Below are 57,671 nucleotides of genomic sequence, written 5' to 3' on the forward strand. Positions count from 1 at the left end.
ATAAGTATCGGCCCAATTTAAAAGCCTATTTCTTAAGTTAGTTTGGTGATTTATAAACTTAGTCTTATTTAAATCCATAGCTAGTCCACACTCATAAGGGGTCAACTCAGGTTTACGTTTTAATGCTATTTCAGGTGGAACATCAAAATAAAAAGTCAAATCTGCCTTAGGAAACTGTTTACACGTTAGCTCTATCCATCTTTCATCACACCCATATTCGATTTCGGAAGCCGCGTGTTTCATCCAATATCCATCGAGTAAATAAATCGTATCCTCATTTTCTAACTGATCCTTTGTTAATGTGATGGTAATACTCCAGAATAAAAATAATGCTCTACTTATTCCTTGCATTTCTGCAATATTAACTCTCAAATCATTAAGTGATGTATCTATAAATTTACATTCAGGAAATTTTTCCGATTTTAAAATATCCCATTTATCGAGAATTTGGACTTTATACCCTTCTTTTAATAGCCTGTTTTTAACTTCTTTTACTTGTGTACTCTTTCCTGATCCATCAGTCCCTGCAAAGGCTATTAGCATTAAATGATGTCTCCTCTCATTATGTTATTTGTGTTACCTCCCTCAATTAAGGTACCAATTTGCTTATCCTCATTGAATGCCTCAATAATATTTTCTGGTTCTCTTCCATCACAAATAACGCTGTCACAACCATATTGCGATAACTTAAAAAGGGACTTTACCTTTGTTTTCATTCCTCCGGTTACATCTTGTTTCAACGATCCGCCCGTTTCTCCAAGTACTGAACGATAATTTTGTTTATTTATCGTCTTTATAATCTCTTTTTTATTATTTTGGAGGTAGACTCCTGGTACATCTGTTAACATGACAACTTTTTTCACATCTAAGTGCTCTGCTATAACTTCTGGTATTTTATCACTTGAGAAAATACCAAAGTCATTTTTCTCGTCAAACACGAGATCTCCTGAAATAATTGGAAGTAACCCCATTTCTAAACACTTTTTAATAGGGTCAATATATGAAGAATAATGCTCCCCTTCATTGGAAACCACAAAAGCACTTGCTTGGAATGGATAACATGGAATATCATATTTTTTAAAAGCATAGTAAAATTCTCTCATCCACTCTTGCATCTTTATCGTCATCATCGCTATATTTTCAGGTTTCCAATGGTTCATACTGTTATCTATGTGATACCTTTTAGGAACGGCATTACCATATGAGCCCCCACCTAAAACGATAATTAGGTTACCTTTCAAAGCAGTCCAATTTTTTTTTATAATTTTGGCATATTGATAGATATTTTCGAATTCAGGCTTACAATAAGCATTTTTATCTGTGATCAAAGAGCCTCCAATTTTAACAACGTACATTGATACATCACTTCCTCTAGTTAATAGATGAAATTAAAGCTATGGAAATCCATAGCTTTAATTCAAAAAATCCTAATAATTAAAAGCCAACAATTCTGAGTCATCTTGAGCTGAAATAAAACTATGAGGAACTCCTGGTTTTATATACACAGAATCACCTTTATTTAAATCAATGCTTTTTTGCTCTTTATTATGTTCCCAGTGCATTCTCACAACACCTTTTGTAATGTAGACCATTTCTTTAGAGCCATGTCCCCCATTTAAAGTAACATGATCTTCATCTTTCACATGTAACTCAACACGTAAAGGCATTAAACTAGGTTCCGTATTTGTCGTAACTAAATGATTATAGGTGTAATATTTATTACCGTTCTTCAGACTCGTTCGTGAAAAGCCTTCTCCATCTCTTAAAATCTTTACGCCACTCTCTAAATCGCTGTTCTCTTCATCAAAAAATGAAGCAAGAGGAATGTTTAAGAATTCAGCTGTTTCTTTCACTTTTTCAAACGAAGGAAAGACTATTTGACCATTCTCTTCTTTAAATTCTTTAACCACTTCATTAATTAACATTTTTCTTCCTTCACTTAGGTCTTGTAAATGGTCTTTACTAATTGTAATCATCATCATCACCTCATATAATTTTTATAGTTGTACAACGATATTCTCAGTTTCATTAACCGACTCAATTAAGTGCTTTTCTAACGTTTCTTCCAGATTCAAATAGAATTCTTCGACTTTTTTGTTGTATGGTAAATGAGAGACTCCTAAATCATGTTCAACTCTTTTTATTGTTTCTTCAGATACTCTTGGTCGCGTAAAGCTAGCTACTCGATTTACCATACCTTTAACTAATTCTTCGGCTGTAAAAGAATAGTTGTCCCAAAATTTCTCTGACACCACTTTATTTCTTACTGAGGGTGCTGTTTCTTGATACCACTTAATACGATAGTTGAAATAATCTACTTTACTCCACATCTCATATTGGCCTGCACAGTAACTTTCATACGGTGCAAATGCTTGAACAGCATTGTTATACGTGTCGAAATATGAATGTGAGATAACAGATAATAGTGCGCCATAGCCATCATCAATTGCCATTTCTTTATCCGTCCCTATTGCCTCATTAAAAGCATCAATAAATTGTTGCTTTTCTTGTTCAAATCTCCTTAATTCAAACGTATCTGTATTAAGAGTAGGTACATGACCCTTTATCGTTCCAAAAACTACTTTTGCACAATCAACCACCACTGGCCCTTTTACTAGTGGATGACTATGCAACCTATGAAGGAAACTTGGCTCACCATCCACTAATGGAAGAATTGACATATAGGCTAATTCTGGCCTCTCTCCAGCTGTCTCTAACAATTTTTTAGCTAATGCGATGTGCGAAAAACGATCCATCTTGTCACCACTCCTTTATATGTTTTATACAACTAATGATTTTGATTTCATTACATTTTTTGCTAGTGATACAGCTAGAGATGGACTTACATGTGTTCCTAAAATAGTAGAGACTTCTCTTATTGCTGGAATTATGTCTTTTGCAATGTCTCTTGATATATCAAGCCCTTCTTGAGCTAAAATATATTGAATGGCTGCTGAACCACTGTGCTTACCTAAAACAAACTCATGTTTACGCCCTAACATTTCAGGATCAAAAGCTTCAAAACTTTCCTTTACCTTTAACATGCCGTCAACATGAATACCGGATTCATGAGTAAACACATGTTCACCTACTATCGGTTCGTTCCCAGCTACAGGAAGTTTGCTATATTCTGAAACTAGTCGAGAAATTTCAGGTATTTTTTTCATATTTATATCTGTTTGATACCCCTTCAAACTTTCTAATGCTGGAATGACTTGATGAAAAGAAGCTAAGCCCGCTCTATCACCAAGTCCATTAATGGTGACATGTACTTGGCTAGCTCCCGCATCAACTCCTGCCAAAACGTTAGCTAGTGCGAGATTAAAATCATTGTGCATGTGAACTTGAAAGTCAAAATCTTCAGGTACTTCTTTCTTAAGCATTTTAACGATATTCTCAACTTGGGAAGGCATTAAACACCCTACTGTATCAGATAATCTCATACGCGAAGCTCCTACTTTAGCCAGGGCTCTTGCATACCTCTTTAAAAACTCACTGTTAGCTCTTCCCATATCTTCAGCACTAACTGAAATAAATTCCGCGCCTTGTTTTTTTGCATATTCCACCAGTTCTATCGCTGTTTCGATAACCCAATCATAACTTTTATTAAATTTTTCCTTGATGTGAATATCTGACGAGGGTAACCCTATGTGTAAAGCTTTTAACCCTGCTTCTAGAGTCTTATCCAGATCTTCCTTTCTCCCTCTGTTCCACCCAATCAGCGTCGGAACATTTGGATCAGATGCGAGATTTTTAATTGTTTGATACTCTAAAGAACCCATTATTGGTATACCAACTTCAATAAACTTCACATTGGCATCTGCTAACTTTTCAACAATTGTTCTTTTTTGCTTTTCATTAAAAGCTACTCCTGGGGTTTGCTCACCTTCTCTTAAAGTTGTATCTTCAATTGTGATAAATCGCTTTTTCATACACACCACCCTTTCGTCAATTTTCTTAATATTATATTAATATCAATTTTCTTGCATTTCTGAAAATAAAGAGTTTAAATTATAATATAAGTAAATAACATCAAAATAGTGCTAAAATCTCTTTTTTTATTCTTTTAGGAATTTTCTAAAAATAGGAGGGTGATTTTGAGGTGAAAGCGACAGATTTAGTGAAAATTGGTGAATCGATCCGATACTATCGTAAGTTCAGAAAGCTCACTCAAAAAGAGCTTGCCGAAGATATCTGTACTCAAGCCCAAATAAGTAAAATGGAAAAAGGAGAAGTGCTTCCCTTATCCTCAACACTATTTCTCATCTCCATTAAATTAGGTATTAAAGTTAATGATCTCTTTTATGAATCTGCTTATACGAGGTATGATTATATGAAAACCCTCACGAGAGTTATTAGAACTAAAATTACCAATCATGAATATGCAGACGTTCTTCAAATAATTGACTTAGAAAAGGACAACTATTTCAACTCAACTGAAATGACACAATTCATTTTATGGCACAAGGGTATTGGCATTGCACACGTACATAAAGATTATCAACATAGTATAGACCTTTTAAAAGAATCATTAAGTATGACTAATAAAAAGAATGGATTTTGCTCAGAAAGAGAGTTAGAAATTATAAATAGCTTAGCAATTGTTTATGATTTGTCTGGAAATAGCAAGGAAGCACATAAATATTACAAAAGAGCTTTAAAAGAAAGCACAATTTTACCAAGTCTAGACCCTAATATTAAGGCTAGAATGTTATATGGATTAGCCAAAATAGAAAAAAGCCTTGGGAATTTAGAAAAGTCAATAGAGGTTAGTGAGGAAGGGAGATTATTTTGTATAAATAATGGTCTATTATATCTCTTAGGTGAATTTCTATACCAAAAAGGGTATTGTATGATTTTACTAGAGGAAAAAACAGGAGATGAATATGTTAACCTTGCTATAATGATTTTTAAATTACAAGGTAATTATCACTTAGCTGAACTTGCTGAAAGGAATTTAAATGAGGCTTTACAGAAAGTAGAACATAAAAAAGAGAAAGGATTAAATAAACGTCTCTCCTGATATCATATAGGAGAGGCAAACCTTTCGCTGATTTAATCCTTTAGGTTAAGTAAGCACTTCAGCACAATCGTCTTTTATTAAAATAGTATGCTCAAAATGAGCTGAATTCTTTCTATCTATTGTTTCATATGTCCAACCATCTTCTTTTAGGACTATCTCTGGTAATCCTATATTTAACATAGGCTCAATTGTTAATACCATGCCTTCTTCAAGGAAAAAATCCCACTCTTCCTCTATTGCCCCTAGATGAGGAAAGAATGGTTTTTCATGAATAGCTTTGCCGATCCCATGCCCTCCTAATTGATAAACAATCGAAAATTGATGCTTTAAAACATAATCTTCTATTTCTTGTCCCACTTCACTTATTTTTCTTCCTTCTTTACATTGAGACACGCCTATTTTCAGAGCAGTATCAGCAACATTTATCAAATGCTTCATTTCACTATCAACTTCACCGACAGAATAAGTGAAACAACGATCAGCATGATAACCTTCCACATTGGCTACAATATCGACTGAAACGATATCACCTTCTTTTAATGTTCGTTTACTGGGAGGTTCATGTGCGACAGACTGATTAACAGAACAACACGTAGCGAAAGGGTAATTGTTAAATCCCTTTAAGGAAGGGTAGGCTTTATTTTTTCGAATAAAAGATTCCACATAGCTGTCTATATCGAGTGTAGTTATCCCTGGCTTAATAAAATGATGCAGTTCTTCATGACACTCTTTTATTATATTCCCAGATTTCTGTATTCTATCAATTTCTTTATGTGTTTTTTTCTGCATTAAATTTCTCCACCTATTTAGTGAACATGAGGCAGATCACTAGCTTTATATTCTGATGCCTCATGAGGGTGATCGGTAAAAGAAATAGTTAGTGTCCCAAAAGTAATAGCTAACCCCATTAAACAAACCTTAAGAATATTTTTTCCCATTTTTATTCCCTCCTGTTTTAAAAATTTGTTAGTTCTTCTACTTTTTCCAATTCTACTTCCGTATGAACACAGAAATTACTAGCCAAAAAAAGGCCTAAAGGTGTTTCTACAAGGTCCATATTCTCCTCAGTTAACCACTGAAAAGAATCATACTTATCGTGATTAATTGGAATAAAGTGAGTTAATATTCCTGCATAAAACCTCTTTCTAACACCTAGTAACAACTCGAATTTTTTAATATTATTTATAAAAAAATCATTATCAATCAATACTTCTCCAACTCTTTTGTAGTAATTCATCGACAAATCTCTTAGAGGCGTGTAATGATTCCTATATATCATTGGTATTATATGATTCTTATCTAGAAATAATGTGTGATATTTTCTTCTTATATTTCTAAACCATTGATTCTCTTGCTTTCCGCCATCAAGGTTTTCTAAATACTTAGAGACTCTTCGAACATTTTTATACAAATAAAGGGATTTTAAAGTGGTGGACACTTTTTCGATTTTTATATACTCAATCATATACTTGAAATCTAAGGCATCTCTAACTCGTAACACATCCCTTTCATTAATTTCTGCCAAAAATATAATAAAATTAGCGATATGGGAAGGTATATTAATTGCTACTTCATTTTTATACATTGTTCTCGAATCTTTAGAAATGATCGAATAATCAATCCAAGTAAAATCACTTGCTGGAAATCCTCCAATATTAAATTCAAGTGATAGTGTATCCCCACCATCCAAGTATTTAATAAGTTTTATTACTCCTCTCATTTCCTGATTATAACTAAACTGAGGATATGACTCATATTCAAAACCCCTCGAAAATAAGGTGTCTGCACACTTCAGAAATTCTTCAAAATTTGACACACTAAAGTCAAAATCTAGACTATACCTATATAATGTACTAGGATAGTATTTTTGAAATGAGAGTCCCTTTAATAATAAATAATCTATTTTTTTGTGATTTAGTACCTCTACTACCTTCAATAGCTCATTTTTTCTTTTAGTTTCTGAAGTAAGAAAGGAGCACCAGCTTTCCCCGTCTATCTCAACGTCTTGGTAATGTTTTAAATATATGGCATCTAGCTTATGAAATTTTAATTGTTTCATATCAATTGGGATTTTAAGAGACACACCATTTACGGCCATATTGTAAAGGTCATGATCCACAACGTAAATTCCCCTCCTTTCCATTAACTAAAAATACAAATTTAGAGATTTTCCAATTATCTCTCATTAGATTCGATACTAAAGGATCTTGGTTACTTAAATTAGTATCCACAGTCCCTTTGAGCGTTTTTATTCCATTATTTAAGCATTCCCTTCCTCCCCACTCCATCAGTTCTTTACCTAACCCAAGTCCTTTATATTCATCAATTATAAATAGATCTACGAGAGTGGCTTCTGACTCTTCTTCATTTTTTGAAAAAGTCACATGGCCTGCAAATTTATTTTTATAAGTAACCACTCCTGAAATCATGGCAGAAGAAAGAAGGTTTTGTTTATAGAAATCTTGAATATTTTCATTAAAATTATGCACGTTTATTTCATTTCTTAATTCAGATAATAAGCCTACAGAATAGGCTTTCTTCAAACAAGTTAACACGTCCTCTACATCTTCATTCATAATAGCTCGACACTCAATATCCCTCATTGCTGTTTTATGCATTGGCATTTTTTTTATGCTTTTTTCTACCAAAGTTGTATATAGAGATAAATTTGAATTGTTTTTAAGAATTTTATTCACATCACTTTGTTTACTACCGTTAGGAATAGCCATCTCTATGTAAACCACATCAACTGTTGCTAGTTTCATTGTAATAAAATTTTCTAACCTTCTAGAAAAATCACATTTAAAGGTATCATTATCATATTTTGTGTAGATTTCTATATAACCCTCAGTTAAACCGGAAAAGTCGTTAACTCCCTCTATGTAGCTAATTAGGAATTCTATATGCCCCTTCGAAAAATACCATTCCCCTTTAAAATCTCTTACTGTATGATCCGCATATAAAAGAGATTGCTTTTGTAAATGCCAATCTTCAGTTATGAAATAGTTTATGTCTTTAATCTTTTCCATCATTACCCCTCCGTTCCTAGTTTATAAGGAGGCCCTCCAACAGTTATATTGGAGGGTTAAAGATATAAATTACATATTCTTAATGAGTTACCTTACTTACGACGTTTAATTTTTTTAATTTGCTTATAAGTTACAGTTGCACCCATTTAGCTCACCTCCCACTTTTTTTATACACACCACAAGACATAAATACATTAACGTATATATGTCTTTGTGTATATGTTAATAGCTTTTTCAAATAATGTCAACTGATTTTTTTAATTTTTCAAAATATATTTTAAATTTGTATCTAACATTTTCCATTCCACTTTCATTAACCCTGACGTTAAATTAAGAGGCGCAAATGAATCATATAGCTATAAGCCTTTATAAACTTATCTAATATCCATTTCTCTTCATAAAAAATTTACTCCAGGCAAAAAAACTTCCCTAAGGGTAGACATAATTCTTTATACGTCTACTTTTAGGAAAGCGGATCATGATCATGGTTCCTTTTTTTGCTGTTTATCTACCTAAACGTCGTATTTATCGCTTTAAATAATGTTCGAATATCATACTGATGAGGCGTAACAGGGCAGATTTTCTTCGTTATCCCCAACAACTCATAAACCGCGATTCTCGCAGCACGAACCGAGTACTCTTCCGTAAACACCATGTCTTCAGGAATCTCAACAAACTGACTAATCATCGCAAAGTTTGTTGAGCCCTCTGGAACGACTTTTGGTCGATCAGTCATCGCCCTCGGTTGGAATTGTGCCACAATATACGGCATGATACACGGAATTACGTTAACAACGTCAGCTAAAATATCAGCCACGTCTTTATCAAAGTGAAGGTGATGAAGCAGTTCTATTAATATCTCTTCACCGGTACACTCTCGCATAGGCTTTTTCACATAATCCCCTAGCTGATCTGTGTATAATCCATATCCCCAAAAGATCGTTTCATCCTCAGTTTGTCCTTTAAAATGTGGCTGGTGTGCCACCACAATAGACATGAGCCAGCTGGAGTCTTTAAACGTCATTAAAGCACCACTTCCTGGCACATTACGAGAAAAAGCTTCTATTCTCTTCAGCAGTTTGTTACCTTTTAACGTGACAGTAAACGATTGCCAGTTCGTTTGTCCGGGGTCCGAAAAGAAAGGTTTCGGATTACCAAGCCCTTGTTTTTTAGCTGCAATGTTGGCCCACAAATTCCCTGAAATAGGATCTTCAGCATTAAATGGGGCGGGGGTGTGAAGATCGCCTAATGTGGCGCAATCTGTCATACATCCATTTGTCACAATACAAAGGTCTTTTTCTTTTAATGAAATCGTCCCCTCGCCTTTTTCTGTCGTATAATGAATCGTTGACACAGTAATCTCTTGCGTATTAGCAAAATCTAAGTCCGTCACCGTACATTTTAATGAGAAATCGACCCCATGATTATCTAAAAAAGTTTTGAGTGGTAAAATCACGGATTCGTATTGATTATACTTCGTTCTCGTTACTCCTTCTAATGTATGAATACGCGAATATTCAAAGATCATCCGATTCATATAGCGCTTAAATTCAAATAAGCTTGACCATTTTTGAAAAGCAAATGTCGTTTGCCACATGTACCAAAAATGCGTTTCAAAAAAATGCGTCCCAAACCAATCGGATATTTTTAGATGATCTAGTTTTTCTTCCGGTGTTAGTAATAATTTTCCTAGGGCTATACGATCCTCATTATTGAAGCCCATACTCATCACGTCTAAAATCTTACCTTGTTTATTAATAAGACGAGCGTTGGAATGTGTCGGGTGTGCGTCATCAAATGCTAGAATCTCCTCTGTGACACTCATGCCTTCTTCTTCAAGTGATGGTATTGAGGAAAATAACTCCCAGAAGTTTTCGTATGTTTCTTCATTCAGCATACGTCCGCCTCGGCAAACAAACCCTTTTATCGGAGACCCACCGCCATCATTTGACCCACCTAGAACAGATAGTCCTTCAAGAACATGAATGTTTTCTCCTTTGAACCCACAATCCCTAATCAAGTACGCAGCACCAGCCAATGAAGCGAGGCCTCCTCCTACAAAATAGACGTGTCTCTCATCATTCCTTTTTGTCATGGTCAATTCCTCCACCAATACGTTTTACAAGGAAGGTACCCCCTTGTTCTATATAGTGTGACTGGATTGATGTTGGAGACATATAGACAATTAAGGCCTCGTGTCAAAACTTTCAACAAAAACCCTCGATTGTCTAACAATAAGTATGATAAGAGATTGCTTTTTAATTGCTCTGAAGAAATTAAACATATTTGGCTATAATCTATATGTTAAGTTCTATCTCAAACTCTGTCGTATGGCATTTTTACTATGAAGTAATGATGTGTATAAAAGATAAATAGCTTGTCTGAAGTGGAGAATGACAAACGAGGGGTGTCCTTCATTATAAAATGGCTGTTTAAAAGCTTACTCTATAACTATTTTTGTAAATATAACAGTGCTTTAGTGATATCACCCTCAACTAACTTACTTAAATTGTCACTTATCATTTCTGGACATTCTTGCATACCTTCGCCTATCCATTCTATGACAATTCCAACAAAAGCATATTTGTAAAAGTCAGCAATAAATTGTTTATTCTCTTCTGTGACACGTATTCCTTTTGCTTGCTCGTTAATAACATCGATCATAAGAGTGTAAACAAAGCGATACAGATACTCTTCTAAATGTTCACGCTCCAATGAATGGTATGTGTTCATCACGACCTTTTTGTTAGTTTCTATATAGTTTAGAACTCGTAAGAAACCTTGCTGCCATGTTTCATATGTGTTTTTATTATCAATGACTTCGGTTACCTCCGTACGAAATAACCACTCTAATAATTCATAAATATCGTGAAAATGGTAATAAAAGGTTTGGCGATTTACGCCACACTCCTTCACAATATCTTTAACAGTCATTTTCTCTAAAGTCGTTTGCTCCAAAAATTTTTTTAAAGAAAAGGCTAACGCTTTTTTTGTTCTGTGAGACATACAACATTCCTCCTCACCATTCTTACGAGCGACCTTCACTACTTTAAAATGTTTAGACATCTGGATGAAAAAAATCAACGTCGGCCACTAGAGCTATAAATCCTTCTTAGTACAGTTAATCCACTTAAAACGCCCTTTCAATCAATGGGCGTTTTCGATCTTCTCCCACTGAGTGATAGTTGATTTAATCAGGACATTAGCGTCCGTTAACTCCCGCCTAAATAGCTTTGCTCTCTATTTTGAGCGAAGAGTTTGACGGACGTTTATATGTGATAAAAAGCTATTACCTATAGTTTACTATAATTGGGATTGAACTTATAACTACTTTAATTGAAGTTTTTTTATAAACACAATGTTGGTTTCCTTGTAAATATATCGCTCAAGGAGGATCGTTTTACTCTTACGTTTGGAAAAATTTGATGGGTTTTTTCATAAGTTTGAAACCATAAAACGAATTTTTTCAGTGGAAGTTTTCATTCTTCTACAACTGATTGGTAGTTAAATCAATCAGGACTTATCTGTCATAAAAAAGATCTGTGCCTTTAAAACAAGACACAGACCTCATTCATTCAATACTCTATTATTTGCTCTTCTACTCTACACTTTCGTACTGAAAATCATCTATTTCTATCACAAATTGGCCAGTATTTATACTCCTCAATGTCTCTTCCATTTCTTCCGTTAACGCTAAGCCAAAAGGAATAGCATGGTTGGATTCAAGGGTGCCAATATCCTCCTTAGAAAGAACTACGTGATGTTGGTCCCAGACCTTCTTCTCGTCTGTACCGTCCCCCATCGTTAAAGAGAATGAAATATCTTGAAGGTTAAAAGGCAGTCGATTAACAATTAAAAATACAAGTTGAGTGCCTTCACCAAAATCTTCATAAATATCAAATGAATGAAAGCTCACATCGTTAGCCGTTCCTAATTCAGGGGTCTCTTCAATAAAACTCGTTAATTCAACAAGTGCGCGCGGGGAGCCCTGTCCTGCCATTTCTAGCGTTAACTCCTTCATTTCGTCATTGTTATCTTCTCCAGAGCTTACGGAAGAGTTACAGCCAGTTATAAGTAATAAGGTTATTAATGCTAATGGAATCGAAATTTTTTTCATTACAAGCTCCTTTTATATAGGTTACTTAGTTGAACCAATCTCCATAAATATACACCTGTAAAAGCCGACTCAAACATTAAACCTCCACTACTGACCTATGACTCGCTATTCTCTGAGAGTCGCGGCCTTTCACTTCAATCCTCTTTTAAACAATTAAAAATATTTAGCATTGTTCGCTTGTTCATTCGGTTATTAAAATAATATTATTTAAGAAATTGATATTCCAAATTCTCCACTTTCCCTGCCATTTCATGGGGCTGAAACACAAGATCCTCGTTTCCTAAGTCCTCTGAAGGAACTTCAAGGTGCAAAATAAAGGCTTGATCATGTTTGATTAAACCTAAAAAATCTTTATCTAAAAAGCCTTTCATCGTTGGAAAGGTAGCTGAAGGATGATTTTTTAATTTAAAAGTTAAATTCATCTTTAAACCCTGAATATCTTTATTTGTTTTATTAACAATGACAGAAGCCACCCTTAATAATTTTTTCTCATGCTTGTAAAAGCCTTTAGAAATAATGAAGTGTACTTTTCCATCAGCAAATCGATCACTTTTATCGTTCAACTCTCGCTGCACATCTGTTAACTCCCTTTTTACATCAGGTGTAATGGGAATGTCTTGATGTGCTTTAGGTAAAACTAATTCAATCTTATGCACGGATAGACGTCCTTTCGTCTTTAATTTATCAGCTTTTCTATCTCAGCACTAAGCCAATTAAGTCCTTGTCTCAGCTTTCCAATTAGGCCATCATTTTCAAGTAATTTATTTTCCAACCTTCTCTCTTCATCAACGAGTGCATCTAAGTTGTCATCTATCTCTTTAATATAATTAGTATACTTTTCATGACATAAACGATCAACATAGGTTTCTGCGAATGTGGCATAATTGCTGCCTACCCATTCCAAAAAATCAATAGACGAATTAACAGTTAGTGCATTCACTCTATTTTGAATCACATCATTTTTTAACGTTTGAAGTTCCGTTTTTTTCTGCCGGACAAATTCCAATTCTTCTTCAAGTGTTATGTGTTCCGCCTGACAGGCTAACAGTTGGGACTGTTTGCTCGAATATTCCGCTCGAAGTTGACTCGTTTCCATTTACTTTCCTCCTCTTACGACGGTGATTCCTATCCTTGAAAGATTTGATGCTTCCTTCTTAACGACAGCACATTAGCAGTCACTAATATCAGTGATAAACTAAATAAAGCAAAACCAGCTAAACTAAGAAGATATGTAAGTGGTGCCCACGGGATATTCGCTACGATATAGTCTTGTAATGAAGCCCGTTGCGAGAATGTCGTATAAGTAAACAAAGCACTGCCTAGATAGGTCAAAACTAGGCCTGTGATTAAACCGAATGTATTCATGACTCGAGATGATTTTTCCTTGCCAATATGCGCCATATTCCGTTGGAAGAAATGCCGTTTCTCTTCTGGAACAGCATTCGCATTATCGACTAATTTTACGAACAAATTAATGTTAAACAAGATAAGCAGAGGAAAAATAGACGCGATGCCTATGAATATATTATAGACACTAATAAAATTGATCAAGAGACTGAATATACAAACAGCAAAAAGATACTTTATTTTCATGCATTTACTTCCTTTTGTTTCGCAACTCTCAATGCCTCTTTAAAGAGGTTGATACAGAAATAATAATAAATCACTGCGCCTATTACTGCTAGTAAGATCAATATAACTTGATAGGTAGCTAAAAAAGTATATGTATGCATAGCGGAAGCTACCGCAACGATACCAATGAATGTCTGTCCCGTACTTAGAAAGATCAATACCCCTACCATGAAAGTCTGTCCAACACCTAGACGTTTTTTATCTTTTTGGGTCCTTGATGCGTGCTTAATATTATTATGTATAAAGAATGCAAACAAAAGCATGATAAAAGACCAGAGTCCTAACACAACATTAAAAAGGCTAGCAAAATTAATAATTAGTGATAAAAGCGCGACTTTTTTATATTTTTTAATATCCATTATTGGCTTTTCTCCCCTCATCTATGAGCTATCACCAAGGAAAATCTATACTTAAAGAACCTCCTACTATCCATCCATGAATTTCAATTTCGACTTTATCCCAAGTAAGCCCCAAGCCACCTCCGACTTTTCCATGACTTATCCCTACATCTATATCAGTATTGGCTAAAGTCACGCCTCCTTTAGCTTCTACATAATAGAGCGCAGCCTCCCCTTTTAGTGCTAATCCTCCTGTATCGGCTTGAAATTTTCCTTCTGCTGTCAATACGCCCGCATCTCCTGACGCATGTACATTCCAGTCATCCCAACCTACCATAAAATCTGTATGAGCTTGTGCTACACCAACATTTGCCTCCATATTCACGCCATTTTTAAATGATAACTCTCCATCACCATATAATACTTTAGCTGAAGTCGTACTATTAATATAATCTCCTGTAAATTCACTTTTCGCTTCTAGTCCGCTAAAATGTCCAGTGGCAGTAAAATTAGTCATATCACCGTTAACAGAATAGCCTCGGTCAGCGACATACACACCGCTTACATTCGTCCCAAAATCTGTAACAAAACCAACTTCTTGTGTGTAAGCCGTCTCTTTAACTTCATCAACTACAAATGGCGAATCACGATACAAGTCTGCAAAAACATCATTCTTCTCTTGCGTATACCAGCTAGAAGACTCAATATTAGAAACTTTTTCGCTAGAAAATCCGCCATCAGTTTTAAAATGAGCTTCTACATCCTTTATGGCTGTTTTAAGTTCTTGCACGCGCGCACTTAAACTTTCTAAGTGATTAGTCAGATTTAAATCTTTCTCTTCTAAATTATCAACAATTTCATCCATTTTATCAAATGTTTTATTAAATTCATTAATGAGAACACTGCTCTTCAGAGAAGAAACCCCTGGAATATAGTTAATTTCGCTCGTCAACGTATTTAATTCGTTATCAAGTGTATCAAATTGATTAAAAATTTGTTTAATTTCTGTCTGTTTGCTATTTACTAAAGAAGAATTCACAATACCGTAATTAGATGTTTCATAAGCTAAAAATGCTTCTTCTATATGTTTCATATCAGAAGCTAACTCTGATATAACATTCATAAATTTGTTAATTAAATAGAGATGTACATTGTTCAAATAAGTGACAGTGGCTTCTCCTGCTTCACCTCGCATAGAATTGCCATTAATAAAAGATAAAACAGTTCTGTAATGTTCATACAAGCCTTCTAACACTTTTTCTTCATATGTTTCTACGTGTTTACTTAAGTTAGATATGTCTCTATTAGATAGTGTTTTCATTCAACATGTACCTCTCTATTATTTTGTGAAAATTCTCCAGTCAGCTAAACGATTATCTTCTTCAATTAACGTGTTTTTTACCGTATTAATCGTTGTAATATCTTTCTCCATGAGTTGAACATATAATGCCAGTACTTCTTCAAATTCTGCAAGAATTGTTTGATATTTTGCAATACTATCCAACACTGTGTTTTCCATATCCGTACTTTTTAGTGTGGCTGAGTCTTGTAAATTTGTAATAGACGTTGACATCCCGTCATTTAACTGGTCAACGAGTTGTGGATTGACTAATATTTCTCCCATTATTTAACCCCTTCTAAATAGACGATTTTAGTTTCCCTCACTTGTGGTGCCATTTGATTGATGTAGTTAATAAAATTAGTAAAATTCACTTTCTTAGGAGGGTTTAGTAACTGGCTTAAGTTTTTGCCTTGTATAGCGTGCTGGCCAAACAGCCTACCGAAAACTTCTGGACTTTTTTCAACAAGATATCTTAACTTTAGTTGAACGTTCTCAACCGCTTTGGTAAATTGACTTTCATTACAATGAACACATTCTAATAGTTTCTTTTTCATGTCAACCGACTCATAACCACTATAAACGATACTTGCGTAATCTTTTGCCACATGGACTGAAGCGTCCTTTTCGACCAATAAGTCACTGATAATCAATAAGTACATGTCTTCCTCTTCTAATGACCATGCCCCAGGTTGATTCCTAAAGCATAATGTACCAACAGCGCCTTGCTTATTAGTGTGAGTTTTTGTTATGATTTCATCTTCGTAGACGTTTTGCTTATAAACATGATAAGCACTTGTAGCATCTTCCTGTTCAAACGTTAAGCTTTTTGCGTTTATAGCTTGACTTAGTTCGTGCGTATCATTACCACAGATGACCAACACCGTATTAATAGGCTTGAATAATGTGTTTGATAATAAGATGATGTCTTCATAGGAGACATCTAAAAGGTCTTGTTTAATTAAATCAGTACTATACGTTCTATTTGGGATAGCATATTGTTGAATATCCATTAAGCTTCTGAACGTGACATTTTGTAAATGTGTCGTGAATCGCTCATAAGACAAGGCTTTTTGTTCCTCAAATTCTTCTGCTGTGATCTCTTTAGAAAGTAATAAAGATAATAGACTTTCAACATTTTCTTTAAACTCAAGAACCGTCATCTTCAAGGTTAATGTCGCCGTATCCATCGTCACGTCAACATGACACTCAATGCTCGGATAAAGACTTTTTATCTTATTTTTCAAACTATTAATCAAAATATTAGAACTTCCGCTTCCTATCCAACGCATGTTATTATCAATGGAAATAAGTCGGTTTCCATACCCTGTGCCAAAATGAATTGACAGACAAACACCCTCTTGATTTGGTGTATTTAGGAAAAAATGTGTCACCTCTCCTGCCAGTAATTGCTTCTCTCTACTCACGACGAATGACTCCCTTTTACATTGTGTCTTCATTTAACTTTTACCGTCATAAAAACTAAAAAGATTGAATTTTATGTCATATACTCTATTTATTAATGGTAATTGAAGCGTCTTTTGGTATAAATAGGAGAAATGATCTGTTTTTTTATTACCTTTTAGAGATGTTTTTCATTTATAGGTCTTTAGACTCACTCATCCAAATGAGTGAAACAGAGAAAGTAAGCTCAAATATCGTATGGAAACTTTTTAAAACATAGGTCACCTTGAGAAGTTTGCGTTAACCATCCCCGACCGCTCACGCTATCAAACAATCACTATCTAATTCATTTTTGCCATAAAACGAACCTTCAATCAGGACTTTAGCGGCCCTTAGCTCCAGCCTATATAGATGTCACTCACCTTGTCTATTTTGCACAGGAAGCTTTAAGGGCGGCTATCTGTGATTAAAAAAACCCGCCTACGCGAGTTAATGGCAAATCAAATTTAAGCTTCTGATTTATCTCTTCATGTTACTTCTCTTCAAACACCATCGTCCTCATCTCATCTCCCTCATGAAGTTTAGCTTCTGTCGCATTTTGAACATCAGCAAAAGTATAATCGGCATTTATTTCCGTTACAATAAGACCTTGTGGTGTGACTTTGATAACTGCCATTTCCGTCACAATCATGTCTACCTCACCACTAGCTGTTAATGGCAACGTGCATCGCTTGAGAATTTTCGGTTGTCCCTTGACAGTGTGTTCGGTAGCAACGATCACTTTTTTCGCCCCGGTGAGCAAGTCCATCGCGCCCCCCATACCAGGGACCATTTTACCAGGTATCATATAGCTTGCGATGTCTCCCTTTTCATCCGCTTGGAGAGCGCCTAGTACGGTGACATCCACATGACCACCTCTAATAATCCCGAATGATGTGGCACTATTAAAACAGCTTCCTCCCTTTAATATGCTAGCAGGCTGACCTCCTGCGTTGACAACATGTGTCTCGTCACTTCTATCAATGGGAACAGGCCCTAACCCGACAAAACCGTTTTCCGATTGTAACATGACATGTTTATTTTCAGGTATAAAAGCGGTAACTTTCGTCGGAAGTCCAATTCCTAAATTAACGAGAGATCCCTCCGGCAATTCTTTAGCCACACGTTTAGCTATTAAAAGTTGTTTCTGTTCTTTCGTCATGATCGGCTCCACCTCCTCGTACGATATAATCCACAAAGATACCAGGTGTCATCACTTCATGAGGAGCGATTTCCCCAACCTCCACGATTTCCTCTGCCTCTACGATCGTGACCGTTGCGGCACTCGCCATGACATCATTAAAGTTATTAGTGGAACCATAATAAATAATATTGCCAAATCGATCTACTTTTGACGCATAAAGTAGTGCGATATCTGCCTTAAGAGGCCGTTCTACTAAATATTTCTTGCCATCTAGTGTGAGAGTCTGCTTATTGTCTTCAACACGTGTCCCGATTCCTGTCGGTGTTAAAACACCTCCTAAACCAAATCCAGCGGCTCGAATCTGCTCTGCTAACGTCCCCTGCGGAACGAGTGTCACCTCGGTTTCTCCAGCCATCATTTGCCGCCCGGTCTCTTTATTCGTTCCTATATGAGATGTGATAATCTTTGTTAGTTGCTGATTGCAAACAAGCTTACCAATCCCTTTATTGATAAATCCTGTATCATTACAAATAAGCGTCAAGTTCTGAATATTCCTCTCCACAAGTGTATCTATAAGATTCTCTGGCGAACCATTCGTCATAAAACCACCGACCATAAGTGTGTCACCGTCATGAATTTTGCTAACTGCTTCAATTAAACTTATCACTTTAACCATCAATCGTCCCCCTCACCTTCAAAGCTCTTATGCGATGTCAACTTGCATCCAGGCAGGTGTTCATCAATTAACTTTGTGTTATTGCTGGTTAATACCACTATATGTTTGACTAATGGCAACGATACAATAAGACAGAATCGAAAAACGAAATCGATTTCAGGAATTAGGGTGTCACCATGTCCTTTTATCATAGAAGGCCTCACAACAAAAAAACGAACGATTTTAATATCGTCCGCCTTTTGAGCTAAGTTACCCTGTACTTATTTCTTTATTTTATTACTTTTTCCATAAACCCTTTCATTTCTGTGCTTATAGTGTTTAACCTATCAATTAAATCACTGAACTCTGTCACTAACTCTGCTTGTTCGGCTGAAGCACTTTTAATTTGCTCCACATTTTCTGATAAGTTGTTCATCGTCTTCGTTATATCACCTAAAGAATTGCTTATAGTCGTGGTGACTTCAGTCGTCTGACCGGATAGCTTTCTTACTTCTTTAGCTACTACGGAAAAGCCAGCTCCTGCTTCACCTGCTCGGGCCGCTTCTATTGACGCGTTTAATCCTAAAATATTTGTTTGTTCTTGAATACTTTTAATTTGGCTCGTTTCACTTTCTGTTCTAACAGATAAATCAAGTGATTGCTTCGCCTGGGTTGAGATTTCTTCACTTGAGGCGGCTAACTCCTGAGAATGGGCCGCTACCACATGAACACTATTTTGCAAGCCTTCAATAATGTGATGGATGTCTTTCATATAGGCGTCCATTTTCTCTTGGTTGTCTAATGGTGTCGCTATAGCAAATGCACCGACCACATGGCCTTCTTCATTTTTAATTGGAAATGATTTTGCATGTACTGACATACCATAAACATCTGCTGGTATAATAACAGACCCATTTCTTCCTGCAAGTGCTGCTTTTAAATTAGGATCATCTGGAGAAATAGGGGTTCCTTTTTTTAACCCAAAGTCTACTTTTGCTGATGGCAAATAATAAATAAATGCCTCTCTATCTGTTATACCGAGCATGGTATCTTCACCAAGCAAGGAATGGAAACCTTCAGCTAACTGAATGGCGTTGTTCATAATGTTCATGGAGAGCCTCCTCTTAATTAACATGATTAACCAACCTTCTAGTTTAGTTATCGGCTACTTTACGCGATATGTACATGTGACTATTGTGCTTCAATGATTGATGGCAATCCATGTTATAAAACGCACCTTCAATCAGTGGTAGTTGAGTTAATTAGCACATTATCGTCCGTTATCTCCCGCTTAAATAGATTTACCTATCTTCTCTATTTTGAGACGGAGTTTTACGGACGCTTATCTGTGATAAATTAACAGTTAATTCCTCCCCTCACCACCATCACATACAAGAAAAACTAGCCCCTAAAACCTAATTTTTTGTTATATTGCTTAACAATGTTAGCAATGGGTATAGCGATTAGTAACACATTTTAAAGATCAAATAACAAGGAGAGGATAATCTATGAACATATTATTGACATCGACTGCTAGAAGAATAGATTTTGTTGGGTTCTTCCAACAAGCTTTAAAAAATGCCAATATAACTGGGAAAGTAATTGTAGCTGATCCAGAGGACAATGCACCTTCACTTCAAGTTGGAGATGAAAGTTACATCATTCCCCATCAAACAGATGAACAATATATGGCGGCTATTTTTGAGATTTGTAAACGCCATAAGGTTAGGTGCCTTGTACCTCTAAACGATTGGGAAGTTCCAAAATTATCTGCCCATAAAAGGGAACTTCAACGTCTAGGTGTCTCTGTTTTTACACCAGATATTCCTATAGTCGATAAAGTGAGAGATAAAGGCAAGTATCGTGAGCTGTTGGAATCCTTTGATGTTAAAGCACCTCGCTCTTACAACCACGTTGAAGAAGCTATTGAAGCTATAGAAAATAATGATGTGTCATTTCCTTTAATCGTGAAACCTCGTAACGGGTCAGCCTCAATAGCCATTGAATTCGTGAATAGCATTGAAGAAATGAAATTTGCTTACCAACATGCTGTACAAACGATAAAAGCAACACCACTAGATAACGCCACTTATAAAAAGGCTGAGGATAATGTGATTATTCAAGAGGTGGTGGAAGGTGAAAAATTCAGTGTGGATATATTCAACGATTTAAATGGCCATTTTGTTACATCATTTATTCGCAAGCAATTGGATATGCGAGGTGGAGATGTGGATCGATGTGTTACGGTTAACGATCCTGAATTATTAGGTATTGCCGAAAGGTTGGGCAAAAATCTTGGCCACGCCGGTTATATTAACACTGATGTTTATTATGACGGTTCCCATTATTATGTCATTGATATAAACCCTCGTTTCGGAGGTGGGTATGCCTTTTCTCACCGAGCGGGAGCTGATATTCCTGCGGCAATTATTGCTATCACAGCAGGTCATGAGCTCAAAAAAGAATGGCTCACTCAAAATTCACACACTGAATTGGCTCGACATGATACCGTCGTTCAAATAGATAAGAAAAAAGGGAAATATACCGCAACAGCACAATAAATTTGCATTTAATAGACATTTACAAAGAACAATTTTAACGGCAGATACCTTGGGAGGAGATACGATGGGTGAATCTATCACCTTATTAAAAGAATTAATTAAGATTGATAGTTCTACAAAAGCAGGCGCTAATGAAGCGGTTGCTTACTGTCAGCGTTGGCTCGAAAATCGTGGGCTTGAAGTCAAAAAAATTAAAAATAATGGTTACCACATGCTTGTTTGCCAAATTGGTAAAGGTGAGGAAACCATTGTATTAAATGGCCACGTGGATGTGATTGAGGCAGAAGATCAACAGTTCCACCCTTACGTTCTTGATGGAAAAATGTACGGGCGCGGAGCCGTTGATATGAAGGCAGGCGTGGCAACGATGATGGAAACTGTAGCAAAATTAAAAGACCAGTCTCTTTCTACATCAATTATGCTGCAAATTGTGCCTGATGAAGAAACTGGGGGTGTAAACGGCACAAAATATTTAACTGAACAAGGCTATTTAGGTGATTTTATTATTTGTGGCGAACCGACTAATATGGGGATTGCTATTCAATCTAAGGGTGTCCTACAGCTTGATTTTACCATACGAGGAAAACCCGCTCACGGCAGCCGCCCTTGGGAAGGAAATAACGCCATAAGTAAAGCTTATAATTTATACGAAGAAATTTTTCAACTTCCATTTGCTCAAGAAACGGCACCGCCGATGTTTGATAAGCCCTCTATCAACCTCGCAAAGCTAAATGGAGGGACTGTCTATAATAAAGTGCCCGAAAAGTGCCACATGTCACTTGATATTAGATATTTGCCACACCAGTCTCCTTCTGCTATTTTTGAACAAATCGAGAAGATTACTGATGGTACAGTCACAATCCATATTTGTAACCAGCCGGTCACAACGAAAGAAGACAACCCTTTCGTTCAAGTTCTTGCTGACGCCATTAAACGAAAAACTCAGCTAGAACAAGTGAATATTTACGGACAACACGGTTCAAACGACGGACAGTTTTTTACTAAGTATGGGGGAGCCTCTGTAGAATGCGGTCCAGTGGGGCACGATTGGCACGGAGATAACGAAATGGTTTACATGGATTCTGTTAAAGACTATCAGCATGTTCTCGAAGATTTCATCCTAGCTTATGATCAAAAGAATTAAAGCAATAAGTGATAAAACATAACTTAACAATATAGCACAGACAAGCGCTTGTCTGTGCTATATGTTGTTGCTAACACCATTCATAGCGAACCTTCCCATAGGAAATGCATTAATTCTACACTCATAACTCCCTTTCATTCTCTCATTATTGAGAATGAATATCACTATGTTTGAACTGCTATTATCATTGACGTTCAGCTTTGTTCGGATTATAATTCTCTGACTCTTTCATCTCATTTCTTAACGCCGTAGTATGCATTATTCTTAAGATCGGGCGACTGGCTAAAAACAAGCTTCCACCTAAGTAGCAAACCATTCCAACTATCTCTGTCGTTGAAAAAAAATTAAAGCAACTTCCAGCCACGAATAATATTCCGATTAATAAATCGTTTACCGTCGTAATAAGACGATACCTTTTTCTAAAATAGAGCTTAAATTTCCCCATCTTTATTCCCAAGTAGTTTTTATCATCAAATGTATCTGGCATACTCCTCCCTCCCTTATGATTATTTTCTTTGCGATTCCATTTTTCTTCCTTCCACTAATTAAAAGATTTAAACGCATTTTTTGTACATCTTCTAGAACTAGGAGAGATTTAGGTGATCATTTTTTACTTAAAAAGGCCTCCCAGTAGCTTTAAAGCTATTGGAAGGCCTTAACTCTGTCATAAGTGTTACTTACATATGAGATTCACTCAAACACTTTTCTTAGTTATTGTACTGTGTTTGAGGACTTCTTTCCATAGCACCTTCAGTTGTAAAAAGCGAGATGCTGTATAAACCTGCTAAACCAACAATAGCATAGATCACTCGCGAAACAATTGCTCCCTGTCCTCCAAACATAGCCGCTACGAGGTCAAATCCAAAAAAGCCGATTAGCCCCCAGTTCACTGCACCAATAATCACAATAACTAACGCAATTTTTTGAAGTACACTCATGTGATGACCTCCTTTATAAATTTTAGCTTGTTAGTCTACTCATTCCATTTTTCATTAACAATTAAACTTTTTTTTCACCTATTATTTGGTTTGATAAAAAGGTCCTTCTTGCTTGTGCGCCTATGTATTATATAGATACATGTAGAATTTAAAATCTTCTTTAAAGATTGCATACATGGATGAATGAAGAAGTATGGTTCACCTGATGAGCTTACTATGTATGTGAGAGCATGACATACAGAACCTAGGTGTGATTTCTACGTAATAAACCGGTCACTGAGAAAAGGCCGTTCCCTTTCTCAGTGACCATCACTGTATCACTAAATGATTAACACAGGTTTGATCCCTAATTTAGCTGTCTGGCACCGCCATCTCACCATTGATATAACCAGCACCGTAAATATTTGGGTCTCTATCGTCCCACAAATCCACCCCATTTTTAATCTTTTCTTTAACCTCATCCGGCGTGAGATCTGGGTTAACTTCAATCATTAGTGCAATAATACCTGCACAAATCGGTGTTGCCATTGACGTACCAGATAACGTGATATAATCAGCTGATTCATCTCCTTTTTGAGATTTTGCTAGACTTGAGTTTGGTGATCTCAATGATGTAATATCCACTCCTGGAGCAAGAATATCTGGCTTTTCGATGCCATAGATTGTTGGTCCTCTGCTTGAAAAGTCTGCCACATCATCATCTGTTCGATCGGCTGTGTCACGATCATCTAACGCTCCGACTGTTAAAATGGTTCTGCTAATTCCTGGGCTAGCAATTGTAGTCGGTTCAGGACCAGAGTTACCGGCTGCGGCTACGACGACAATTCCGGCATGCCACGCCTCATTAACGATTTGTACCATCGGGTCATCTGTTTCATTCTCAAATTGCTGCGCTGCCGCACCTAGCGACATGCTTATGATATGAATAGGATCATCTGTATTGCTTTCATTATAATCAAGACACCATTGCACCCCTTCGATGATTGTGGCTAAAGACCCGGCCCCGTTTTTATCAAGCGCTTTAATCCCAATAATGTTAGCTCTTGGAGCAGAGCCTTTATATAAGCCGCCAGAAGCGCTTCCATCGCCTGCTGCATCACCTGCGCAATGGGTACCATGTCCATTATCATCATAAGGATCAGTTCGATTATTAATGAAGTCCACGAATCCCGTTATTCTTCCGTTCAGGTCTTCATGTGGATACACACCCGTATCAATGATTGCAATGTTGACTCCCTCACCTGTCACGTCATTACCCTGACGCACGATTTGTTGAGCATGACTAGCTTCTACAGCAGTGTCCAAAAATGCGGCTACCTCTCTATTTAAGAAGATCTTTTTTAGAGAATGACATGAAGAAAGGAGATCTTCTAACGCTTGCGGTGTAATAGTGGCACTACAACAAGATATACTGGAGAATGTTCTCTTCCGTTTACATCTCCCATACTTTTTCACAATGGCGTCAAATTCTTTACACCCTTCATGAAGGCACTTATTCTCAAATTGTATAATCACTGATAGCTTGGTTACTCTCTTCAAAAACCTTTCTAACGGTTTATGCAAAAAACACGGTGTTCGTCTAAATGGTTTGTACATCGTCATCACGTAATCTCTACAAGATTTATCTAATTTTCTTGCATGTGTCCTCATCGTTTTCACCATAGAAAAACCATACACTTTCATCAACTCCTTTATACGTGTTGAGATAATGTATGGTTTAATCAGTTTAATAGAAACGGTAACAGTCTACTATCATCGATAATTATGCTAGTCACCTAGTATTTTATATTTTACAAGATAACTCTTCCTTTATTATTTATATCCCTCTTTTTTAAAATGACACTTGTAGCAATGATCACATCCAATGCCTTAATATATTGAAAATACAACGATATAGCTATCAACAATTCTATCGTAAAAACTTATCATACTAAGGTTATCTGCTATAAGTCTCTTTGTGTCATTTGTATGTTCGTCATATGATGACCTCCTAACAAAAAAAGACAAATGTCCGTTCTCTTATCGGTAACTGGCTATTATCACCTATATAGAGGTAATACTACTACTTATATTTCTAATGGCATGTCACTCATCCTCTTCTAATAATAGTGAACTCTCAAACGAGACTAACTCTGAAAGCAGCCAGAAAATCGCAGTCCCCTACTTTACATTAACCAAACTGTTACGTAAAAGTTAAATTTAAAGCTAATCTTTAGCCTGTTTTTCGGTAAAATAATATAAAAGAAACTATGACGTGGTCGCAACTTTCCATAGAGCGGTAGACAATTATACTATTAAAAAGTGATAGGGGGTCAACATGAATATTGAAAAGATTAAATATTTTATTGATCTCGTTGAATGTCGAAATTTTACTGAGACAGCAAAGAAAAATTTTGTGTCGCAAACGACTATAAGCCAACAAGTGGCCTCATTAGAAAAAGAATTTGATGTGCAATTAATTAACCGAAAACAGATCCCTATTGAGCCTACAAAAGCTGGATGGCTTTTTTATGGAGAGGCACTCGTACTTTGGAAGCAATACAGTCATATGAAGACGAAAATGATCAATTTTCATCAAGATCACTTTTTAAGCTTAGAATATTCAGCATTCACTGATATTCAACAGCTATTACCGTTGATTCCTACATTTAAAGAAACAAATCCACACATTCGTCTGGAATTATCAAAAGTAATGTTAAAGAATATCTCTGAATTCTTGCAGAAAGGCCTGTATGATGTAGCGATTGCTGTTGATTCAGAGTTTAAAGAAAAAGACGGTATACAAACGCATTCCTTATATAGAGGAAAGTACTGTGCCGTCGTAAGCCACCAACACCCGTTGTTCAATCGTGACGCTATTACAAAAGAAGAACTCTATGCGTTTCCGCTCGTCATGTTAAACGCCACAGCAATTGGAAACTCCTATTACCTCATGATTCAAAACGCTATAGAGGATGGTTATGAGCCGAATATTGTTTGCACGGTAGATGATGTAGAAACAGAATTATTTCATATCATCACTGAGAATTTAATTGGTTTTTTTCCAGAGAATTATCGACTAGCTTATCCGAAAGAGGAAGTTCAATTAATCCCACTAAAAGATTCTTGTCACACATATAAAATAGAAATAGCATATTTAAAGGATAATATGAATCCAGCAATACAACCTTTTATTGAGCAACTACGTCATTGGTTTTCCCAATAGCCCATACGGTTTTCGCGTTAGACTTTGCTCATTATTTCACATAATATAAAGTTGTCATTAATTCTAAAGAGGGAGTGTTAACGATGGGAAAATTACTACTTACAGGTATTGATGGGAATCTAGGAAAGCAAGCAGCAAACTATTTGTTAAAGTTAGTCGAGCACGATCAGGTTATTTTTTGCAGCTACAATCCTGAAGCGCTAAAAGAGTACGCCGAACAAGGCATTGAAACACATGTAACAGATTTTAATACATCAGATGGTCTTGTAAACGCGTTTGCCGGTGCTGAGAAATTGGCATTAATTTCTATGCCATTTGTAGGTTTAAAACGCCAACGTGCTCACCGAAACGTCGTAGATGCTGCAAAAGAAGCAGGTGTCAAACAAATCATTTATACATCACTCGTCAATGCGGCGGATGAAACAAATCCAAGTGTTGAAAAAATAGATCACAACTATACGGAGGATTATATTAACAGTGTAGGATTAGATTTTATTTTCCTTCGCAACTCTCAATATGCTGAAGCGATGATTACGAATTATTTCACGTATGTAAAAGGAGACGGCGTATTAAAAAATAGTCAAGGCGATGGAAAAATGGCCTATATATCTCGGAAAGATTGTGCTAAAGCGGTGGCTCATGCTCTAACATCAACAGATTATAAGAGTGCTATTTTAAATATAAATGGACCTGAGTTAATGACAATGTCTGATTTTGTTTCAATCGGTAACAAGGTAACAGGGAACAACGTCGCTTATCAAGAAATTACCGATGAAGAAAATTATGCAATATTTGATGCCATGGGGGTTCCTAGAACGACAGATGGCAAATTTAAAGAAGGTTCAGAGGCCCCCTTTTCATCAGAGGGGATGGTAACCTTTGCCCAAGCCATTCGTTTAGGAAAAATGGACCTCTTCACTGACGATTTTAAAAAACTAACAGGACAAGCGCCTGTTACGGTGGAATACATGTTTAAGCATGCTGACGATTTCCAAGTTGGTGAGCGTCACTCAAAGGATTAATCGCTATCTCGTAAGTATGTGCTACTACTGTTGAATACTGCCCGCTATCAATGCGGGCAGCTTTTCCTATCCTTCACTCTCTCACCTTTAACTCTTATACATTCTAAAAGAATCAGTTTTGATGCTCTTTAATGGATAGACTCGGTTCTTTTCTCTTTCGATTTGTGATGACTTTTTTGATAATGAACAATTTCTTTCCCAAACATCACAAGTTCGCATGAATCTGATACGATAGGCTTAACATTTGGTTCATTATTTAATAACTTTATCATCGTGTTGATAAACAATTGATCTTGCTTCTTTTTTTTTAGTTTACGTTTATCTTTCACATGAAAGCCTGCAAGTGAACTTGCGTACATAAATGGTTTTCTTATAATTTTTCTATAAAGTAATGAATCTTCAATAATTGAAAAACTTTTATAGCCATATCGTTTATTCATTTCTAAAATCCAAACATGTCCACTATTATCCAAAATGAAATCTATTGCGATATCGCCAAAGCAACCATGCTGATCAAGGAGTTCACATGCATATGAGCATATATTTTTCACTTTTTTCTCTAGCTGATTAAGATCGTGTTCACTGTTATTGAAAAGCTTTCTAAATGCCTCTTTTCCTTCTAGTAAATAGTCAAGATTACGCAAATTAGTTGTGACACTTCCTGGTTTTCCAAACCTAGCAATTAATCCAGTACATGTCCATTCTTGCGTTTCATTTTTTTGCATGTAAATACGAAAATCCACATTTCTCGTATCATGCAGATAACCAACGTCCTGCTGAATCATATAATCCTCTTTATTTCTTATTATTTTATCAATTATCGGGTCGTTTTCTAATTGTTCAATCTGATATAATCCCTTTTTTTGCGACGTCAGTTCGTACGTTCCCTTTTGCCCCTTTTTCATTTGTATAATTCCTTTACCACCAGACCCACTTTTAGGCTTTAAATATACACACTCATACACATCAAGCATCTGATAAATATCATCTAATGACGTAAGAGCTTGCGTATAAGGAAGATGCCTCCTTATAAAGGAATCAGGGGCTAACCACTCCCACATGTCCCATTTATTAAAATAATGAGAATTAAAGATACGACCATTTGTCTTGTCGTACAAATGCTCAGTCATTTCTTCCGAGGTAACAACTCTTTTAAATATAGCATCGGGATACGGAAAGACTCCTTCTTTCCACTGAGCGTCTTCCGTATTTGTACTAGGTTGAAAATAATAGCCTTCAATTTGGTCTGCGTCTGTATTAATTCCGTCCACAGTGCTGAGTAAAATTAAACCATCAAAGGAAACTGACTTCTCAATCCGCTCTTTCAAGATTTCTAAACGTGTAATGAGCCTCTTTGATACTAAATACAATATAACTGGGCCTATCCTTATTTGATCACCCATGATCGTCAGTTCAAAGCATATATCAGGAATGCCCATCTTGTCTTTCACATTGTGTGATAATCCCATCTCATTTTGGCTCAACTCGTCTAGAAATTCGAGAGCTAATTCTTTTTTCCGAGAACCAAAGTGGAAAGTCACTTTCTCTAGTGCTATTAATTCAGGCTTTGAGATGGTGATTGTCTTCGGAAGATACAATTTATCGACTTCTTCCGTTTTAATCGTTTTAATGTTCATGATGATTCCTCCTTCCAATCCTCCATCGCGGTAATACGCTTTAAGAGGTTAGACAGAAAACAGATTGACTCGGCTTGTGTCATTCTTGTCCAAAACGACAGCGGCATAAAATGAACCTTCAATCAGCGGGGGATTTCGTTCTTCTCCCACTGATTGGTAGTTGAGTTAATCAAGAGATTTATCTGTGATAAATCTCTTGATAAAGCATTTATACTATAAAGATTACGCCGCCTTCTTTTCCCTTTATACTAGTTGGCTCTATTGTTCTTTTTTCTTAACATCGCTTCCCTCCTTTTTCGTTTCTAGTCATACTATATGAAAGAGAGGTAGAGCCTACTTAGACTATAAAATGAGGGGCTTTGCCTTTTTGTTAGAAATAGTATATTTAATCATCTACCGCAATCCTTGTGGCATAGTCTGCTAACAAGGCGTTTGCTTCTTTATAAATCGCCCACTCACCAGCATCCAATGCCATACGATGTCGCGGGTTTCGATGATTTATTTCGATCACAAAAAGACGTTGGTCTTTATCAATTCCAAAATCGATGCCTAAATTCCCCAAATTACATTCTGGACCTCCGAATGTCTCCATTTCTTTAGCTACCGCTAAACCCACTTCACTCATTTGCTGATTTAATTTCATCGCCTCGTGGCGAGTGAGTGTCATGATATTTCGTAGCGCTGAATACCCATTTTTCACTATTCCTGTGTGACTGACTATTTCATGTCTTTTCCCTTTTCTAGCTAGCAATCCTACATCTCGCCACTGAGATGATGCATCTTTAACAAGAATAAGCCTGAAATCAACAGGCCGATCTGCCACATATAAGTCAATTACATGCTGCAGAATAAATGTTTTATTTTTACAGTGTTGTGTAACATACGCGATGAGGCCCTGCTCATTTATATATGAAGTCGCCTTTTTCATGTTATGCGTATTCATATTCTCTATTTTATAACCCTTCTCGTCCCTAGATACTTTAAAAATACCTTTACCATAACTCCCGTTAACAGGTTTGATATAGCATTGTTTATAAAGGGTTACAAAATGAATAATATCCGTTGGCCCTCTCATTAACCATGTAAGAGGCAAAAATGTCGCGAAATAAGGGGAATCTGAAAGCCATTCATACATCTCCCATTTATTAAACGTCATATTGTTAATCATATTAGAACCAAGTGTCCGTTTGAAGTAGTTCTGCCACTGATGTTTTAACGTCATCCGATTAATAACTGCTCGTGGCATAGGTGAGGTGGACCATGTCCACTTCCTTTCAGAGGGACTATACACATAGCCGCTAATCAGCATGTCTTGTTTTTTAACGCCTTGTAAAGAAAAAGCCATCACCTTAATACTCATAAAGGACGCTGCTAAATCATTTAGATGATTTAACTTCCCCTTCAGCGCTTTGTGCGATCGTGCTGCCAATATTCCGATCGTCCCTTTTTTAGTTTCTTCTCCTAATCTAGTAGTCTTATGTGATGTCATGTTAAACCCCTTCCTTTTCTTGCTATAAAACGCCCCTTCAATTAGGACATTAGCGCCCGTTATTCTCTCGTCTAAATAGCGTTTTAGCTCTCCTCTCTATTTTGAGCCGGAGATTTACGAGCGTTTTTCTGTGATAAAGATCATTCATCTGGACCTCGATCGTTAAAAATAGATTTTTGAACACTCATAGTCTATGTCTCTGTTTTATAGAAAGAATGGACATCTTCATTCTCTCCAAGCGCCTTTTTGTAAGATTTTTCATCCAAAAAAGCGTTAAATAGGTAAGAAAACAAGCTGTAAAGGACTTGCTTCATATAGATAGGATTAGCTTGACTGAAAGGAGGAATGACAAATGGGAAATAACAATAATAACGTGTGTCCTGACAGCTGTTGTACCGGTGATGAAATATTGTGTCTCGGAATTCCATGTCCAATCGATATTGTTTTGTTAGGTATTGAACTTCAAGTGGAAATCCCTTGTATACGAATTAGTTCGCCTACAGAACTTACTGAAGATCAGGTACAACAATTGCTCGGTGTTCTTCAAGGCATTCTTGCTTCACTTGTGAACTTAGGTAACATTGAAAGTGCTACTACTGAAGAAAGCTAAATAGCTCCTATCACTTTTCATTGGAATAAGACCACCATCCACCAAGAAAGATGCACATGGAGAAAGAGCTAGAATTAGGTCTAGCTCTTTCTTTCCCCCGTCGAACTCGTCGTTTTTCTTCTGTTTTTAAACGCCTCACATATCTTTTTTTAGGTGAAATAATAGACAACTTTCCTCACTCTAGACAGCGTACTTCTACTAGCAAAATCTCCCCTTACGATTTAAACATTACATTAAATCATATTGTTTCTACCGTTTAGCAAACGACTGCCTTCTCCCTACACAGCTGGAGAGCGCTTTTTATTTTTTTACATCACCACCCTTGACAAATTTAAAATAACTTATATACTTATATACATAACTATATAACCATCTAAGTGTATAACACTAATAAAGAATAGTGGGCGATAACAATGCGAACTGATAAACCTATCTACTTAACGATAAGGGAAAAAATTGAAGATCAAATAATCAATAATCAACTTCAAGAAGGAGAGCAAGCCCCTTCAACAAATCAACTCGTTAATTTTTATAAAATTAACCATGCCACCGTATCAAAAGGGGTTAATCAATTAGTTGATGAAGGGATTCTTTATAAGAAGAGAGGAATTGGCATGTTTGTAGCAGAAGGAGCGAGAGAAAAGCTTATTCAAGCTCGAAAAGAATCTTTTATTGATGATTATGTTGTCATGCTCGTAGAAGAGGCTGATAAATTAGGATTTGAAGAAGATGACATTATAAACTTTATTAAACAAGTAAAAGGACGTGAGAGGTCATGAACGTTAACTTCAACAATGTTAGTTTACGATATACGACACATACCGCACTTAATCAGGTTACGTGCGAACTAAGTGGGGAGAAAATATATGGTTTATTAGGAAGAAATGGTGCCGGAAAAACATCCCTTCTCTCCATATTAGCCTCCTTTTGTGAACCTTCTTCCGGTACGGTTACGCTAAATGGTGAAAACCCATTTGAGAATGCTCACATGATGCAGCAAGTAGGCTTTATCTATAACAAAGATTATTCAGACGAGACCGACACGGTTAAAAAAACACTTGAAGGGCTCGAACGCTATCGCCCTAATTATGATAAAGAGTATGCCGAGTACCTCATCAGTCTGTTTAAACTTGATGTCACAAAACCAATCAAAACATTTTCAAAAGGCATGCAATCTGCTTTAAATGCTGTTATCGGTTTATCATCTCGAACACCGATTACGATTTTTGATGAAGTTTACGTCAATATGGATGCACCATCAAGAGACATTTTTTATAAAGAATTGTTAAAGGATCAAGAAAAGCACCCTAGGCTGATCATTATGTCAACCCACCTCGTCTCAGAAATGGACTATTTATTTGATGAAGTCATTGTATTAGATAAAGGAAAGCTTTTAATTCAGGAGGAGTATACGTCTCTGATGGCAAAGGGAGCAACGATTATTGGTCATGCTGATCACGTTGATGAGATTGTGCAATCAAAAAAACAGATCAACATTCAAAATTTAGGAGGTACAAAGTCTGTCTCAATTTATGGGGAACTTACTGATCAGGAGCGGCAGACTGCCTTAGCTAAAGGTCTCGAAATAGCACCTCTTCCACTACAAGATCTATTCATCTATTTAACAAAGGGGGGAAATGAAGATGAAACAGATAAGTAATTATCCAAAAGTAGCTAGGGATATGTTCTTCGCACAATTAAATTGGACATTTGGATTTTTCGGGGTGATGCTAGTCATTCATATTATAAAAATCGTTCTGGCATATATCCAAGGTGGAGATATAGATAGCTTCTATAATGCCATGTTTGTTGTGACAAACATATATATGCTCGTTATCGGCATAATATCTATTTACTTTCTCCCCTATTATGTTGAACATGGAGTCACCAGAAAAGATTATTTTAAAGGGACACTTATAGCCTTTGGTGGATTAGCCATTACCATTCCGTTCATCACCTACATGATCTCTTTCGTGGAACGTGTTATTTTGAACGCGATGACGAGTATTTCTATTAGAGAGCCTGATCTAAATAGCGTTATATTAGAGGTTGATAGTGATATTGTAGGCGATATTGTGCAAGCAATTATTTTAACACCTTATGTGGATCCACAAAGTCATTGGGGATTATCTATTGCAATCTTTAGTTTAAACATTTTTGTGTATTATTTACTCGGTTGGTTAATCAGTACAAGTTTTTACCGCTTTAGCACTGTTAATGGTATCGTCTCTATTTTTATATCGTTAGTGGTTTTAATGTTGGTGGATACACTCCTTAGGCTATCGCTTGACCTGCCTATTCTTAACACGTTATCGGGATTAAATGTTCTTCCATTAGGTGTCACGTTGCTAGTGCTCTTGCTTTTAATCGCCTTAACCCTTTGGTCGGTTAGATCAGTGACAAAAAAGGTACGAATTAAAATGTAAGATACAAGGGCGTTATGATAGCTTGTACTACTGCTTACGTTATACCTTCTATACATCCTCAATTCACAAAAGTGACATATCTTTTTGTCGTGCAATACTATTAAGAAAAAGGCTTCTCATAAGTTTATCTGAGAAGCCTTCGTTCATTTACTTGAAATAGTTCATAGACAATTATACTTTTACAAGGTCACCCTATTCAGCTGTTAAACCGTTTTGGGCACCTTAAAATTTATCGTTTAACTTAGCTCCATAAAAGCCTCTATTTCTACCTGACTCTTTTTTTCACATGAAAATGATATTCTTATCGTTAAATAATCGTAGATTGACAGAGAGTGACCTTGCTATATAATAGAAAGTATTGATAATGATTATCATTATTAATTAAATTATCCCTTATGTATAAAGGAGAGATTGTATTATGCGGCGATTTTTAGCCTCTTCCGTTTTTTTGGTTATCATGCTACTCAGTGCATGCGGAAATAACGAACCAACAGATGCCAGTGAAGCAGAAAATGAGGCAGATACATTTACGTATGAATCTGAAACCGGTCCTGTAGAAGTACCTACTAACCCTGAAAAAATCATTGCTCTAACAAATGGTCCTAACGTTTTTGCTTTAGACGGCAATGTTGTTGGAATTGATGAATGGACAAGTAACAACCCCTTGTTTCAAGAAAAGGTAGAGGGGGTTGAAATCGTCTCTGAAGAAAGTTTAGAGAAAATTCTTGAGCTAGAACCAGACCTCATTATAGCAGGCTCTCATATGAATAATATTGATAAATTAAATGATATTGCACCTACCGTTGTTTACACGTGGGGAGAATTAGATTATTTAACCCAACAAATCGAGATTGGTAAACTGTTAAACAAAGAAGAAAAAGCAACGGAATGGGTTGAAGGCTTCACGGAACGAGCAGAAGCTACTGGTGAAGCTATTCGCGAGGAAATAGGTGAAGACGCCACTGTGTCAGTGTTTGAAAGTGGTAACAAGGAAGTGTATGTTTTTGGAAACAACTATGCACGTGGTACAGAAATATTATATCAAGCGATGGCATTAAACATGCCTGAAAAAGTAGAAGAGGAAGTACTTGAAGCTGGTGTATACACGCTATCACCGGAAATAATTCCTGAATTTGCAGGCGACTATATTATTTTTAGTAAAAACAATAACGTTGATAATTCTTTTCTTGAAACAGAAACATGGCATAATATACCTGCCGTTAAAAATAATCGTGTCTATGAAATAGATAGTGCAGCTTCCACCTACAGTGATCCCATTACACTGGAATATCTTCTAGAGATCTTTGAATCTTCTTTTCTTACTCATTAATCGATGACAGAGGGAATTTTAAAAATTCCTTCTGTCTTTTATCTTTGAACGGCCTTTCTTTCTCTAAATTAGGTTTATTATCTTAGAAAAAAACCGTAACGGAAGACCACTTTATAATTAGGTGTATGTTGTAAGATGAAATTAGTTCATACTTCATGATTCTACTTATTGCCTATACTTTTATTTTTATCGCTTTCGGCTTTCGTTTTGTAAATGTAAATATATAATTAAATCCGGCCTGCTTCGCCATGTACAAAGCACTTCTTAAATGCTCCCCTACCGTATCTGCTCGGTGTGAGTCTGAACCTATCGTTAAGATCTCTCCACCAATTTTCTTATACAGTTTAAGTACGTCAAGCGTAGGAAAAGCTTCTCGCAGTTTGCCATTTGATAATCCTGATGTATTGATTTCAATACCAATTCCACGCTCTATTGATTTTCGTAAAATTTCCCTTAAAATATCTTCAAACGCAGTGAAGGAATAGTTTCCTTTCGTTTCAATGGCATATCGTTTCAACAAATCTAAATGCGCCAAAACATCAATATCTGCTGAAGATACTAACGTATAGACTTCTTCAAAATATGTATGATAAGCATCAGTACTCTCCTTTTCCATCATAAATGTGCGCAGTTTTTCCTCTTTGATGTTATGAACTGATCCAAGAATAAAATCAAATTGTAAATTTTTTAGTGCTTGATCATAGTCTTCCTTCAACAAATGAGGTTCACACAATTCAATCCCTGCTTTAATGGTCAATTGCTCTTCATATTGTTTTTGGCACGCTCTAATTTGGGTGAAATATCGCTCAAAATTAATGTGCCCAAAAGTCGGGGCCTTCGGATTCACAGAGAAATGCTCTGTAAAGCAAATTTCGTTAATACCTTTCTTTATAGCTGCTTTACAAACATCGTCTATCTTTGCTTTAGAATCAAATGAGTGATCAGTATGGTGATGGTAGTCAGTTAAGTACATGACAAACGCCTCCTTTTATAATTGAAAAGAAGGTAACCTGAAATAAGGTTACCTTAGATTAAGGCTAATTTTGTATTTTCTTATATTGATTGACGATGTTTTCTACTGTAAATCCAAATTTCTCAATGATCTCATCTCCAGGCCCGGAGGCTCCGAACGTATCAATACTCATAATAGCCCCATTTCTACCTTGATACTTGTGCCAACCTACCATAGACCCCATCTCAATTGTAAGACGTGTTTGTAGATGGTTCGGTAAGACACTCTCCTTATAGTCTTGTGACTGTCTCTCAAAAAGATCCCAAGATGGCATACTTACAACACGAACATTGACACCTTCTTTTGATAACACGTCTCGTGCTTTCACTGCCAATTGTACTTCAGACCCTGTGGCAATCAGAATGCCATCTGCTTTATCTTCTGCTCCAGCGAGGACATAAGCCCCTTTACTCACCCCTTGAGGCGCTAATTTATCCGTGGCTTTAAGGGTCGGAACACCTTGCCTGCCTAACACGAGCATGGTAGGGCGATCTGTCTGTTGTACGGCAACCTTCCATGCTTCTTTCGTCTCATTGGCGTCCGCAGGCCTTATCACAGATAGATTGGGCATAGCTCTAAATGAAGCTAACTGCTCTACTGGTTCATGTGTCGGCCCATCTTGGCCTACAGCGATACTATCATGGGTAAACACATAGGTAACTGGTAACCCCATAAGCGCAGCTAGCCTTATGGCCGGTCGTAAATAATCAGAGAAAACGAAAAATGTGCTTACAAACGGTCTGAGATGATGGAGAGCAATGCCATTAGCAATCGCTCCCATGGCAAACTCCCTTACTCCGAACCTTATATTCCGTCCACTGTAATCCTTTCGTGTCACATCTGTCTCATCTTTTAACCTTGTTTTCGTGGAGGCATCTAAATCGGCAGATCCCCCGATAATTTCAGGTAGGGTGTTTGATAGCGCATTTAATATGTCACTTGATGCAACTCTAGTAGCTAGCGTATCTCCCTCCTTGTATTCCGGTAGTGAATGCCTCCAATCATCCGGAAGTTGACCAGCTATCATTCTTTCTAACTCTTTCGCTAGTTTAGGATATGTCACTTTATAGCTTTTAAAAGATTCTTCCCACTTGGCCTCTTTATTTTTACCATTTTGCTTAATGCTACTAAAATCTTGATAGACTTCTTCTGGCACATAAAATGGTTCTTCATAGGGCCAATTATACCACTGTTTTGTTCGCTTTACTTCCTCTTCCCCTAACGGATCACTATGAGCATCACTTGTCCCTTGAATACTTGGTGCACCATAACCAATAACCGTCTTTATTTCAATGAGTGTTGGTCTTCCTTCGTCAGCTTTAGCTTCATTGATCACTCTTATAATCGCTTCCACATCATTACCGTCTTCTACGCTCAAGTATTGCCAGTTGTAAGAAGTAAACCGGGCCTTCATATCTTCTGAAAAAGAGAGTCCTAAATCCCCATCAAGACTCACATTATTTGAATCATACAATACAATCAAGCGACCTAAGCCAAGATGACCGGCCAGTGAAGCGGCTTCATATGATACACCTTCCATTAAATCGCCATCTCCACAAATGGTGTAGGTGTAATGATCCACCACAGGGAAGCCTTCTCTATTATACGTCTCAGCAAGATGTCTTTCTGCTAAAGCTAGTCCTACACTTGCCGGTATTCCTTGTCCTAGTGGGCCTGTCGTGACTTCTACACCTGGCGTCACACTATATTCTGGGTGTCCAGGGGTCTTACTCCCGACTTTTCTAAAGTTTTGTAAATCCTTAATCGTCACATCGTACCCAGCCAAATGAAGTAAACTATATAATAATGTAGAACCGTGGCCACCTGATAATACAAAGCGATCTCTATTAAACCACTTCGGGTTGTCAGGGTTCACATTCAAGATATTTTTCCATAAAGCATAGGCCATAGGAGCAGCGCCCATAGGCATACCTGGATGACCATGCTGAGCCCGTTCTACACTATCAATGGTTAACGTACGAATAGTATTTATCGATAATTGAGAGATGTTTTTTGTAGGTGTAGACATTGTATCTCCTCCGATTCGTATCATCTGCTAAGGGAGAAAAAACTCTCCCTTTCTTATCACCTTATACGCTTTTTTCCTTTTTGAACGGAATTGCCATGAGGGCTAGAATAACCACAAGACTAATCACAATAGCGATCGTTCCACCATAGTTGGCTAGTGAACCGAAAAATATGCCGCCAACTCCAAAGTCCGTATCAGAAAAAGTCGTATTTGCAAAACCGAGTTCTCCTAATACTGGTAGGAGAAAGATAGGAAGAAATGAAATAATAATTCCGTTTACGAATGATCCAGATACAGCCCCTCTTAATCCACCTGTAGCATTACCAAAGACCCCTGCCGCTGCCCCTGTAAAGAAATGAGGTACAACCCCAGGAAGAATAATGGTACTTCCTACAAATGCCATCATCACCATACTAAACAATCCACCTATGAAACTTGAAAAGAAACCAATTAATACGGCATTTGGCGCATAAGTAAACACGATTGGAACATCTAAGGCAGGTTTCGCATTCGGCACCAATTTGGTCGATATCCCTTTAAAGGCTGGTACAATTTCTGCAAGAACTAAACGAACTCCAGCTAAGATAATAAATACTCCCGCCGCAAAAGTTCCAGCTTGTATGAGCGAAAAAACAAGAAAATTTGTACCGCCACTAAGTTCAGATTCAATAAAAACAGGTCCAGCAGCTAAAGCTATGATGACGTACATCACTATCATCGTCATGGCTATACTCACTGTGCTGTCTCTTAAAAAACCTAGTCCCTTTGGAAAGTCGATTTTTTCTGTAGATGTTGGATTTTTTCCTTTGACAGCTTGTCCAACTAATCCACTTAATGCATAACCAACAGCACTAAAATGACCCAATGCCACATTATTATTCCCTGTAAGCTTCCTCATGAAGGGTTGCAAAATCGCAGGAGATAACGTCATGATGATGCCTAAGGCAACTGAGCCTGCTGCAATTAATGGTACCGTACTAAAACCAGCAACAGCCATAATAACCGCTAACATACACGCCATATACAACGTATGATGACCTGTTAGAAAGATATACTTGAACCTAGTAAAACGTGCAATTAAGATATTCACAATCATACCGAAAAACATAATTAACGCTGTATTAGAACCATATTCATTTAACGCCAGAGCGACAATTGCTTCGTTATTTGGTACGACGCCAGACACGTTAAATGCTGTTTGGAACATAGCGCCAAAGGGTACTAACGATGTTTCTAAAATGCCTGCGCCAGCAGCAATGACCAAAAATCCAACAAACGTCTTTGTCGTTCCCTTCATTGTGTCAGATATGTTTTTCCTTTGTGCCACTAATCCAATTAACGCAATCAAAGCAACTAATATTGCTGGTTGACTCAAAATATCTACTAACGTATTTAAAAAAGTGTTCATCACCGTTCCTCCATTCTTAGATAGAATCAGATGAGATTTTTATCTTCACCTAGCTTCTTAACTTTCTCTCTTAATTCATCCATGTCAATAATGTTCTCAAGCACGATAATTTCCCCAAGATGCTTGCCACTCTCAGCAATATCTTTCGCCAAGAAATACACATCCGCATCTTCAGGCGTAGCTGAGCTTAAATCAGAATGAGAGACTTCAACCCCTGTCACCCCTAACTCCTCTAGAACTTGTTTAATGTTCATCTCCACCATAAAACTCGTACCTAATCCTGATCCACAAACGGCTAAAATTTTCATGACAAATCCTCTCCTTCTTTAATAATCTCCATAAGCTGGTGTGCAGAATTCGTATTTTTAATAGCTTGTAAAGTAGATTCATTACCTAACAGTTTGGTTAGATGAGCTAAAGCTTTCAGGTGTGCCTCGTTATCAATAGCTGCTAAACAAATGATTAAATCAACAGGATAATCTTCGTGATCGAGCAATAGGACTGGTTTTCTCGTTCTAAGAAAGGACATACCTACCTCATTCACCCCGGCATCTGGCCTTGCATGTGGTATAGCTATTCCTTTCCCAATATAAATATAGGTGCCCACCTCCTCTACATTTTGAATCATGGCTGTTACGTAGCGCTTCTCTACTTTATTTGTTTTCACTAATGGTTCGGCCGCCTGATGAATAGCCGTCTTCCAATCAAGTTGCTCATTTGTAAAATGAATCATCTCTTCCGTTAATAAGTCCGAAAGCATTGGCTTTTCCCACCTTTTTTCTGTGTTCTTAAAGTACATAATATCTACTAATTCGGAGATCAATCTCTTTTCATTTTTGATATCCGTATGTCTTCTGATAATTGACATAACCTGATCTACAGAGATATGTCGCTCATTTAATTCAGGGAATTCTTCAGAAACAGCTTGAATTAAGTGATTCTTTTCTACAAGAGATAATAAAGGTTTGACTATAAATAAAGGTTTAATCGATGTTAACTGAACTGTCGAAAAAATGACATCATAGCTTGAAGGTGATATACTTTGGATATTTTCTGCAGCATGGGTGTGCGTAAAATGAATGGTAGGAAACATCGCATTCAATTGAGCCCTCAACATGATCGATGAACTGATTCCATTAGAACATACAATTAAGGCCCTTATCTGCTCGGATTTAACCTCCCTATACTTCTCTAAATATCCACCGAAATGAAGCGTAAAATAACCGATTTCCGCTTCACTGATTTGCTTTGCTGTCCAGACAGAGAGAGGCCGCAATGACCGCTTAACAAATTGAAACAGTTCCTTGTATTCTTCCTTAATCCTCTCCGTCATGGGGTTGATGAGTGGCATCTCAAAAGTAATGCGAAAATAAGTAGGAACGAGATGATTGAATAAACTATTAATCAGATATGTTTTATTTTTGATAGGTAGCAACGTGTTTTTTTCAAACTCATCAATGATCTCTTTAGCCAATCTTTGTAACGATTTGTTATCTTGACTAAATACTTTCTCTTGCGATGTTAGCAACTGAATAGCTGTAAAATAGCTCTCATTCTCATATCCTTTTGAAAATAACTTTTGAGTCAACTCATCGGCAAATTGAAATAACTCTTGTCTCTCGATCACATCTTTTTCAGTAGCCGTGAATCGAAGATCATGACTTTGCGTTCGCGCTCTCATGAAAACCAGATGGTAGATCATTTCTACTTTTCTACTCTTAACAAGTTGAATTGTCTTACTTTTAAGGAAATCTTCAATAATTGTTTGTGTGTCAATTATCACTTGTTCTTTATCCCATGACTTTAAGGTCATACCAATAATCTCTTTTCCAAGAGGCTGCGAAAGCAAGTAATCAATGCAGTAAATCGCAAACCGCCGTTTATCCATTTCATCTCCTTCTAAGACATAACCATCCATTCTCTTGTAAACAAGTTGAACATGCCAGGCTTGGCAGATTTCCTTCGCTTTTTTCACATCTGCTAGTGCTGTGTTTTTACTTACCTTAAGTAAAAACTGATAATGATAACTTGAAACCACGTCCTCTTTAATGAAGGTATATAAATAAATAATCAGTGGACGGTCTTCCTCAGAAATAATGAGAGTTCTTCCCTTTACATTCAATGGCACGCCTATTTCTGCAAACCCTTTAACTTTTTCATCTACCATAAGCATTTGATTTTTCATTTCTATAGAAGGGAGATCAAAGTGACTTAGCATACTATTTGCTTTTTCCAAAAGGTAATGAAATTGTCTTTCTGATAAATTTAGCTCCATCATGACCTCTGGCATTGAAATATGGTGATACATGATGACCTTCTCGAGAAATTGATAGGCTCTTTGATCTAACAAGGGAATAACCTCCATTCCTTATTTTCATTATAAAACGCTTACAAAAGCCTCTACCACAACATTCAAGCCCAATCTTTGTGTGTGTTTAACACATAAATTGTGTTCTTCACTAAATAGTCTTATGGGTATATCAACATCATACTACTAAATGCAAAGCAAGTTATGTCTGGGAGTAGAGTTGAACTTTTTTTACACCGCTTATGTATGAAAAAGTCAATGTATGTGTAATCAAATTGAATGGTCAACGCCAAGAATAAACAATAATAAAACGACCAACCAGTGGGTGATTTCGATCTTCTCCCACTGATTGGTCGTTGAGTGATTCAACACATTTATCTACAAGTTTATACTGTCTGTCTCTTTAAAAAATCGACACCAGCTCCTGTGTATACGGATGTCGATCCTTAGCAAATAAATCTTTCTGATCAAATTGGTCAACAATCTCTCCTTTTTTCATCACCATAATCCGCTGACTTATTCGATTAACAGCTGCTAAATCATGTGAGATAAATAAATAAGAGAGATTTAAGTTTTTCCGAAGGTCTGTCAATAACGTAAGAATGGCATCCTGAGAAATGACATCTAAGCTTGCCGTAGGCTCATCAAGAATGATAAGCTCCGGTTCAATACTTATTGCCCGGGCAATTGTCACACGTTGTCGTTGCCCTCCACTTAATTCATGTGGATAACGATCGGCTAAAGACGTTGGCAGCTCAACTGCTTCTAACAACTGCTTAATATAAGACGTCTTAGAGCCATTCGAAAAGTGAGAAAGGGTTACTTCCCTTTTATATTGCGCATAGGGATCAATAAGAGAGTCTTTAATTTTAAGCTTTGGGTTCAGAGCAGCAGACGGATTTTGAAAAACAACTTGCATCTTTTTTCGAAATGGTTTAAGTTGACGTTCAGTTAGTTTTTCAATTGCACTGCCATTAAAACCGATTTTACCGCTGTCAATCGCTTCAATGCGAAGCAAGCAACGTGCTAACGTACTTTTACCAGAACCGCTTTCTCCCACGAGAGCTAGACACTCTCCTTTATTTAAATTAAACGTTATATTAGAAATAGCAGGGGTTTCACCATGATATGTTTTTGTTAATCCTTCAACATTGAGCATCGTCATCCTTCTTTCTCCTTATCCAAACCAGACGGAAGTCCTTTGCTTAAAATAGGGGCTGCTTTGATTAATTGTTTTGTGTACTCATGTTGGGGATGATCAAGAATCCGATGTTTTCCTCCTGATTCAACGATTTTCCCTTCCTTCATGATTGCTAGACGGTTAGCATAGCGTCTAACATGTCGCCAATCATGGGTAATAAATAAAATCGAACAGCCTGTTTCTTTTTGCCGCTTGGCTAGCATTTGCAAGACGCGATGCCCCGAGACGCTGTCAAGGGCTGTTGTGATTTCGTCGGCAATGACGAGTTCGGGTGATAACAGAAGTGCCAGCGCAATAGCCACTCTTTGAAGTTGTCCACCACTGAGTTGAAAAGGATACCGATCATACAAAATCTCATCTAATCCAACGGCATCAAGAGCCTCTATAGCCTGGGCATATCGCCCCTTTTTAGAAGTAAAACCATGAACGTGTAAATATTCATCAAAATGCTGACCAATTTTTCGAAAAGGGGTAAACGATCCTTGATAGTCTTGAAAAATATACGAGATTTTTTTCCCCCGCACACGTCGTATCTCCTTAGCGGATAATGTAAATAGATTTTGTTGTTTGAAAAAAGCGCTCCCCTCCACGTGTAAATGTGAAGGAAGCATTTGGCCAATGCTTTGGGAAAGAAGGCTTTTTCCGCTTCCGCTTTGTCCGACTAAGGCATACCAATCTCCTTCTCGAATAGACACGGATGCTTGATCAACGATCGTTTTATTGTGACTGCGAATCGTCACGTCATTAAGGGATAGAATCATGATCGCACCTCTTTCTTCACATCAAAGCGATCTCTCAAATAATCTCCTATCATATTCGTCAAAAGGACAATAAAAACAATGGCAAGCCCCGGGTAAACCATCAATTGAGGCATTGACTCAAAATAAGGGCGTGAATCATTTAACATTGCTCCCCATTCAGGCATCGGAGGTTGGGCTCCTAGCCCGATATATGAAAAGGCAGAGATCAGAAGAATAATTTTTCCTAAATCAAGACTTGCCATAACCAATACATGCCCAATAATATGAGGGAATAGATGCTTTGTCATCATTTTTCTTGGTGATAAGCCATTAATGCGAGCAACTAATATGTACTCTTTTTGTACTTCTACTAATACCGTACTCCTGACTAATCGTGCGTAATTAACCCATTTTACGAGAATAATAGCGAGAATTAAATTGCTTATACTAGGACCTAGTAAACCGACTAATACAATTGCAACGATCGTTTCAGGAAATGCTAAAAAACCATCTGCTATTCTCATAAACACTCGGTCGATGATACCGCGTTTATAACCGGCAAAAATACCGACAGGCACCCCGATTACAACAGCTGCAAATAAGGCCAAGAAACTGTAACCGATCGTTTGTTGACCCCCAAGTAAAAGCCTTGTTAACACGTCCCTCCCTAAATGGTCTGTACCGAGCGGGTGCAGTATACTGATACTTTCAAGCCTACCACTTAAATTCGTTAGATAGGGGTCATGTTTCAAAAACAAAAACGTATATATCACAATAATAACGATGAATACAAGAAAGGCAATCGCGATACCTAGTTGTATCTTTTGTTTTCTTTTTTTTGGCAAACGTACAGTGAACCTCTTCATCGGCTTGTCTCTCTTTCTTTCAGTTTTAGCTCTGGGTTTAAATAGCGATATGACAAATCAACACACGTATTGACGATAAAAACAATGATAGCCATCACTAATATATAGCCTTGAATAAGAGGATAATCACGTTGGCGAATGGCATCAACGACCATTTTACCGATCCCTGGATAGGCGAATAACACTTCTATGACGACAATGCCTCCAATCAAGCTCCCAATACTCACGCCAAAAACGGTAATTACAGGGGGCAAACTGTGACGGAATGCATGAGTGAAAAAGATACGAGACTCTGATAACCCTCTTGCTCTCCCAGCTCGGATAAACTCCTGGTTAAGTGACTCCAGTAAACTAGACCGAAGTAAGCGAACATACACACTAGAAATAGCTAAACCGAGTGTTACTGAAGGCAAAATTACCGTATCTAGCCCACCTTTGCCCATACTGGGAAGCCAATTAACCCGAACACTAAATAAATCAATTAAAATAAGACCTAACCAAAAGCTTGGTACAGCTGCCCCAATAATGGAAAGTGTCCGACTAATCTGATCGATCCAACTGTTCCGATAAAGGGCAGACAACGAACCAAGCGGAATAGCTATTACTAACATAACGATCAAAGCGCCTAACGTTAATTCAAGCGTGGCAGGAAGACCTTGCATGATCATTTCCATGACAGGCTGGCCAGTGACATAGGACGCCCCAAAATCAAGTTGAACAAAGTTAATAAGCCAATGCCCGTATTGTACGAGCAGCGGCTTATTAAAACCCATGTCCTCTCTTAATTGTTCCACTTGCCCCTGACTAACGGATAATTCATCCACATTTAGAATGGTTAGAACGGGATCACCAGGCGCTAAGCGAACAAATACGAAACTAGCAAATGTAATGAGTACTATGAAAAAGAAGACTTCAAGAAATTTGCGAGTGATTATTTTTAACACGTCACTTCACATCCAATTGGTTTGTAATCATGTAATATTCGCTACGAGTCGTTACCCAATTGTCTACTTTGTTCTCGTTATACGCCACAATGGTAGATGGATGTAACACAAATGAATTAATGACGTTTTCATGAACATACTCCGCCGCTTCCTCAGCAAGTATCGCTCTTTCATCGTAATCAACTGTTTGATTCAATTCATCAATGATCTCTGTCAATTCTACTTCTTCAGCACCACTAAAGTTGAGTGCTCCTGTCGGGTGATACGTTGCATTTAAATAATAGCCAGCATCTCCACGAGGGGCTGTTAAATTACTATAAGTGGCGATATCCCAATCACGATTTGATGCCATATATTCTTCAGGAATGTCAATCTGCTTAATATCCACCTCAATACCAATTTGTTTCGCATCGGATTGAAACACTTGCGCAATTAACGGAAGATCTGCTCTTGATGGGTACGTTAAAAGCGTTAAGGTAAGTGGTTCGCCATCTTTTTGCATCGTACCATCTTCTAGGGTATAACCTGCTTCCTCTAAATACGCAACCGCCGCATCAGAACCTGTTGGCTGCTCTTCGTAAGTTGGCGCAAATGGAAGACTAGGTAGAAAAGGTCCAACTGCCACTTCCCCATGTCCTAGTAAAATAGAATCGACAATGTCTTCTCTATCAATTAACGCATCAATTGCACGTCTAACATTCACATCTTGCAAATTCTCCCGTTGCATGTTCATCGTCATTTGATGGACTCGAAACGTAGCGGTTGACTCTACTTGCAGACCGTCTATTTCTCTTAATGTATCCAAGCTCTCAACCTCTGGACGATAGACAATATCAACTTCTCCAGATCTTAAAGCAAGGGAGCGGGCATTAGCATCTTCGTTAAACGAAAAAGTCACACTATCCAAATTAGAAGCACCGTCCCAATAATCATCGTAACGCGTCAGATCAAGGCGACTTCCTTGGACAAATGTATCGAGAACAAATGGACCTGTCCCGATTGGCCGGTTTAAAATATCGTCTTCAGTTACATCAATAATTGCTACATTTGGATTAACAAGTTCTGAAATAAACTCCGGAAATGGTTCACTTGTGGTGATCTCTAACGTGTGACCATCTGCTTCGATTTGGTCAATTTTCAGTGCATTGTCCATGGCAATGTTTTCGGTAATGGCTCTTTCCAACGAAGCTTTGACGGCCTCCGCATCCATTTCTGTGCCATTATGAAACGTCACATCTTCACGAAGGTGAATGATCCAATTAACGCCATCTTCACCTTCCCAATCTTCTGCCAGCCACGGTTCAACTGTTAAATTTTCTTCATCTAATCGAACCAACGTTTCTGTAATCCCTGCTCTTAATGGGACATAACTCGTATCAACGTGTGGATCTAACGAATTTGTAGAGAAATTATATAAGAAATGAAGATGCTTATCTTCAACATCCCCATCGTTTGAAGAAGAAGTTGAATCTCCGCATCCTCCTAATATACCAATAACGGTAAACAACGTGAGAAGGGAAAGAATATGACTCTTTTTATTTAAGAATAGTTTAATTGTATTCATGGTGGTCCTCCTATTAGTAATAATTCCGATTTACATCATATCGTAATAATTACTATTTAGCAAGGAATTATAAGCAACTTGTTTACTATTTTAAAAATCGACGTGTTCTCCTGCCTAATGGGGAGATGTTCTAGAGAGAGGTTCCTCTTCATCTCTATTTTGAGTAGGCAGTTTTACGGACGGTTATCTATAATAGAAAGTAACTGAAACGTAAGAGGGTGACTCTCTGAGGATTAAGTGCAATCTTAAGAGTTTGCTAAGTACCCGATCTGAGAAATAGACGGAAAAAATACTCTTAAATAGTTATGAGCCATGAAAATCGTTTAAATAGACGGAGAGATTCCGCCTATAGACTCGAAAAATCTGAAAATGACTCATTTTGCTTTGGATAATCGGAAAATTTCCCCCTATTTTCTCAAAAATGATCTCTCTTCTGCTTTTAACCGAAAAATATCCGCTTAATTCACTCTCACTAATGACTCAACTATTGACAAAGGCTTCTTACCTAAAGGTAAAGAGGTGAACAGGTTTATAAAATAATGACAACCCTTCCCTATTTGGATTTCAGCTGTCTTTTATGTCACTAATGTTATCTCATTTTAATGTGTTATGTTACGCAAAGAAAAAGCCCTTTAAGTCAAATGGTAATCCACCTTTAACCGCGTATTCTCTTCTTTGGCTTTAAACACTTAAATTATTAAACAGAAGAAATTATCACATTTAAATGCAATGCTAGTGGGAGGTAACGTATGAAAAAAAGTTATCTTAAAGGATTATTTATTTTGACTGTTTTCCTGTTACTTGTGATTTTTAGTAATAGGTCGTATAACAACATTCAAGAACCGATATTTATCATTTCAATTATAATGGTTTCTTTAGCAATTGGAATCATTGGCGTCTATTTATTCGGAAAAGATATGAAGGTGTATAAAAATCTATACTTTGTAAGTTTTCTCATTACGGTAGGGATGGTTTTTGTGTCTGGTAGAGGCGTCTTTGTAGAAGAGAATCATCGTTCTTATGGGTTTCCTGCACAATTTTTCACTCACTATGAATTAAGTGGTTATGTGTCTTTGAATATAGGCGGCTTCTTATTAAATTTTTTAATAGTTTATATAATGCTTCGAGTCTTGAGTAAAATGGTTATAAAAAGAACCTTCAATCAGTAGGTGTTTCATTCTTCTCCCACTGATTGGCCGTTGAATGAATCCGGGCATGGGCGCCCGTTAGCTCTCGTCAAAAAGTTTTACCTCTCCTCTCTACTTTATAGCGGGCGTTTTTCGGATGGTTATCTGTGATAAACCTATGTGTGTAAAGCAAAGGAGTTAAAATCAACTTTTCCAGATCCCTTATACGTGAAATATAAAGCGTGTTTTCCGTTTGGTAGATTCACTTTCGTTTGAAAATATGCGTCCTCTTTTGTTTTCTTTATTGGGATGCTAGCAATCGGTTCAGAATAAAGGCTAGTTGATACGAACATTGTCCCTCCTCCTGTTGCCTTCACATTCACAGCCATTCCTTTAACGTCTTTAAGAATAAAATATTTATAGCCAGCAACGGCCCCATCTTGCATATTTGCAATGTATTGTGTAGGAGTGTCTTCTCTGTCTTTCCCCGTTTGTGTCAAATAGGGGTGACCTCTAAACGCTATATTTCCAAAATAGGTGCCGTATCGTCCAGCCCCTTCTTTTGACATGAGATGGCATGCGATCCTAGCTTCGTACTCACCGCTTCCTAATAAAGGTCCGTTATTTAACCCACTACTCGTCATCTCTACTTGAGGAATTGAGCCATCCTCTTTAATCTGGATCGGTTCTGCAACTGCTTGTCTGGAGAAATGATGTCGATGAGTATGCCTGTGGTAGAAAACATACCATTGCCCTTTAACACAGACAATGCTCCCATGGTTATTACCAATATAATTGTAGGCCTTCTCATCTTCAGCAAAGCCATTAATAACTAAATCGCCATTACTGACGATCGTCCCACCAAACTTGAAACCGCCGACCGGACTTTTGCTTGTTGCGTAACACAATTCATGTCCATTAATGGATGAGTAAATAAAATAGTAAGTGTCATGAATTTTTCGTATCGAGCTGGCTTCAAAAAATTCATGTCCTTCAAACCCAGTCCCTTCCGCTTCACCTACTTTAGGAAAAAGCAATTTAGGTTCACTTTTTACAGTCTTCATATCTGATTTCAGCTCAATAACGTAGCCTCCTTTAAATGTTTTCTTCTTAAAGTCCGTTAACATCCTAGGAATGCCATGTTTTGGGGCAAAGCCTGAATACAAGTATACTTTTTCATCCTCATCTACAAAGATAGCTGGATCGAATAAATAGGGGTCCCCTTTTTTATTCCATAAGCGCTCACCATTCGGGAAACTTATATAGCCGTAAAATTCGTAAGACCCATTTGGTGTATCACAAACAGCGACGCCCATAATACTTCGAAAACCAAGGGTATAATATAAATAGTACCTTCCATCTATCCCTTTCGTTACATCTGGTGCAAACATATGATATAACCCGAGTCGATTCTTAGGGTCCTGAACCTTTCTGTAAATAACCCCTTCATATGTCCAATCAGTTAAATCATCAATTGGAGCAGACCAACAGACATAATCATTCATACAAAAGAGCTTGCCATTAAAGCGATCATGGGACCCATAGATATATAATCTATCACCGAAAACATATGGTTCACTATCTGGGATATACTCGTAACTTGGCAAAAATGGGTTAACTGATTGTTTTTCCATAATAGCTCAAATCCCCTCTTATTCCCTTCAAAGTTTGTCGATTCACTTCCTACTCATTTATTTTACACCTATTCTAAAGCGCGCCTATCAACAAACAGTTCAGGGGATAAACAAATCGTTTACTAGACAAAAAAACTGCTTCGATGCCGCACATCCAAACAGTTTTGTTAATAAGGCAAGCCTCATGATGAGTGAGAATTTGCTTTTTTTATTTTCTTCCTTCTTTCTCTGAATACGTGTCGTAGCCCTTTAAAAAAATGGCCATTAACCATCATTAAAATGCCATCTAACATCGGCATATTGACGATGCCTCCTGTTAATCTTGCAATGCCTCTAAATGGCATATGGTAGATTGACATCATAATAAGATTGGCGGTGTTTCTCTTTCCAATTTTCCATAAGAACCAATGGACAAAAGTAATTGTGTAATATGTTAGGCGTCCAACAACCCCTTTGGCATATTGGCATTGTTCAATCGTATCAGTATACCCTAGTGGTTGATGTCGATCCCATTTAGCTGTTGGAACACTTTTTCCAAGCACCGCCTCAAATTCTTCCTGACTAACATCATTCGCTTGCCCAGAAAAGTATGAAGGTAATTGATCTTTATGATAGGGGAACGGTGCACCTGTTCCTTGAACAAAAATCGTGTCCTTCAGACGGATATCTGCGATTGATGCTCCAATCATAATGTGATAGTCCGCCTCTTCAATTTCCCATTGATTCGTTTCTACATTAAAGTACCGAAAAGCTTTATCATCAAATGGGATCACAACTGTCTTCGTTTCACCAGCATTAATAAAGATCTTTTTAAAGCCTTTCAGTTCTTTTTTTGCACGGAAAATCTCTTTAGACTGACAGCCAACATACAACTGTGCAATCTCCATCCCGGCCACATCCCCGGTATTCGTCAATTCAAATGTGACGCCCTCTCGATCTACCTGGAGATTAGAGTAGTCAAAAGTGGTATAACTAAGTCCATAACCAAAAGGGAAGAGGACATCGATATTCGCTGTATCATAATAGCGATAGCCAATATACATCGCTTCTCGATATTCTACACTCGCTTCATCACCAGGGAAATGGTGATAAGAAGGGGTGTCTTCGTAGCGAAAGGGATATGTTTCAGCCAATTTACCTGAGGGATTCACATCACCGGATAACACTCTTAGAATGGCTCTTGCTCCTGCTTGTCCACCTAAGTAGCCATGTAATAAGCCTTTCACTTTATGAATCCATGGCATTTCTACTGCAGAACCACAAGATAGGATCGCCACGATACTTTGATTCACTTCGTATAAAGCATCTAATAACGCCACCTGATTGGCTGGTATTTTCATGCTTTTTCTATCTAACCCTTCCGCCTCTGTCACCTCATCTAAACCAATATATAGAAAAACAACATCTGCTTTTTTAGCCAATGAACATGCCTTATTGATTAATTCTCTATTCTTCTTTCCATAGCGCTCAAAGCCTTGTTCATATCCGATACTCACAATGCCAGATTCCTCAAAACACGCCATTGTATGATCAAGGATTGTCGGATTTACAATGGAAGAGCCGGCTCCTTGATAACGTGCCTCACTTGCAAAATCGCCAATAACCGCCACTTTTTTTCCAAATTTAAGCGGCAACAAATTATCCTCATTTTTCAACAAGACGATAGATTCTTCCGCGACTTTTTGAGCAACGCGATGATGCCTCTCAATATCAACCTCTTTTTTATACGGTCTTTCAAAGACGTCATTAGTAGAATAAATTAATGTAAGGAGCCTATCTACACATTCATCTAATACTTTCTCTTCAATCTCTCCTGAGTTTACGGCATCGATGATGTCTTGATCAGTTTGTCCTGCTGTTGTTGGCATCTCAAGTTCATTTCCAGCAAGTAAACCTGCAATGCGATCATTACTACCTCCCCAATTGGTAACAACCACACCGTTATAGTGCCACTCTTCTCGGAGTATGTCCTTCATTAAATGTTTGTTTTCATTAGTATATTCACCGTTTAATCGATTGTAAGAGGACATAATCGTCTTTGTCCGTCCCTCTTTAACAGCGATTTCAAAAGCGGTTAAGTAGATTTCTCTCAAGGTTCGTTCATCAACGATCGTGTCAATCGACATACGTCTCTCTTCTTGATTGTTGACGGCGAAATGCTTAACACATGCGGAGATACCATGAGATTGAATACCCCTAATATAACTGGCAGCCATCTTACCAGCATGATACGGGTCTTCACTAAAATACTCAAAATTTCGTCCGCATAATGGATTTCTTTTCATATTAATTCCAGGGCCAAGCAAGACGTGGACCCTTTGTGCAACGGCTTCTTCACCGAGGTAATCTCCGACCTTTTCCCCTAATTCCGTATTCCAGCTATTGGCCACAGTGGAGGCTGTTGGATAACATGTAGCAGGTAGACCTGCATTTAACCCCAATTGGTCTGCTGCTACTTGTTGTCTTCTAATTCCGTGGGGTCCATCGGCAAGAAACATACTATTAATTCCAAGACGTTTAATATCTTTTGTTTGCCAGAAATCTTTTCCTGACATTAAAGATGCTTTTTCTTCTAACGTCATTTGTGCAATTAATTCTTTATATGTCATTTCAATTCCTCATTTAAATTTCAGCGGCACTCCACCCAAGAGACACGTCCGAAAGGCTTATTTTGTATTTTGACATCAGTAGACAAATAGCTATACTTTTTACATCTCTATAGAAAGATTCTACTATAGAATGTCATCATTTTCTAATAGATCTTACGAAAAGTTACATGAAGTAAATTTGATGGCTGAAACTCAAAACATAATGAAAGCAGGGAACTTTACCTTCAGCTCCCTGCTTTCTTCATGACATATAGTTTCCCAAGAGTAGGGCCGCATGTTCTCTCTCAGTATTTGAAGACATCACTTTAAGCCAATACTTAATTAAATCCTACTAGTTTTTGAGAAATTTTATAGGCACCAATAGACACTTTCCGTCCTGCACTCCCTGGAAGATTAATTAAATTCCCCATAATGCCATATTTCAAACGACGATACAAGTGAGTGTCTTTATTTTTGATGTATTTCCACAGTGCCGCTTTTTTCTGGAGGTTTTCCGCCGTTCCAGAACGAATCAATAGAATGGCAGATACCACAGTGACGATCTCTAAATGCCTTAACATGTAGCCTTTTAAATTCGGATTTTTAATCGACTCAAGATCGATTTGTTCGATCATTAACTTATTCACTTTAATCTGCTGGTCAATCCGTTTAATCATAGTCGCCTCTTGAACTGATTGATCTTCTCTTCCAATGAAATACCGATACAAATCAACATTGACATAATAGAGTTTTTTCACATGTTGCAATGGGGCATAAACATAAAGATTATCCACATAAAAAGTATGTTTCGGTAGTTCGAGTCCACTATCAATTAATAATTGTGTTCGATAAATGACTGAGTGCATTAAAATATACTGCCCTTTACGAAAAGGTTTCATGTCATTCCAACTAAAAATAACATCTTGAGGAAGGACGTTATCATATTTCATTATTTTCTTGTATTTAGCATGCTCTTTTTCATAAACGAAATTATTAATGACCATATCGACGATCTTTTCATCCGTACTTAAATATCGTAATGCTTCTAATACCTTCATGTACGCTCTAGTATCAACCCAATCATCACTATCTACCACTTTAAAATACAGTCCAGATGCATGTCTAATTCCCGCATTAACCGCTTCTCCGTGACCACCATTTTTTTGATGTATGGCTCGCACGATAGTAGGGTATTTCAATGCATATTCATTAGCAATAGCCGACGTTTGATCCACAGAACCGTCATTCACAATCAGAATTTCTACGTCCTCTCCTCCAGGCAAAAGAGATTCTATACAATATCTCATATAATCTTGTGAATTATAACAAGGTATCGCGACTGATAATAATTTCATATTCACACTACCTTTACTCGCCCTGCTTTTCAGGCTCTTGTTTAAATATTATTTTAAATATCGGGAAGAACACCCAAAAGGCGATAGCACTGTTTATCGTCATTGTCACCACATCTGCTGCAGTCTCACCAAAGGAGCCCATCCCCCACGTGTTCATCAACAACTCATAAATTGGGGCTTTATAGAACCCTTGAGCAGCGGCAGCACCTATCGTAATAATCACATAAGCTATCAGGTACCAAAAGGCGGCTTTCCAAATGTTACTGTTTGATTTAAATGTAATACTTCTTTGGGCAAAAAAGTTAATAATCTGAGCAATAGCAATGGTGATTTGGACAGCTAAGAAATAAGCTAATCCACCTCCACCTCCTGCTGCCAATGCCCCGGCAGCATAATCAAATACGTAATAGGGACTACCATCGAAATTTTGACCAAATTGTAATACACGAAAGCTTGTATCGACCAATGCCGTTTGTGCAAATATACTTTTAAACAGTGGCATTAAAATGAACTGTAGCACGGTTACACCATTACTCAACAGGAAGAAAACAAGAAATTGAGCAACATTAGGATGCTTCTCTTTATAATTTGTCCAAAACTTGAGTACCCCTGTATGTGTCTTTTTTGTTGTTACTTTTTCTATACTCATTTTACCTCTCCCTTGTCACTTCGGCCACATAAATTATTCACCTTTAGCCAACTTTAGCATTTTACTTCTTTCTCTCAGAAAGTGGCGCGTTCCTTTAAAAAACTGTCCATTGACAATTAACAAGATACCATCAAGCATTGGCATATTGATGACGCCCCCTGTCATTCGTGACACACCTCTAAATGGCATATGATAGACAGACATCATGATAAGATTAGCCAATTCTCGCTTGCCGATTCTCCGTAAAAACCAATGAGCAAAGGAGATTGTTCGATAACTAAATCTCGCAAACCAACCTTTCGCATATTGACACTGCGCAATTGTATCGTTATACCCTAACGGCTTTGTTCTGTCCCACGTGGTTACCGGCACTTCCCCCCCTAATAATGCTTCAAATTCAGCTTCCGTCACGTTATTTGCTTTACCAGAATAATAGGATGGAAGCTTTTCTTTGTCATATGGAAGTGGTGCATGTGTCCCTTCAACAAAAAGAGAATGTTCTAGTCGACAATCCGTACTTGAAGCTCCAACAATAATGGTATAAGTTGCTTCTTCAATTTCCCACTGGTTTGTTTTCACATTAAAATAGCGAAATGTCTTATCATCAAAAGGAATCGTCACGGATTTTGTTTCTCCAGGATTTAAAAATACTTTTGTAAAGCCTTTTAATTCCTTTTTCGGTCTAAAAATAGCGTCAGATTGGCACGTGACATACATTTGGGCAATTTCCATCCCAGCAACATCCCCTGTATTTGACAACGCAAATGTAACACCGTCGTTATCAACTTGAATACCAGAATATTCAAAGGTTGTATAGCTTAGGCCAAATCCGAATGGAAAACGGACATTGACATTTGCCGTGTCATAATAGCGATACCCGATATACATGCTTTCACGATATTCCACACTCACTTCTTTTCCTGGGAAATGATGATAAGCCGGTGTGTCCTCATATCGGAGTGGGTATGTTTCAGCTAGCTTACCAGAAGGGTTTACTTCTCCTGTTAACACTCTAAGAATCGCTTGAGCGCCTGCTTGACCACTTAAATAACCGTGTACTAACCCTTTTACGTTATCGATCCACGGCATTTCGATTGCGGCTCCACTAGAGAGTATGGCGACTATATTCGGATTCACTTGAGCTATCGCCTGTAATAACGCCACTTGGTTTGCCGGCAATGCCATCGTTTGTCTATCAAGCCCCTCCGCTTCTGTCGCTTCGTCTAGACCAATATACAAAAGAACCACATCTGCTTCTTTGGCAAGTTCACACGCTTTCGTGATTTTTTTCTTATTTTTCTTTCCATAACGTTCAAAACCTGGTTCATAGCAAATGTTAACTAACTCAGAAGCATCTAAACTTTCCAGCGTATTATCTAAAATCGTCGGGTTGACAATCGATGAACCTGCTCCCTGATATCTTGGGTTCTTAGCAAAATCGCCTATCGTTACCACTTTCGTCCCTTTTTTTAACGGCAACAAATTCCCTTCATTTTTAAGAAGGACGATGGATTCTTCCGCTACTTCTTGAGCAACTTTATGATGCTCCTTCACATTAAATTCTTCAGAGTACGACTTACTATACACGTCTTCTGTTGTATAAATTAAATCAAGTATCCGATCAACACACTCATCTAATACAGCCTCTTTGATTTTGCCACTTTCAATTGCTTTAATAATGTCTTGATTTGTTTCTCCAGCTGTTGTGGGCATTTCCAATTCATTACCTGCTAGTAATCCTGCCACACGATCGTTACTTCCACCCCAGTCAGTGACAACGACGCCATCAAAATCCCACTCATCTCGTAGAATCTCGCGCATTAAGTGGATGCTTTCATTTGTGTAGGCGCCATTGACCATATTGTACGAGGACATAACCGTCTTTGTTCGGCCTTCTTTAATCGCGATTTCAAAAGCTGTTAAGTAGATTTCTCTTAACGTTCTTTCGTCTACGATGGTGTCAATAGACATACGCCTTTCTTCTTGATTATTCGCCGCAAAGTGTTTCACACATGCTGAAATACCGTGAGATTGAATGCCTTTAATATAACCAGCCGCTAGTTTACCTGTATGGTATGGATCTTCACTAAAGTATTCAAAATTTCTTCCACACAATGGGTCCCTTTTCATGTTAATACCGGGGCCAAGCAAGACGTTTACTTTCTGCGCGACTGCTTCTTCACCGAGATACTGGCCGATTTTCTCTCCTAGTTTTACATTCCAACTATTCGCAACCGTAGCGGCAGTTGGAAAGCATGTTGCTGGAAGACTCTCATTCAACCCTAAATGGTCAGCGGCTTCAGCTTGCTTCCGAATGCCATGGGGGCCATCCGCCAGAAAAATACTATTAATACCTAGCCGTTCTATTTCTTGCGTTGTCCAGAAATCTTTACCTGACATTAAAGACGCTTTTTCTTCTAGTGTCATTTTGTTTATAATCTCTTTGTATTTCATCTACGATGCCTCATTTACAGTTTCAGCGGCACTTCGAGTAAGAAGTACCGCTAACGTATTATTTTTTAAAAACTCTATTAAGCTACTGATACTGATTCTTCGTCTCTTTTTCTACTGCTACGGAAAGTAAAGTAGAAACCTAGAATAATACCTATCCCCACAAGAATATTGATAATGATCGTGTTAATTATCCATTGCGGTGTAGCTGTACTCATATCATCATCGATGGCACTACTATTTGCTATTGTATACATCACATTTTTAGCAGCATCTCTCATTGCCCATAATGTATCATTGCTATCTGTATTCACTTCCGGTACTCCGAATGGGGCAACACCTGTAAGAAGGATATCGTTCCCAGCACGTAGAGCGAGTTCAACATTCATATATGGATAAGCATCAAGAATAAAGAAGTCTGTATTAACAAGCCCTCTAAATCCCCACTCGTTACGCAACACTTCAGTCATAAGACTTCGATCTGCCCCAGCCCATACAGCACCAATACTGTTGAATGAAGACATCATGCCTAATGCGCCACCTTCTTTTACGGCAATCTCAAATGGTTTTAAGTATATTTCACGAATCGCTTGTTCGTCACCCCATGTTAAGACACCATAAGTGCGGTTATCTTCCTGATCATTTAATGCATAGTGTTTCATCACAACAAACCCGCCTTGATTTTGGTAACCTTCTGTCGTTGCTGCCGCCAT

General features: G+C 37.4%; 54 protein-coding genes (2 of these 54 only partly in view). 11 read left to right on the forward strand and 43 right to left on the reverse strand.

Annotation, left to right across the window (positions count from 1 at the left end):
* The 5 genes from BK581_RS09280 to BK581_RS09300 form a co-directional block, all read right to left on the reverse strand.
* A protein-coding gene (locus BK581_RS09280; RefSeq protein WP_078577907.1) for a nucleoside/nucleotide kinase family protein crosses the window boundary here: on the reverse strand, positions 1 to 543 show its 5' portion. It extends 99 nt beyond the left edge of the window; only the first 543 of its 642 coding nucleotides appear in the window; it begins with the start codon at positions 541 to 543; the stop codon falls past the left edge of the window.
* Positions 543 to 1,355: an isopentenyl phosphate kinase gene (locus tag BK581_RS09285; protein WP_078577908.1), complete on the reverse strand. Its 813-nt coding sequence runs from the start codon at positions 1,353 to 1,355 to the stop codon at positions 543 to 545. Before BK581_RS09285 ends, BK581_RS09280 begins: the two co-directional genes overlap by 1 nt.
* Positions 1,356 to 1,427: 72 nt before the next feature.
* Complete coding sequence (locus tag BK581_RS09290) at positions 1,428 to 1,976, reverse strand: cupin domain-containing protein (RefSeq protein WP_169837646.1); 549 nt, start codon at positions 1,974 to 1,976, stop codon at positions 1,428 to 1,430.
* 21 nt (positions 1,977 to 1,997) lie between these two features.
* Positions 1,998 to 2,756, reverse strand: coding sequence for a hypothetical protein (locus BK581_RS09295; RefSeq protein WP_078577910.1), 759 nt, complete (start codon positions 2,754 to 2,756; stop codon positions 1,998 to 2,000).
* Positions 2,757 to 2,780: 24 nt separating this feature from the next.
* Positions 2,781 to 3,932 carry a LeuA family protein gene (locus BK581_RS09300; protein ID WP_078577911.1) on the reverse strand — a complete coding sequence of 384 codons (1,152 nt, stop codon included), beginning with the start codon at positions 3,930 to 3,932 and terminating at the stop codon, positions 2,781 to 2,783.
* A gap of 170 nt (positions 3,933 to 4,102) precedes the next feature.
* On the opposite strand from BK581_RS09300, the gene BK581_RS09305 reads away from it, so the two are divergent.
* Positions 4,103 to 5,023 carry a helix-turn-helix domain-containing protein gene (locus BK581_RS09305; RefSeq protein ID WP_078577912.1) on the forward strand — a complete coding sequence of 307 codons (921 nt, stop codon included), beginning with the start codon at positions 4,103 to 4,105 and terminating at the stop codon, positions 5,021 to 5,023.
* A 45-nt stretch (positions 5,024 to 5,068) separates the two neighbouring features.
* Here BK581_RS09305 and map read toward each other — a convergent pair whose 3' ends face one another.
* The 17 genes from map to BK581_RS20445 form a co-directional block, all read right to left on the reverse strand.
* Positions 5,069 to 5,812: a type I methionyl aminopeptidase gene (map, locus tag BK581_RS09310; RefSeq protein WP_078577913.1), complete on the reverse strand. Its 744-nt coding sequence runs from the start codon at positions 5,810 to 5,812 to the stop codon at positions 5,069 to 5,071.
* A gap of 17 nt (positions 5,813 to 5,829) precedes the next feature.
* On the reverse strand, positions 5,830 to 5,961 hold the full coding sequence (locus tag BK581_RS20440; RefSeq protein WP_276327422.1) for a hypothetical protein: 132 nt from the start codon (positions 5,959 to 5,961) through the stop codon (positions 5,830 to 5,832).
* A 17-nt stretch (positions 5,962 to 5,978) separates the two neighbouring features.
* A complete protein-coding gene (locus BK581_RS09315; protein ID WP_169837648.1) occupies positions 5,979 to 7,142 on the reverse strand; it encodes a nucleotidyltransferase family protein in 1,164 nt (387 codons plus the stop codon).
* Positions 7,132 to 8,052 carry a GNAT family N-acetyltransferase gene (locus tag BK581_RS09320; RefSeq protein ID WP_169837649.1) on the reverse strand — a complete coding sequence of 307 codons (921 nt, stop codon included), beginning with the start codon at positions 8,050 to 8,052 and terminating at the stop codon, positions 7,132 to 7,134. The genes BK581_RS09315 and BK581_RS09320 overlap by 11 nt, the downstream gene beginning before the upstream one ends.
* A 508-nt stretch (positions 8,053 to 8,560) precedes the next feature.
* Positions 8,561 to 10,147, reverse strand: coding sequence for an oleate hydratase (locus BK581_RS09325; RefSeq protein ID WP_078577916.1), 1,587 nt, complete (start codon positions 10,145 to 10,147; stop codon positions 8,561 to 8,563).
* Positions 10,148 to 10,503: 356 nt separating this feature from the next.
* Complete coding sequence (locus BK581_RS09330; RefSeq protein WP_078577917.1) at positions 10,504 to 11,058, reverse strand: TetR/AcrR family transcriptional regulator; 555 nt, start codon at positions 11,056 to 11,058, stop codon at positions 10,504 to 10,506.
* Positions 11,059 to 11,650: 592 nt separating this feature from the next.
* Complete coding sequence (locus tag BK581_RS09335) at positions 11,651 to 12,169, reverse strand: hypothetical protein (RefSeq protein ID WP_078577918.1); 519 nt, start codon at positions 12,167 to 12,169, stop codon at positions 11,651 to 11,653.
* Positions 12,170 to 12,372: 203 nt separating this feature from the next.
* Positions 12,373 to 12,825: a hypothetical protein gene (locus BK581_RS09340; RefSeq protein ID WP_078577919.1), complete on the reverse strand. Its 453-nt coding sequence runs from the start codon at positions 12,823 to 12,825 to the stop codon at positions 12,373 to 12,375.
* 20 nt (positions 12,826 to 12,845) lie between these two features.
* On the reverse strand, positions 12,846 to 13,265 hold the full coding sequence (locus tag BK581_RS09345; RefSeq protein WP_078577920.1) for a DUF5082 family protein: 420 nt from the start codon (positions 13,263 to 13,265) through the stop codon (positions 12,846 to 12,848).
* A gap of 29 nt (positions 13,266 to 13,294) precedes the next feature.
* Positions 13,295 to 13,762: a hypothetical protein gene (locus BK581_RS09350; protein ID WP_078577921.1), complete on the reverse strand. Its 468-nt coding sequence runs from the start codon at positions 13,760 to 13,762 to the stop codon at positions 13,295 to 13,297.
* Positions 13,759 to 14,160 (reverse strand): hypothetical protein, encoded by a 402-nt coding sequence (locus tag BK581_RS09355; protein ID WP_078577922.1) that lies wholly within the window; start codon positions 14,158 to 14,160, stop codon positions 13,759 to 13,761. Before BK581_RS09355 ends, BK581_RS09350 begins: the two co-directional genes overlap by 4 nt.
* Before the next feature lie 31 nt (positions 14,161 to 14,191).
* Positions 14,192 to 15,460: a T7SS effector LXG polymorphic toxin gene (locus BK581_RS09360; RefSeq protein ID WP_078577923.1), complete on the reverse strand. Its 1,269-nt coding sequence runs from the start codon at positions 15,458 to 15,460 to the stop codon at positions 14,192 to 14,194.
* An 18-nt stretch (positions 15,461 to 15,478) separates the two neighbouring features.
* Positions 15,479 to 15,763: a TIGR04197 family type VII secretion effector gene (locus BK581_RS09365; RefSeq protein WP_078577924.1), complete on the reverse strand. Its 285-nt coding sequence runs from the start codon at positions 15,761 to 15,763 to the stop codon at positions 15,479 to 15,481.
* Positions 15,763 to 16,905 (reverse strand): hypothetical protein, encoded by a 1,143-nt coding sequence (locus tag BK581_RS09370; protein WP_078577925.1) that lies wholly within the window; start codon positions 16,903 to 16,905, stop codon positions 15,763 to 15,765. The genes BK581_RS09365 and BK581_RS09370 overlap by 1 nt, the downstream gene beginning before the upstream one ends.
* Positions 16,906 to 17,414: 509 nt before the next feature.
* Entirely contained in the window at positions 17,415 to 18,083 is a 669-nt protein-coding gene (locus BK581_RS09375; protein WP_078577926.1) for a 3-oxoacid CoA-transferase subunit B, read from the reverse strand.
* Positions 18,049 to 18,741 carry a CoA transferase subunit A gene (locus tag BK581_RS09380; protein ID WP_078577927.1) on the reverse strand — a complete coding sequence of 231 codons (693 nt, stop codon included), beginning with the start codon at positions 18,739 to 18,741 and terminating at the stop codon, positions 18,049 to 18,051. Before BK581_RS09380 ends, BK581_RS09375 begins: the two co-directional genes overlap by 35 nt.
* 268 nt (positions 18,742 to 19,009) lie before the next feature.
* The gene (locus BK581_RS20445) at positions 19,010 to 19,831 is read right to left on the reverse strand and encodes a methyl-accepting chemotaxis protein (RefSeq protein WP_078577929.1); all 822 of its coding nucleotides are present in this window, start codon (positions 19,829 to 19,831) and stop codon (positions 19,010 to 19,012) included.
* Between the two features lie 397 nt (positions 19,832 to 20,228).
* On the opposite strand from BK581_RS20445, the gene BK581_RS09395 reads away from it, so the two are divergent.
* A complete protein-coding gene (locus BK581_RS09395) occupies positions 20,229 to 21,281 on the forward strand; it encodes an ATP-grasp domain-containing protein (protein WP_078577930.1) in 1,053 nt (350 codons plus the stop codon).
* A 64-nt stretch (positions 21,282 to 21,345) separates the two neighbouring features.
* The gene (locus BK581_RS09400; RefSeq protein ID WP_078577931.1) at positions 21,346 to 22,425 is read left to right on the forward strand and encodes a M20 family metallopeptidase; all 1,080 of its coding nucleotides are present in this window, start codon (positions 21,346 to 21,348) and stop codon (positions 22,423 to 22,425) included.
* Positions 22,426 to 22,609: 184 nt separating this feature from the next.
* Here the strand turns inward: BK581_RS09400 and BK581_RS09405 are convergent, their stop codons facing one another.
* The 3 genes from BK581_RS09405 to BK581_RS09415 all read right to left on the reverse strand — a co-directional run bounded on the left by BK581_RS09405 (position 22,610) and on the right by BK581_RS09415 (position 25,040).
* Positions 22,610 to 22,912 (reverse strand): YrhK family protein, encoded by a 303-nt coding sequence (locus BK581_RS09405; RefSeq protein WP_078577932.1) that lies wholly within the window; start codon positions 22,910 to 22,912, stop codon positions 22,610 to 22,612.
* A 220-nt stretch (positions 22,913 to 23,132) separates the two neighbouring features.
* Positions 23,133 to 23,363 carry a DUF378 domain-containing protein gene (locus BK581_RS09410; protein ID WP_078577933.1) on the reverse strand — a complete coding sequence of 77 codons (231 nt, stop codon included), beginning with the start codon at positions 23,361 to 23,363 and terminating at the stop codon, positions 23,133 to 23,135.
* 351 nt (positions 23,364 to 23,714) lie between these two features.
* Positions 23,715 to 25,040 carry a S8 family peptidase gene (locus BK581_RS09415; RefSeq protein WP_078577934.1) on the reverse strand — a complete coding sequence of 442 codons (1,326 nt, stop codon included), beginning with the start codon at positions 25,038 to 25,040 and terminating at the stop codon, positions 23,715 to 23,717.
* A gap of 640 nt (positions 25,041 to 25,680) precedes the next feature.
* Here BK581_RS09415 and BK581_RS09420 point away from each other — a divergent pair.
* Together BK581_RS09420 and BK581_RS09425 are read left to right on the forward strand one after the other, a co-directional pair.
* On the forward strand, positions 25,681 to 26,568 hold the full coding sequence (locus BK581_RS09420; protein WP_078577935.1) for a LysR family transcriptional regulator: 888 nt from the start codon (positions 25,681 to 25,683) through the stop codon (positions 26,566 to 26,568).
* Between the two features lie 83 nt (positions 26,569 to 26,651).
* A complete protein-coding gene (locus BK581_RS09425) occupies positions 26,652 to 27,590 on the forward strand; it encodes an NmrA family NAD(P)-binding protein (RefSeq protein WP_078577936.1) in 939 nt (312 codons plus the stop codon).
* Between the two features lie 128 nt (positions 27,591 to 27,718).
* Here BK581_RS09425 and BK581_RS09430 read toward each other — a convergent pair whose 3' ends face one another.
* Both BK581_RS09430 and BK581_RS09435 read right to left on the reverse strand, forming a co-directional pair.
* Positions 27,719 to 29,227 carry a YheC/YheD family endospore coat-associated protein gene (locus BK581_RS09430; protein WP_078577937.1) on the reverse strand — a complete coding sequence of 503 codons (1,509 nt, stop codon included), beginning with the start codon at positions 29,225 to 29,227 and terminating at the stop codon, positions 27,719 to 27,721.
* 385 nt (positions 29,228 to 29,612) lie between these two features.
* A complete protein-coding gene (locus BK581_RS09435; protein WP_078577938.1) occupies positions 29,613 to 30,716 on the reverse strand; it encodes a YheC/YheD family protein in 1,104 nt (367 codons plus the stop codon).
* 352 nt (positions 30,717 to 31,068) lie between these two features.
* Here BK581_RS09435 and BK581_RS09440 point away from each other — a divergent pair, with 352 nt between their 5' ends.
* The 5 genes from BK581_RS09440 to BK581_RS09460 all read left to right on the forward strand — a co-directional run bounded on the left by BK581_RS09440 (position 31,069) and on the right by BK581_RS09460 (position 35,082).
* On the forward strand, positions 31,069 to 31,326 hold the full coding sequence (locus BK581_RS09440; protein ID WP_078577939.1) for a hypothetical protein: 258 nt from the start codon (positions 31,069 to 31,071) through the stop codon (positions 31,324 to 31,326).
* A 413-nt stretch (positions 31,327 to 31,739) separates the two neighbouring features.
* Positions 31,740 to 32,105, forward strand: coding sequence for a GntR family transcriptional regulator (locus BK581_RS09445; protein ID WP_078577940.1), 366 nt, complete (start codon positions 31,740 to 31,742; stop codon positions 32,103 to 32,105).
* Entirely contained in the window at positions 32,102 to 32,986 is an 885-nt protein-coding gene (locus tag BK581_RS09450) for an ATP-binding cassette domain-containing protein (protein ID WP_078577941.1), read from the forward strand. The genes BK581_RS09445 and BK581_RS09450 overlap by 4 nt, the downstream gene beginning before the upstream one ends.
* On the forward strand, positions 32,970 to 33,752 hold the full coding sequence (locus BK581_RS09455) for a hypothetical protein (protein WP_078577942.1): 783 nt from the start codon (positions 32,970 to 32,972) through the stop codon (positions 33,750 to 33,752). Before BK581_RS09450 ends, BK581_RS09455 begins: the two co-directional genes overlap by 17 nt.
* A gap of 418 nt (positions 33,753 to 34,170) precedes the next feature.
* Positions 34,171 to 35,082 (forward strand): iron-hydroxamate ABC transporter substrate-binding protein, encoded by a 912-nt coding sequence (locus tag BK581_RS09460; protein ID WP_078577943.1) that lies wholly within the window; start codon positions 34,171 to 34,173, stop codon positions 35,080 to 35,082.
* Positions 35,083 to 35,254: 172 nt separating this feature from the next.
* On the opposite strand, the gene BK581_RS09465 is transcribed toward BK581_RS09460, so the two are convergent.
* The 10 genes from BK581_RS09465 to nikA form a co-directional block, all read right to left on the reverse strand.
* Entirely contained in the window at positions 35,255 to 36,055 is an 801-nt protein-coding gene (locus BK581_RS09465; protein ID WP_078577944.1) for a histidinol-phosphatase HisJ family protein, read from the reverse strand.
* 64 nt (positions 36,056 to 36,119) lie between these two features.
* Entirely contained in the window at positions 36,120 to 38,123 is a 2,004-nt protein-coding gene (tkt, locus tag BK581_RS09470) for a transketolase (RefSeq protein ID WP_078577945.1), read from the reverse strand.
* A gap of 61 nt (positions 38,124 to 38,184) precedes the next feature.
* The gene (locus tag BK581_RS09475) at positions 38,185 to 39,531 is read right to left on the reverse strand and encodes a PTS ascorbate transporter subunit IIC (protein WP_078577946.1); all 1,347 of its coding nucleotides are present in this window, start codon (positions 39,529 to 39,531) and stop codon (positions 38,185 to 38,187) included.
* 26 nt (positions 39,532 to 39,557) lie between these two features.
* On the reverse strand, positions 39,558 to 39,839 hold the full coding sequence (locus tag BK581_RS09480; protein WP_078577947.1) for a PTS sugar transporter subunit IIB: 282 nt from the start codon (positions 39,837 to 39,839) through the stop codon (positions 39,558 to 39,560).
* The gene (locus BK581_RS09485; RefSeq protein ID WP_078577948.1) at positions 39,836 to 41,881 is read right to left on the reverse strand and encodes a BglG family transcription antiterminator; all 2,046 of its coding nucleotides are present in this window, start codon (positions 41,879 to 41,881) and stop codon (positions 39,836 to 39,838) included. The genes BK581_RS09480 and BK581_RS09485 overlap by 4 nt, the downstream gene beginning before the upstream one ends.
* Positions 41,882 to 42,242: 361 nt before the next feature.
* On the reverse strand, positions 42,243 to 43,004 hold the full coding sequence (locus BK581_RS09490) for an ABC transporter ATP-binding protein (RefSeq protein WP_078577949.1): 762 nt from the start codon (positions 43,002 to 43,004) through the stop codon (positions 42,243 to 42,245).
* On the reverse strand, positions 43,001 to 43,801 hold the full coding sequence (locus tag BK581_RS09495) for an ABC transporter ATP-binding protein (RefSeq protein ID WP_078577950.1): 801 nt from the start codon (positions 43,799 to 43,801) through the stop codon (positions 43,001 to 43,003). Before BK581_RS09495 ends, BK581_RS09490 begins: the two co-directional genes overlap by 4 nt.
* Entirely contained in the window at positions 43,798 to 44,625 is an 828-nt protein-coding gene (gene nikC / locus BK581_RS09500; protein WP_407690333.1) for a nickel transporter permease, read from the reverse strand. Before nikC ends, BK581_RS09495 begins: the two co-directional genes overlap by 4 nt.
* A gap of 17 nt (positions 44,626 to 44,642) precedes the next feature.
* On the reverse strand, positions 44,643 to 45,590 hold the full coding sequence (gene nikB / locus BK581_RS09505) for a nickel ABC transporter permease (protein WP_078577952.1): 948 nt from the start codon (positions 45,588 to 45,590) through the stop codon (positions 44,643 to 44,645).
* Between the two features lies 1 nt (position 45,591).
* Positions 45,592 to 47,154 (reverse strand): nickel ABC transporter substrate-binding protein, encoded by a 1,563-nt coding sequence (gene nikA / locus BK581_RS09510; protein WP_078577953.1) that lies wholly within the window; start codon positions 47,152 to 47,154, stop codon positions 45,592 to 45,594.
* A 749-nt stretch (positions 47,155 to 47,903) separates the two neighbouring features.
* Between nikA and BK581_RS09515 the strand changes: the two genes are divergently transcribed.
* A complete protein-coding gene (locus BK581_RS09515) occupies positions 47,904 to 48,323 on the forward strand; it encodes a hypothetical protein (RefSeq protein WP_078577954.1) in 420 nt (139 codons plus the stop codon).
* A 134-nt stretch (positions 48,324 to 48,457) separates the two neighbouring features.
* On the opposite strand, the gene BK581_RS09520 is transcribed toward BK581_RS09515, so the two are convergent.
* The 6 genes from BK581_RS09520 to BK581_RS09545 form a co-directional block, all read right to left on the reverse strand.
* Positions 48,458 to 49,915 (reverse strand): family 43 glycosylhydrolase, encoded by a 1,458-nt coding sequence (locus BK581_RS09520; RefSeq protein ID WP_078577955.1) that lies wholly within the window; start codon positions 49,913 to 49,915, stop codon positions 48,458 to 48,460.
* A 182-nt stretch (positions 49,916 to 50,097) separates the two neighbouring features.
* On the reverse strand, positions 50,098 to 52,524 hold the full coding sequence (locus BK581_RS09525) for a beta-glucosidase family protein (RefSeq protein ID WP_078577956.1): 2,427 nt from the start codon (positions 52,522 to 52,524) through the stop codon (positions 50,098 to 50,100).
* Between the two features lie 317 nt (positions 52,525 to 52,841).
* Entirely contained in the window at positions 52,842 to 53,858 is a 1,017-nt protein-coding gene (locus tag BK581_RS09530) for a glycosyltransferase family 2 protein (protein ID WP_078577957.1), read from the reverse strand.
* A 13-nt stretch (positions 53,859 to 53,871) separates the two neighbouring features.
* Positions 53,872 to 54,507, reverse strand: a complete 636-nt coding sequence (locus BK581_RS09535) for a hypothetical protein (RefSeq protein WP_078577958.1) — start codon at positions 54,505 to 54,507, stop codon at positions 53,872 to 53,874.
* Positions 54,508 to 54,540: 33 nt separating this feature from the next.
* Positions 54,541 to 56,961, reverse strand: a complete 2,421-nt coding sequence (locus BK581_RS09540) for a beta-glucosidase (protein ID WP_078577959.1) — start codon at positions 56,959 to 56,961, stop codon at positions 54,541 to 54,543.
* Positions 56,962 to 57,038: 77 nt separating this feature from the next.
* Positions 57,039 to 57,671 carry the 3' portion of a glycoside hydrolase family 3 N-terminal domain-containing protein gene (locus BK581_RS09545; RefSeq protein ID WP_078577960.1) on the reverse strand. Its footprint extends 2,244 nt past the window's final position, so only the last 633 of its 2,877 coding nucleotides appear in the window; the start codon falls outside the window, past its right edge; the stop codon is at positions 57,039 to 57,041.

This window comes from Salipaludibacillus agaradhaerens (assembly GCF_002019735.1).
GTDB lineage: Bacteria > Bacillota > Bacilli > Bacillales > Salisediminibacteriaceae > Salipaludibacillus > Salipaludibacillus agaradhaerens.

Excerpts from the sequence above, each read along its gene's own strand:
- BK581_RS09285 (WP_078577908.1), bottom strand. The coding sequence starts at position 1,355 with ATGTACGTTGTTAAAATTGGAGGCTCTTTGATCACAGATAAAAATGCT.
- BK581_RS09290 (WP_169837646.1), bottom strand. The coding sequence starts at position 1,976 with ATGATTACAATTAGTAAAGACCATTTACAAGACCTAAGTGAAGGAAGA.
- BK581_RS09295 (WP_078577910.1), bottom strand. The coding sequence starts at position 2,756 with ATGGATCGTTTTTCGCACATCGCATTAGCTAAAAAATTGTTAGAGACA.
- BK581_RS09300 (WP_078577911.1), bottom strand. The coding sequence starts at position 3,932 with ATGAAAAAGCGATTTATCACAATTGAAGATACAACTTTAAGAGAAGGT.
- map (WP_078577913.1), bottom strand. The coding sequence starts at position 5,812 with ATGCAGAAAAAAACACATAAAGAAATTGATAGAATACAGAAATCTGGG.
- BK581_RS20440 (WP_276327422.1), bottom strand. The coding sequence starts at position 5,961 with ATGGGAAAAAATATTCTTAAGGTTTGTTTAATGGGGTTAGCTATTACT.
- BK581_RS09320 (WP_169837649.1), bottom strand. The coding sequence starts at position 8,052 with ATGGAAAAGATTAAAGACATAAACTATTTCATAACTGAAGATTGGCAT.
- BK581_RS09325 (WP_078577916.1), bottom strand. The coding sequence starts at position 10,147 with ATGACAAAAAGGAATGATGAGAGACACGTCTATTTTGTAGGAGGAGGC.
- BK581_RS09330 (WP_078577917.1), bottom strand. The coding sequence starts at position 11,058 with ATGTCTCACAGAACAAAAAAAGCGTTAGCCTTTTCTTTAAAAAAATTT.
- BK581_RS09335 (WP_078577918.1), bottom strand. The coding sequence starts at position 12,169 with ATGAAAAAAATTTCGATTCCATTAGCATTAATAACCTTATTACTTATA.
- BK581_RS09345 (WP_078577920.1), bottom strand. The coding sequence starts at position 13,265 with ATGGAAACGAGTCAACTTCGAGCGGAATATTCGAGCAAACAGTCCCAA.
- BK581_RS09350 (WP_078577921.1), bottom strand. The coding sequence starts at position 13,762 with ATGAAAATAAAGTATCTTTTTGCTGTTTGTATATTCAGTCTCTTGATC.
- BK581_RS09355 (WP_078577922.1), bottom strand. The coding sequence starts at position 14,160 with ATGGATATTAAAAAATATAAAAAAGTCGCGCTTTTATCACTAATTATT.
- BK581_RS09360 (WP_078577923.1), bottom strand. The coding sequence starts at position 15,460 with ATGAAAACACTATCTAATAGAGACATATCTAACTTAAGTAAACACGTA.
- BK581_RS09365 (WP_078577924.1), bottom strand. The coding sequence starts at position 15,763 with ATGGGAGAAATATTAGTCAATCCACAACTCGTTGACCAGTTAAATGAC.
- BK581_RS09375 (WP_078577926.1), bottom strand. The coding sequence starts at position 18,083 with ATGACGAAAGAACAGAAACAACTTTTAATAGCTAAACGTGTGGCTAAA.
- BK581_RS09380 (WP_078577927.1), bottom strand. The coding sequence starts at position 18,741 with ATGGTTAAAGTGATAAGTTTAATTGAAGCAGTTAGCAAAATTCATGAC.
- BK581_RS20445 (WP_078577929.1), bottom strand. The coding sequence starts at position 19,831 with ATGAACATTATGAACAACGCCATTCAGTTAGCTGAAGGTTTCCATTCC.
- BK581_RS09395 (WP_078577930.1), top strand. The coding sequence starts at position 20,229 with ATGAACATATTATTGACATCGACTGCTAGAAGAATAGATTTTGTTGGG.
- BK581_RS09400 (WP_078577931.1), top strand. The coding sequence starts at position 21,346 with ATGGGTGAATCTATCACCTTATTAAAAGAATTAATTAAGATTGATAGT.
- BK581_RS09405 (WP_078577932.1), bottom strand. The coding sequence starts at position 22,912 with ATGCCAGATACATTTGATGATAAAAACTACTTGGGAATAAAGATGGGG.
- BK581_RS09410 (WP_078577933.1), bottom strand. The coding sequence starts at position 23,363 with ATGAGTGTACTTCAAAAAATTGCGTTAGTTATTGTGATTATTGGTGCA.
- BK581_RS09420 (WP_078577935.1), top strand. The coding sequence starts at position 25,681 with ATGAATATTGAAAAGATTAAATATTTTATTGATCTCGTTGAATGTCGA.
- BK581_RS09425 (WP_078577936.1), top strand. The coding sequence starts at position 26,652 with ATGGGAAAATTACTACTTACAGGTATTGATGGGAATCTAGGAAAGCAA.
- BK581_RS09430 (WP_078577937.1), bottom strand. The coding sequence starts at position 29,227 with ATGAACATTAAAACGATTAAAACGGAAGAAGTCGATAAATTGTATCTT.
- BK581_RS09435 (WP_078577938.1), bottom strand. The coding sequence starts at position 30,716 with ATGACATCACATAAGACTACTAGATTAGGAGAAGAAACTAAAAAAGGG.
- BK581_RS09440 (WP_078577939.1), top strand. The coding sequence starts at position 31,069 with ATGGGAAATAACAATAATAACGTGTGTCCTGACAGCTGTTGTACCGGT.
- BK581_RS09445 (WP_078577940.1), top strand. The coding sequence starts at position 31,740 with ATGCGAACTGATAAACCTATCTACTTAACGATAAGGGAAAAAATTGAA.
- BK581_RS09450 (WP_078577941.1), top strand. The coding sequence starts at position 32,102 with ATGAACGTTAACTTCAACAATGTTAGTTTACGATATACGACACATACC.
- BK581_RS09455 (WP_078577942.1), top strand. The coding sequence starts at position 32,970 with ATGAAACAGATAAGTAATTATCCAAAAGTAGCTAGGGATATGTTCTTC.
- BK581_RS09460 (WP_078577943.1), top strand. The coding sequence starts at position 34,171 with ATGCGGCGATTTTTAGCCTCTTCCGTTTTTTTGGTTATCATGCTACTC.
- BK581_RS09465 (WP_078577944.1), bottom strand. The coding sequence starts at position 36,055 with ATGTACTTAACTGACTACCATCACCATACTGATCACTCATTTGATTCT.
- tkt (WP_078577945.1), bottom strand. The coding sequence starts at position 38,123 with ATGTCTACACCTACAAAAAACATCTCTCAATTATCGATAAATACTATT.
- BK581_RS09475 (WP_078577946.1), bottom strand. The coding sequence starts at position 39,531 with ATGAACACTTTTTTAAATACGTTAGTAGATATTTTGAGTCAACCAGCA.
- BK581_RS09480 (WP_078577947.1), bottom strand. The coding sequence starts at position 39,839 with ATGAAAATTTTAGCCGTTTGTGGATCAGGATTAGGTACGAGTTTTATG.
- BK581_RS09490 (WP_078577949.1), bottom strand. The coding sequence starts at position 43,004 with ATGACGATGCTCAATGTTGAAGGATTAACAAAAACATATCATGGTGAA.
- BK581_RS09495 (WP_078577950.1), bottom strand. The coding sequence starts at position 43,801 with ATGATTCTATCCCTTAATGACGTGACGATTCGCAGTCACAATAAAACG.
- nikA (WP_078577953.1), bottom strand. The coding sequence starts at position 47,154 with ATGAATACAATTAAACTATTCTTAAATAAAAAGAGTCATATTCTTTCC.
- BK581_RS09515 (WP_078577954.1), top strand. The coding sequence starts at position 47,904 with ATGAAAAAAAGTTATCTTAAAGGATTATTTATTTTGACTGTTTTCCTG.
- BK581_RS09520 (WP_078577955.1), bottom strand. The coding sequence starts at position 49,915 with ATGGAAAAACAATCAGTTAACCCATTTTTGCCAAGTTACGAGTATATC.
- BK581_RS09525 (WP_078577956.1), bottom strand. The coding sequence starts at position 52,524 with ATGACATATAAAGAATTAATTGCACAAATGACGTTAGAAGAAAAAGCA.
- BK581_RS09530 (WP_078577957.1), bottom strand. The coding sequence starts at position 53,858 with ATGAAATTATTATCAGTCGCGATACCTTGTTATAATTCACAAGATTAT.
- BK581_RS09535 (WP_078577958.1), bottom strand. The coding sequence starts at position 54,507 with ATGAGTATAGAAAAAGTAACAACAAAAAAGACACATACAGGGGTACTC.
- BK581_RS09540 (WP_078577959.1), bottom strand. The coding sequence starts at position 56,961 with ATGAAATACAAAGAGATTATAAACAAAATGACACTAGAAGAAAAAGCG.